The following is a 55471-nucleotide window of genomic DNA, read 5'->3' on the forward strand; positions in this document are numbered from 1 at the left end:
CCAGACCAAAAGAAGCAAGGGCCAAGAGAGGCCGACCGTCATGACGACTAGCGCGAGCAGGACAAGCGCGGCCACCATCGCCCAGGCGGCCGTAATCATAACCGGACGATCCGCGACCTTGTCCAGCAGCCGCGGCAAGGCGAGCGCTGACATCATCGAGCCTGCCCCGAAGGCAAAGAGGGTCCAGGCCAATGCGCTCTCGCCCAGCCCGAGTTCCGAGCGCACCAAAACAACGGAGTTGACCAGGACCATCGCCCCGGCGCTGGCTACTGCCAGGTTCAGGCCCATCAGCCCACGCAGGCGCGGGGTCGCGAGGTAGATACGGATGCCGCGCGTGGTGCGGTCGTAGATGCCGCGCGGCTCCGACGCTTTCGGGCTGGGGAGCATCACCGAGACGACCAGCAGCGCCGAGGCGAGAAAGCCGATGGCGGTGCCGACGAACAGCGTTCCCGACGCCATCACCAACAGAAGCAGGGCCGCAAGCGTCGGCGAAATGATGTTCTCGAGATCATAGGCGAGGCGGGACAGCGACAGGGCTCGCGTATAGCGCGCCTCCTCCGGCAGAACGTCGGGAATCGTGGCCTGAAAGGTCGGGGTGAACGCCGCGGAGGCCGATTGCAGCACGAAAATCAGAAGGTAGACCTGCCAGACCTCTGTCACGAAGGGCAGACAGACCGCACAGGCGGCACGGACGAGGTCCAGCATCACCAGCAGGCGCCGCCGGTTGACCCTGTCTGCAAAGGCTCCGGCAATCGGAGCGATGCCGACATAGGCCACCATCTTGATCGTGAAGACGGTGCCCAGCACCATCGCGGCGCCGTCCCCGGCGAAATCGTAGGCCAGCAGGCCGAGCGCGACGGTCGCCAGTCCCGTCCCCAGAAGCGCAACGACCTGCGCCAGGAAGAGATGCCGGTAGGTGCGGTCGCGCAGGATGTCGAACATGGGGTCCTCAGAGGTAGCGAGAGATCGCCTTCAGGTCTTCGCGGTCATGCTCGCCGTCGAGGCAGTGGTCCATGTGGTCATGGATCAGCGCCTGCTTGGCGTTGCGAATGGCGCTTTCGACCGCTTGCAACTGTTGCGCCACGTCGAGGCAGGGGCGCCCCTCCTCGATCATCGCGACGACCGAGCGAAGGTGCCCTTCGGCGCGTTTCAGCCGGGATACGACCTTGGGGTGACTTGCGTGACGATGCGGTTCTGTCATACCCATTGGCTAACCTCCCCCGGGGGATACTGCAAGCGGCATGAGGGGCGACGCATGGCGGCAACACGGACAGCTTGGACAGGGCGCCTGACTGCGCTTCTGTGCGCACTGGCGCTGAGCCTCGCCACTGCCCTGCCCACGCCGCACGTGCCCCGCCTGATGCAGGTTCTGACCGATCATGCCGAGATGGTCGCCGAGCACGGCCACTCGCACGGGTTGGAGGACGACATCGCTTGGGCGCTGCATGGCCATAGCCACGAGAAGATGGATCACGACCATTCCGTGGCCGTGCTGCCCGAGCATCGCTTCGATGTCACGGCGCTGGAAGTCGACGTGCTCTGGCATACGCCCGACGCCGGGTATCAGCCACCGCCGGTCCATCGCCAGTTGCGTCCGCCAAGAGCCTGATCCTGCAGGATCAGAGTTTCAAGGACACAATCGGAGTATCACATGACATCCCGTCTCACGGGCTGGCGCGTCGCGCTGCCCATCGTCCTGCTGGCCCTTGCCACGCAGGCTGCTGCCCACAACGTCACGGAAGGTGACGCGGGCTACATCCAGGAGATCTGGGGGGTGCACCTCATCCCCTTCCTCTATCTTGGCGCCAAGCACATGGTGACCGGCTACGACCACATCCTGTTCCTGCTGGGCGTGGTCTTCTTCCTCTACAAGATGAAGGACGTGGCGATCTACGTCAGCCTCTTCGCCTTCGGTCACTCGTCGACCATGCTGCTCGGCGTCTGGTTCGGCTGGGGCATCAACAGCTACATCGTCGATGCGATCATCGGCCTGTCTGTGGTCTATAAAGCGCTCGACAACCTCGGCGCCTACCAGCGCTGGTTCGGCGTCCAGCCGAACACCAAGATCGCCACGCTGATCTTTGGCTTCTTCCACGGCACGGGTCTCGCAACGAAGATCTTGCAATACGAGATCGCCTCTGACGGGCTCCTGCCCAACCTTCTGGCGTTCAACGTGGGCGTCGAGATCGGCCAGATCCTGGCGCTCGCGGTGATCCTGATCGTCATGGGCTACTGGCGCCGCTCGGAACGCTTCATGACCCAGGCCTACAGCTTCAACGTGGTGATGATGTCCATGGGCTTCATCCTGATGGGCTACCAGATCACCGGCTATTTCGTCGCCTGACCCTCAGACATAGGAGACACGACATGTTCAATTCCAACCGCCCCTCGCTCGAAGAGCTCCCCTCCAGCGCGCAGCTTCTGAAATCCACGGCCATCGCGGCCGCCTCCGCCGTGGCGATCCTCGTGACCGTGGTGCTGCCGGCCGAATACAACATCGACCCGACCGGCGTGGGTGGACTGCTGGGCCTCGCCGAGATGGGCGAGATCAAGCAGCAGCTCGCCGCAGAAGCCGAGGCAGACCGACAGATGGACGCCGGCGTCGAAGAGCAGTCCTCGCTGCTCAACGACATCTTCGGGCTCTTTGTGGGCTCCGCCGCTGCGCAGGAGGCCGCCGCCGAGGAATGGCGCGACGAGATCAGCTTTACGCTCGAGCCCGGCGAACACGCCGAATGGAAGCTCTCGATGACCGAGGGCCAGACGGTGTTCTACCGCATGACCGTGACCGGCGGCCGGGTGAACTTCGACATGCATGGCCATGGTAACGGCGCGAACGCGACCTACGAGAAGGCGCGCGGCTCTACCGGCTCCGAAGGCCCGCTGGTGGCGCAGTTCGACGGCGATCATGGCTGGTTCTGGCGCAATCGCGACAATGCCGATGTGACGGTGACGCTGCAGCTCCGCGGCGATTACCAGGAACTGAAGGACGAGACCTGAGACCGATGCCGGGGCCCAATGCGGGCCCCGGTTTACTTTGAAGGGAATACCCATGCTCAAACAGATCGGCCTGACGCTCGGCCTGACCCTCCTTGTCAGCCAGGCCTCTGCGCACTCCGAGGGCCACGGCACAATCGAGCCCGACGAAGCGCTCATCGCTGCGGTCAACGCCGCCGGCTTCTTCTCGATCCACGAGGTCGAACGCGACTGGAGCCCGCTTTCGCAGAGCTGGGCCGGGCTGCCGAAATCCGCCGCCACGATCCTCGCGGAAGTCGACGGCTACTTTGTGGTCTCGGTCGCGAACGACCAGGAAGAGCGAACGCTCTACGTTCTCGTTGCCGGAGACGGCGGCATCATTGACGCCAACTTCACCGGCACCTTTCCTTATGTCTGGGACCTGCAGAAGGATGGCGTCGTGACAGGCGAGTAGGCTCCACGCTCGCCGTGAAGGCAATGTCGGTCAGCGGTGGCAGGAAAGACCACCCTTGGTCTGACGCCGCGCATGTGCCGGTCGGTTTGGCGCACAGAGGCGCCGCAGGAGCTGCACACGACGCAAAGTGGGTGCGGGGTCACGCCCATCGGCGATGTCGCGCAGGAAGTGCAGCCAGGCGCGCTCGTTCGGGGTCATCTCTTCGTCCTCGTGCATGGTCTTACTTCCCGAACATCGTCCGGAGGGCAGCACGCGATCTTGTCGTGAGCCGGGGGTCAGTGTGGTCAGAAAGCTCGCGGATCGCCTCGACCCAGCCCAGCTCATTTGCACTGACCGGCGTGCCGAGGATCTCGAAGATCGCCTGGGCGGCGGTGTCTCCTTCTGCCTGCTCAAGGGCCAGTCGCATGAGGTAGGCAGGATCGCAGTCCAAGGCCTTCGCCATGGACGGCACGCGGTCGATGGCAAGCTTGCTGGAGCCCTGCTTTATTATTGTCAGCATATTAGGGTTCTGGAAACCCGCCTCGCTCGCGATCTGCTGCTGGGACTTCACGGGCTTGAGCTCAAGCACCCGGCGTTCGACATACTTTGCCAGCCGAGTGTTTTCGTGGGGTCTCTTGGTCATCGTCATTGTCCTCGATGTGACGCAGCATGCGCTGCACATCTTCGTTATAGCGACGGCTCGAGAAGGGCTTTGTGGAGGGAAAGACACTCTTGTCTTTTCGGATCTTGTGGTGATTTTCGTGCCGGAGATGTTGAGGTTTCACCGTGCCGGGCGTGTAGCATCTGTTCTCGCCGCGGCGTCTCGAATCAGCGCACCGCTAAGCGGGCAGGTGGTAGACAGTTCCCTTCGGTTCAATGAACCTGTCGAGCGCGAAGTTCATTGGTTTGTTGGTGCTGAGGCGAAGGAAGACAGCGCTCGCTTGGCTAGAAATCAATGGGTTGGGGCACAACCCCGATTTTCGGGAGGCAGGGGCCGGAGGTTCGAATCCTCTCACTCCGACCAATGAAACAAGGCGCCCCTCGGGGCGCCTTTTTCGTTTGCCCAATAATGTTGTCGCGGACGGTGCGACGGGCTCAGGCGGGCATCACCGTGGCCAGCGCCGCCATCCCCAGCGCGATCCGAGGGGTGGCGGGGCGGTTGTCCGGCCGGGGTGGGCGAGCGCGGTCGGGGGCTGCGGCGAATGGCCCGCGAATCGTCGATGCCTGCGGATGGCGTGCATTGCCTGCTCGGAGCAACCTTGTCCCAGCATGCGGGCGGGGAGGATTTCCCGCCACCGGGGAACATTGTCGCACGAAAAGAACAGATTTACGTATTGTGGTGCGAGCGTGGGAAGGTATCCTCCAAATGCCGCGCCGCTTGCGCCCTGTCCTGCGGAGCGCCGCGCCGCGGGATCTTTGTTCCCGGCGGTCGTCCTCGCAACAGCCGCTTCGCCCTTGCGACAGGCTCGCGTTGCGCCAAGTAAGGGGCAAGTTTCAGCGAAAGGGGACACTCCGCGATGAACACCCGAATTCTTGGCATTGCTGCCACCGCAACCGCCCTCATGACCTCCTCCGCCCTTGCCGCACCGCTTGGCCCGCTGGTCACCGCGCCCGAGCTCGACGCCGCGCTGCAGTCGGATGACGCGCCGCTGGTGCTCGACATCCGCGGCGAGGCCTATGAGGAGGGCCATATCGAGGGCGCCCTTTCGGCCCCGTATGGTCTGTTCCGCGGCCCGGCCGACAATCCCGGTCAGATCGTGCCGGTCGACCAGCTCGAGACCACCTACGAATCGCTGGGCCTCGAACCGGGCGAGCCGGTGGTGATCGTCACCCAGGGCGCCACCGACACCGAATTCGGCGCCGCCGCCCGCGTCTACTGGACCCTGAAGAGCTCGGGCTTCACCGAGCTGTCGATCCTCAATGGTGGCGCGCAGGCCTGGGCCAATGCCGGTCTGCCGGTCTCGACCGAGGCGGTCGATCCGCAGCCGACCGAGCTGTCGATCAGCTGGGACGACACCTGGACCGCCGACACCGAAGAGGTCACCGCCGTGGTCGAGGGCACCGGAGACGCGGTGCTGGTCGATTCGCGCCCCGAGGATTTCTTCCTCGGCAAGAAGGCGCATGGCGCCGCCGAGAAGCCCGGCACGCTGCCGGGCGCGGTCAACTACCCCTACACCCGCTTCTTCCAGTCCGGCGCCACCGCCATCGGCCAGGTGACCGACGCGACCGAGCTGCGTGATGCGCTCGGCCTGAGCGGCGAAGAAGAGGTCGTGTCGTTCTGCAATACCGGCCACTGGGCGGCGACCAACTGGTTCGCGCTGAGCGAGCTGGCGCAGCTCGAGGACGTCAAGCTCTACCCCGGCTCGATGGTGGAATACTCCAAGACCGGCGGTGAGATGGCCAATGCGCCGGGCCTGATCCGCAATCTGCTGAACCAGTTCATGGGCAGCAACGGATGAGCCAGGCGGTAACTCCTGACACCCCGGCGGCCGCCGCCGGGGGATGGTCGAAACGCGCCGGGCTGCTGCTCGGCGCGCTTGTCGTTGTGGCGATGGTCAGCCTCTTCGCCGGGGCGCGCTACGGCATGCTGCTGGCCATCGGGCTCGGCTTCGGCATCGCGCTCGAGGGCATGCGCTTCGGCTTTGCCGGCCCGTGGCGGGCGATGATCCTGCGCCGCGAGCCCTCGGGGGTGATCGCGCAGCTTCTGTCCATCGCGCTGGTCGCGGTGGTGGCGATCCCGCTGCTGGCGAGCCATCCCGGCGAGCTGGTCGGCGCGCAGGCTCCGGTGGGCTTTGCGATGATCGGTGGCGCTTTCGTCTTTGGCGCCTGCATGCAGATCGTGCTGGGCTGCGGCTCGGGCACGCTGGTCAATGCCGGCAGCGGCAACCCGGTGAGCCTCTTGGCGCTGCCGTTCTTCGCGCTGGGCAGCTTTGCCGGGGCGTGGAACCTGATCTGGTGGACCGATCTCGGCGCGCTGCCGATCATCACCTTCGGCGGCACCTCGGGGCTGATCCTCACGCTGGTGCTGATCGCGCTGGCCGTGGGCCTGTTCCTGTGGCGCGCGGCGCCCGGAGCGGTGAAGCTGAGCCGCCGCCACGCCATCGCGGCGCTGGTGCTCGCGGCGCTGGCGATCGGCAATCTCGTGGTCGCGGGCCAGCCCTGGGGCGTGGTCTACGGGCTCGGCCTCTGGGCCGCCAAGGGCTTCTCGGCGCTGGGCGGAAACCTCTCGGCCTCGGCGTTCTGGAGCGCGGCCGGTTCGATGGAGCGGGTGCAGTCGAGTCTGCTGACCGATTATACCTCGCTGACCAATATCGGCATTATCGCCGGCGCCTTCGGCGTGGCGGCCTGGCGGCGCGGCGCGCTGTCGGCGGCGCTGCCGGGCTATCCGGCCCGGGCCTGGGTGGCGACGGTGGTGGCGGGCTTCCTGCTCGGCTACTCGTCGCGGCTGGCCTTCGGCTGCAACGTTGGGGCGTTCTTCTCGGGCATCTCGACCGGCAGCCTGCACGGCTGGGTGTGGTTCGTGGCAGCGTTCTGCGGCGCGTTCTACGGCATCAAGCTGCGGCCGATCCTGGGGCTGGAGGCGCGGACATGACCCGCGCTTTCACCGCGTCCCTGTCGCTGGTGTTCATCGTGGCGCTGGTCGGGTTCGATCTGGCGACCTCGGACTTGAATCCCTACCAGGCACCCGCCGCCTTCGCCCTCGGCTCAGGAGCCGTGGCCTCCGGCGGTTTCTGCGGGGCGTTGCCGAACTGATCTGTGGAGACCGGCGGCCTCGGCGCGCCGGTCTTTTGCCCGCGATGTCCCGGGCGGAGAGCGTGGCGGCCTCGGGTCCGTGTTCCGGGCCTTCACACCTCAGGGTTGACTCGACTCGGGGGATCGATGCTCCTGACTGAAGATTTCAGCAGGATTTTCGATCAATGAACTTCGCACGTCTTGGCTTCGTCGCGGGGCTCGCTGGAGCCCTCCTCCTCCAGCCCGCCATTGCCCAGCAGGGCCGACCGCCGCCCAAGCCCAACGATCCCGATGACTTCGTGCGCTACATCTTCGAGGTGAATGCCTGCGTGCTGACGGAGGCGCAGATCTTCGAGATCTACCAGCAGGCGGGCCATGGCCTTATGGGGGCCAACAACGCGGTGATCGCGGTCTCGAACCGCGAGGATATCGAGGTGCTGAGCCGCGAGCCCTTCACCTATCACTACTACGGCTCGGAGTATTGCAGCTTCTGAGCCGGTCTCAGATCCGGCGCAACGCCGCCAGCGCCACCACCGGGCCGGTCGCGACGCCGCCGGGGGCGTCGCCGGCGGGTTCGTCGGTGATCGCCAGCGTGGCGTTGAGCATCAGCGGGCGAAGGTCCTCCGGGATCGGCATCGCCGCCTGACCTGCCTCCGGCATCACACCGAGCGAGATCGGCGCCGCCTCTCCGGCGATCAGCCAGAGCTCGAAATCACGGCCCTCGGGCGGGGCCTCGCCACCGACCGAGACGCGCATCTCGCCACGGTCTTCGTCGTAGAGCGCCGCCAGCCGCACCGAGCCGTCCTCGGAGACCATGTCGGAAACCCACATCGGCCCCGGCCCGGGCGCAAGCGGCGCACCGAACCACAGCACCGCCGCCAGCATCGCCGTCGAGAGCGCCCCGGCGGCAGCGATCCAACGCCATGGCGACGGGCGCGGGCTCTCCGCAAACAGCCGCCCTTCCAGTCCGCGCCAGAGCGCCGCGGGCGGTGCGACCGGCGCCAGGGCATCGTTGAGAGGATCGAGCCGGGCCTCCCACAGCGCCACCTCGGCGGCAAAGACCGCATCGCGCCCGATCCGTGCCGCCACCGTGTCACGGGTGGCGTGATCCAGCGTGCCGAGCGCGTATTCCCCGGCAAGGGCGATGTCGTCTGTCGAAAGGTCGGTCACGGCGAGAGGCAATTCCGCAGCTGGATCAGGCTGCGGCGCAGCCAGCTTCGCATGGTGTTGAGCGGGACCGAGTAGCGCTCGGAAAGCTCGAGATAACTTTCGCCCTCGACATAGGCAAGCCGCACCGCCTCGGCCCGTTCGGGCATCAGCCCCTCCATGCAGCCCTCGATGCGGCGGCCCTCGGAGCTGGTGATCGCGGTGGCCTCGGGGTCGGGGCCGGGATCGGCGATCTGCTCGGCAGCATCAAGCGTGTAGGAGCCGCTCCGCAGCGCCCGCAGCCGGTCGATGGCGTGGTTGCGCGTCACGGTGTTGAGCCAGGCGGCGGGGCTCGCGAGGTCCGGCGCGAAGCGGTCGGCGCCGTGCCAGATCTTGACGAAGACCTCTTGCAGCGCGTCCTCGGCCTCGCGGCGGTCCTTCAGCAAGCTGAGGCATATGGCGAAAAGCTTGGGCGAGGCGGCCTCGTAAAGCGCCTTGAACGCGCTGCGGTCGCGCAGGGCGACGCGGGCCAGCAGGTCGGCGAGGTCGGCCGCTTGGGTGCTCATGTCGGGCGTCAGGCTCCTTGCGAGGTTTTTTCGCCGGAAGTGAAACTTTTCTCACGCCCGCTCCGTCTCTTACTGCGTGACCATGACAAAGCGAGGCGAGTGTGACAAGCGCAGGCATGAAAACCGCCGTGATCGGCAGCGGCATCTCGGGATTGGCCACCGCGTGGCTGCTGGGGCCGCACCAGGATGTGACCCTTTTCGAGGCTGACGCGCGGCCCGGCGGCCATGCCCGCACGGCCGAGGTTGACGGGGTCTCGGTCGATACCGGCTTCATCGTCTGCAACCGGCGCACCTATCCGCTGTTCATTCCGCTGCTCGAGCATCTGGGCGTCGAGCTCGCGCCAAGCGACATGAGCTTTGCGGCGAGCTTCGGCGGCGGCAAGCTGGAATACGGGACCACCCGCACGCTCGACCTCTTTGCCCAACCGCGCCGGCTGGCCGACCCGTCGCACTGGCGGATGATCCGCGACACCCTGCGCTTCTTCAAGGGCGCGCCCGATCACGTCGAACCCGGCACCAGCATCGGGGAGCTGATCGCCAAGATGGGGCTGGGGGCTGAGTTCCGCGACCGCTTCCTGATGCCGATCTCGGGCGCGATCTGGTCGACCCCGACGCAGGACATGCTCGATTTCCCGGCCGAGAGCTTCGTGCGTTTCTTCGAGAACCACGGCCTGCTGACCGTCAACGACCAGCCGAAATGGCTGACCGTGAAGGGCGGCTGCGCGCGCTATGTCGAGGCGATCCTCAAGGCCACGAAAGCGGATCTGCGGCTCGGCTGCCCGGTCTGGCAGGTGCGTCGCGATGGCGATGGCGTGACCGTGACCAGCGCGCGCGGCGAAGAGCGTTTCGACCGGGTGGTGATGGCGACCCATGCGCCGCAGAGCTTCGAGATGCTCGACCGGCCCGACCCGCAGGAGCGCGCCATCCTGAGCGCCTTCCGCACCGAGCCCAACCGCATGGTGCTGCATTCCGACACCAGGCTGATGCCGCGCACGCGCAAGATCTGGTCGTCGTGGAACTATGTCACCGAGGCCGAGCAGATGCTCACCGACCGCCCGATCAGCCTGTCCTACTGGATGAACCGGCTGCAGCCTCTGGGCACCGACACGCCGCTGATCGTGACGCTCAATCCCGAGATCGAGCCGGTGAACCTGCATGACGAGGCGGTTATGGACCACCCGCAATTCGATGCGGCCACGCTCTCGGCGCAGGCGCGCCTGTCCGAGATTCAGGGCCGGGGCGGGGTCTACTATGCCGGCGCGTGGACGCGCTACGGCTTCCACGAGGACGGCGTGCTCTCGGCGCTGCGGGTGGCGCAGGCGATGGGCATCGACTGGCCGCTCGGCGCCGATCCTTGGGGCGGCAGCGCGGCGGTCGAGACGGATGGAGCGCTGGAGGCGGCGGAATGACCGATCTCTGGCACGGCGCCTTGGTGGATTGCCGGATCTGGCATGCCCGCAAGGGCGATGTCGACCGGCAGTTCCGCTATCGCGCCAGCTACCTGGCGCTGCCGGTCGACGATTTCGAGGACGGTCGGCTGCCGATCCGTCCCGACCGGCGCGGGCTCTGGTCGGTGCGGCCACGCGACTACGGTCACCGCGATGGCGCCTCCATGGTGACGTTCATCCGCGAGCAGCTCGCGCCGGTGGCGCTGGCGCATTGCGAGGTCACGGTGGTCACCATGCCGCGCTCGCCTCTCTACGGCTTCAACCCGGTGAGCTTCTGGCTGGCGCGTGACCACAAGGGCCTGCGCGCGGTGCTGGCTGAGGTGTCCAACACCTTCGGAGAGCGGCATTTCTATCTCTGCCACCACCCCGACAATCGCCCCATCTCGCGCTCGGACCGGATCACCGGGCGGAAGCTCTTCCACGTGTCGCCCTTCCTGCCGCGCGAGGGGCATTACGTCTTCCGCTTCGATCCCGGCCCGGACCGCTTCGGGGCCTGGGTCGACTGGATCGGCGAGGGCGGAGAGGTTAAGCTTCAGACCTCGATGAGCGGCCCGGCGCGGCCGCTGACCCGGCCCGCGCTGACCCGTGCCAAGTGGCGCCATGCCTTTCAGGCGCAGAAGGTGATCGCGCTGATCCATTGGCAGGCGCTGAAGCTTGTTCTCCGGGGCGTCCGCGTTATCTCGAAACCAGAACAGCTCGCGCAGCGAGGTTCGGAAGCGACAGGGGGTGCGGGGCACGATGTTTGAACGCCAGATTGAAAGCAAGCTGCTGAGTTGTCTCGACAAGGTCGAGTATGGCAGCCTCGCTCTGACCACGCCGGACGGCAAGGTTCGGCGCTTCGAGGGGCGCCAGCCGGGGCCGGCGGCGGACCTGACCATCCGCGACTGGCGCACCGTGCCGGCGGCGGCGGCCAAGGGTGATATCGGCCTGACCGAGGCCTATCGCGACGGCTGGTGCGACAGCGACGATCTCGCTGCCTTCCTGGTCTTCGGGCTGAAGAACGAGGAGGCGCTGGAGCCGTTCCTTTACGGCCACGCCTGGCAGTCGCTGCTGATCCGGGCGCTCTACCTCTTCAACCGCAACACCAAGCGCGGCTCGCGGCGCAACATCCAGGCGCATTACGATCTCGGAAACGATTTCTACAAGCTCTGGCTCGACGAGACGATGACCTATTCCTCGGCGATCTTTTCGCCCGAGGATGTCGGGACAGCCGACCCGCTGGTCGCGGGCCAGCACCGCAAGTACGACCGCATCCTCGAGGGGCTGGGCGCGGAATCGGGCCGGGTGCTCGAGATCGGCTGCGGCTGGGGCGGCTTTGCCGAGCGCGCCATGCAGCGCGGCGATTTTGCCCCGAAAGGCCTGACGCTGTCGCATGAGCAGGCCAGCTTCGCCCGAGAGCGTCTGGGGCGCGAGGCCGAGATCGTGCTGCAGGATTACCGCGACGAGTACGGGACCTTCGATCACGTGGTCTCGATCGAGATGTTCGAGGCGGTGGGGGAGCGCTACTGGCCGACCTATTTCGAGAAGGTCGCCCACGTGCTGAGCCAGAAAGGCCGGGCGATGATCCAGACCATCACCGTGGCGGACCGCTATTTCGACCGCTACCGCGCCGGCGGCGACATGATCCGCAGTTTCATCTTTCCCGGCGGCATGCTGCCCTCGCCGCCGGTTTTCGAATCGGTCGCCGGCAAGGCCGGGCTGCGGGTCGAGGACAACCACGCTTTCGGGCTCGACTACGCGCGCACCCTGCGCGACTGGCTCGACCGCTTCGACGCCAAGGTGACCGAGGTGCGCGGCCTCGGTTTCGACGATGGCTTCATCCGGGTCTGGCGCTTCTATCTCGCCGCCTGCATCGCCTCGTTCGAGACTGGCCGCACCAACGTGCATCAATACCGGCTGGCCCATGCCTGATCGCTCGACGTCCCCCCGCATCTGGATCATGGGCGCCTCGGACGGGATCGGCGCCGAACTGGCCCGCGCCTACGCCCGGCGCGGCGCAAAGCTGGTGCTGTCGGCGCGCTCTGAGGAACCTCTGCACAAGCTCGCCGACGAGATCGGCGGCGCCGAGGTGGTGACGGCCGATGTCTCGGACCTCGAAAGCCTGCAGGCGGCGGCAGACAAGATCGCCGAGGGCGGGCTGCTCGACAGTGCGATCACGCTGGCGGCGCTCTACGATCCCGGCAAGGTGATGGAGATCGATCCCGCGTTCGCCGCCAAGATCGTCACCGTGAACCTCACCGGCACCTTTCATTTCGCCCGTGTCGCCGAGCCGCTGCTGCGCGATGGCGGCGATCTGGTGCTGACGGGCTCGGTGGCGGGCTATATCGGCCTGCCGCAGGGCCAGATCTATTCCGCTTCCAAGGCCGGGGTGATCAACCTCGTGGAAAGCCTGCGCGCAGAGCTGGCCCCGAGGGTCAACGTGCGAATGATTTCGCCGGGCTTCGTCGACACCCGGCTGACCAAGAAGAACGACTTCGATATGCCGGCGGTGATCCAGCCCGACGACGCGGCGGGACGCATCGTCAAGGGGCTCGACGGCAAGCGTTTCGAGGTGCATTTTCCGCGCCGCCTGACCCTGTCGCTGAAGCTGATGCAGACGCTGCCCTACGCGCTCTCGATGCGGCTGACCCGCAAGCTGGTGCAATGAGGCGAGCGCTGGCGCCGCTGGTGCTGCTGCTGGCGATCGCCTTTGCCGTGTCGCCTGCCGTCACCGGGGGCTTCCCGGGGCTCTCGCCCACGCAGTTCCCGGTCGTGCAGTCGCGCTGGCCGGTGCAGCCGGTGGGCTGGGCGTTCTCGATCTGGGGCGTGATCTTTCTGCTGCTGATCGGCGGCGCGGCCTACGGTCTCTGGCGGCACCGCCTCGACCCCGCGTGGCAGGCGATGCGCGGGCCCTTGGCGGTGAGCCTCGGGCTCGGCATGTTCTGGGTCGCGGCCTCGAACTGGCAGCCGGTGCTGGCCACGGTTCTGATCATCTTCATGGCCGCAGCCGCCACCGAGGCGCTTCTGCGCGCCCCGCGCGCGTGGGCCGCGCGGCTTCCCGTCGGGCTTTACGCCGGCTGGCTGACGGCCGCCGCCGGCGTTGCGATGGGGGCGAGCCTCAGCGGCTACGGCGTGCTCTCGGCGCAGGCCGCGGCGCTGGTGCTGTTGTCGCTGCTCTTGGTGATCGCGGGCTTTGTGCTGTGGCTGCGCCCCTCGGCCCTGGCCTATGCCTTCGGCGTGGGCTGGGCCTATATGGGGGTGATCGTTGCCAATCTCGAGATCTCCAACACGCCGGTCATCGCGTTGGCGGCGGTGGGCATCGCGCTGGTGGTGGCGGTCCCGCTGCTGCGGCGCACGGGACCGGCCTGATGTTCCGCTCAGCCGTGGATCCAGCGGGTGATCATCAGCCCCGCCCAGGCCGAGCCACCGGTCAGCGCCGCGCCCCAGAGCGAGTCGACGATCACCTGGTTGTAGGTCCAGCCCCTGAGCGTCGCGAGGTTGGTGAACTCGTAGGTGCCGTAGCACATCAGCCCCAGCAGCGCGCCGCCGAGCAGCGCCTGCACCGGGCGACCGGCGCTCAGCGCCGGGGCCGAAACGAAATAGAGCAGGCCGACGATGTAGAAGGCGTAGAACATCGCCGCCGGGCCGAGCCGCAGCGGATCGGCGAGCATGTCGCCCACGTGACGCTCGAAGACAGGTTTGATGATCGTGGTGATGCCGATGATGTCGATCACCAGAAAGATGATCAGGGTCGAGGCGTAGAGGGTGACAAGATGCATGCGCGTTTCTCCTGCGGTTTCCCAAGGAACGAGTCGCAGGCGCGAAAAGTTGCGCGTTCGGTTGAGTGGCGCGGCAGCGCCGGAGGGCACGATGTCGAACGGGAGGATGGCATGGCGAAAGGTCTGATCCGGGGCGTCAGCGGCGGCGCCCGTGGTTCGGTGTCTGCGGAGGGCTGAGAGCATGGCGAAGATGCGCAAGAAGGCCGACCTGCCACAGAAGATCTGCGCCAGGTGCGGGCGCCCCTTCGCGTGGCGACGCAAATGGGCGCGGGACTGGGAGGCGGTGAAATACTGCTCCGACCGCTGCCGCACCGAGGCGAGGGCCGGCGCATGACCGAGACGCTGCGATTCGTGCTGGGCGATCAGCTGACGCGCTCGCTCTCCGCGCTGTCGGGTCTCGATTCCGAGGCCGACGTGGTGCTGATGGTCGAGGTCGGAGACGAGACCAGCTATGTCCGCCATCACCCGCAGAAGATCGCGCTGATCCTCTCGGCCATGCGCCACTTCGCCGAGGAGCTGCGCGAGAAGGGCGTGACCGTCGAGTACGTCAAGCTCGACGACACGGACAACACGCACACCTTCTCCGACGAGCTGGCCCGCGCAGTGAAGCGCCACAAGCCCAAGCGCATCGTCGCGACCGAGCCCGGGGAGTGGCGCGTCTGGGAGATGATGCGCGACTGGGAGAGCGATCTGGATCTGCCGGTGGAGATCCGCGCGGATGACCGGTTCTATTGCTCACGCGACGATTTCGCCAAGCTCGTCGACGACAACAAGACCGGTCGGATGGAGTATTTCTACCGCGAGATGCGCCGCCGGACGGGCCTCTTGATGGAGGAGGGCGAGCCGGCGGGCGGCGCGTGGAACTTCGACGAGGACAACCGCAAGTCACTGCCAAAGGGGCTCGAGACGCCGCATCGGATGCGGTTTCGCCCCGACGCGATCACTGAAGAGGTGCTCGAACTGGTCGCCGCCCGCTTCGACAATCATTTCGGCGATCTCGAAGGGTTCGGCTGGGCCGTCACCCGCGAGGAGGCGCTGCGGGCGCTGCGGCATTTCCTGAAGGAGTGCCTGCCCACCTTCGGCGACTACCAGGATGCCATGAAGACCGGCGAGGACTATCTGTTTCACGGGCTGATCTCGCCCTATCTCAATATCGGCCTGCTGACCGCTCACGAGGTCTGCGAGAAGGCGGCGCAGGCCTATGCCGATGGCGAGGCACCGCTCAACGCGGTCGAGGGCTTCGTGCGGCAGATCCTCGGCTGGCGCGAGTTCGTGCGCGGCATCTACTGGACCGAGATGCCGGACTACGTGGAGAGCAATTTCCTCAACGCCAAGCGCGACCTGCCGGCGATGTACTGGGGCGCCGAGACCGACATGCGCTGCATGTCGGAATGCATCGGCGCCACCCGGCGCAACGCCTATGCGCACCACATCCAGCGGCTGATGGTGACCGGCAACTTCGCCCTTCTGGCCGGTGTCGAGCCGCGCCAGATCGAGCAATGGTATCTCGAGGTCTATGCCGACGCCTTCGAATGGGTCGAGCTGCCCAACGTGCACGGGATGGTGATGCATGCGGATGGCGGGCGGCTGGGCTCGAAGCCCTATGCCGCCTCGGGCAGCTACATCAACCGCATGTCGGACTACTGCAAGAATTGCGAGTACAGCCTCAAGCAGAAGACCGGCAAGGAGGCCTGCCCCTTCAACTATCTCTACTGGAACTTCCTGATCGAGAACGAGGACAAGCTTGGCGACAATCACCGCATGGGGCTGATCTATGGCAGCCTGCGCAAGAAGAGCGAGGCCGAACGCGAGGAGATCACGCGCTCGGCCAAGGCCTTTCTCGATGGCGGCGACTGGCCCTGAGGGCGGCGCCGTTCAGGATCGTCACTCGGCGGCGATGCCGTCGGTGAACTGGAGCCGCGCCAGCCGGGCGTAGAGCCCGTCCTCCGCCACCAGCGCGTCGTGGCTGCCCTGCGCCACCACGCGGCCCTGATCCATGACAATGATGCGGTCGGCCTTCTTCACCGTGGCAAGGCGGTGCGCCACGATGATCGTGGTGCGGCCCTCGGCCAGCCGGTCGACGGCGGCCTGCACCGCACGTTCGCTTTCCGCGTCGAGCGCCGATGTGGCCTCGTCGAGCAGCAGCACCGGCGCGTCGCGCAGGATGGCGCGGGCGATGGCGATACGCTGCTTCTGGCCGCCCGACAGCATCACGCCGCGCTCGCCCAGGTAGGTGTCGTAGCCCTCGGGCAGGCTTGAGACGAAGCCATGCGCCGCGGCAGCCTTGGCGGCCTCCTCGATCTCGGCGTCAGAGGCGTCGGGGCGGCCAAAGCGGATGTTGTCGCGCGCCGAGGCGGCGAAGATCACCGGATCCTGCGGCACCAGCGCGATATGCTTGCGGAAGGCGTCGCGCGACAGGGTGTCGAGCGCCATGCCGTCCAGTGTCACCCGACCGGCATCGGGGTCGTAGAAACGCTGGATCAGCTGCACGATGGTGGTTTTGCCGGCGCCAGAGGGGCCGACCAGCGCCACGGTTTCGCCGGGCTGGATGGTGAGGTCGAGGTCCGCCAGCGCCGAGACGCCGGGCCGAGACGGGTAGGAGAACTGCACATGCTCGAAGCCGATCTCGCCGCGCACCGGGGTCGGCAGGGCGGCGGGCTGGGCCGGATCGGTGATCGCGTCTTCGGTGTGCAGCAGCTCCACGAGGCGCTCGGTGGCGCCGGCGGCGCGCTGCAGCTCGCCGAAGATCTCCGACAGCGCCGCCACGGCGCCGGCCACCATCACCGAGTAGATCACGAACTGCACCAGCGCGCCGGGGCTCATGTTGCCGGCGCGCACGTCCCACGCGCCCATCCAGAGCACGCCGACGATCCCGGTGAAGACGAGGAAGATCACGATGGCGGTCATCAGCGCCCGCACCCAGACCCGGCGACGGGCGGCGTCGAAGCTCTTTTCGGTGACCTCGGCAAAGGCCCCGCGCGAGATCTCTTCGTGCGTGAAGGACTGCACCGTCTGCACCGCCTGCAGCGCCTCGGCGGCGTTGCCCGAGGAGGCGGCGATCCAGTCCTGATTCTCGCGGCTGAGCTTGCGCAGGCGGCGGCCCAGCGTGAGGATCGGCACGATGACGATGGGCACCAGCAGCAGCACCAGCGCTGTGAGCTTGGCCGAGGTCAGCAGCATCAGCGCGAGGCCGCCGACGAAGATCAGCAGGTTGCGCAGCGCGATCGAGACCGAGGAGCCGATCACCGACAGGATCAGCGTGGTGTCGGTGGTGAGCCGGCTCAGCACCTCACCGGTCATGATGCGCTCGTAGAACACCGGCGAGAGGCCGATGACCCGGTCGAACACCGCCTTGCGAATGTCGGCCACCACGCGCTCGCCCAGCCGTGTCACCAGCGCGTAGCGCGCTGCGGTGCCGATGGCGAGCAGCCCGGCAAAGCCGAGCGCCGCGAGGAAGTAGCGATCGAGCAGCGCGCCGTCCTCTGCGTTGAAATTGTCGATCACCCGGCGGACCGCCATCGGCAGGGTCAGCGACACCGTCGCGGTGGCGATGAGAGCCAACGTGGCGGCGACCATCAGCGCCTTGTAGGGCGCCATGTAGGGCCATAGCGCCGCAAGCGATCCGAGCTTGCGGGATTTGTCTCGCTCCTCCGCCACGGCGGATGCGGGGTTTCCGTGAGCCATTGCTCCTCCTGTCCTGCGCCGAGCCGTTTTGCCATGAAAGGCGCAGGATTCAAGCCGCGCGTTGCCGCAGAGGGGGCAGAACCGTGGGATTCCACGGATTCGGAGGGGCTGGCTCAGCCGGAACGGGAAATCTGGGGGAGATCTGGAGCGGGCGACGGGAATCGAACCCGTATCTCTTGCTTGGAAGGCAAGGGTCTTACCATTACACAACGCCCGCTCGGCTGAGTGGCTGGATATTTCATGGGCGCCAGAGCGTCAAGCCGGGTCTCGCGGGCGGTTTCAGAAACCGGCAGCAAGGTCTAGGCTCAGGGCATGGAATTGCTGATCGTCTATCACAGCCGCACCGGCGGCAGCCGCCAGATGGCCGAGGCCGCATTCGAGGCCGCCCGCGAGGAATGCGACGTGCGTCTGCTGCGTGCCGAGGAGGCCGGTCCGGAGGATCTCTTGCGGGCACAGGGCTACCTGTTCTGCGCGCCCGAGAATCTCGCCGCGCTGTCCGGCGCGATGAAGGAGTTCTTCGACCTCTGCTATTACCCGGTGCTCGGGCAGATCGAGGGGCGCCCCTATGCGCAGATGGTCTGCGCCGGGTCGGATGGCGCGAACGCGGCGCGCCAGACCGCGCGCATCGCCACCGGCTGGCGACTGCGCGAGGTGCAGGAGCCGCTGATCGTCTGCACCCATGCGCAGTCGCCCGAAGCGATCCTCGCCGACAAGACCATTCCCGAGGCGGATCTGGAAAGCTGCCGCGAACTGGGCGCGGCGCTCGCGGCAGGGCTTGCCATGGGGGTGTTCTGAGAGGCGCGTTCCGCTCGGGGGAGGGGCCTCACTCCCCGAGCGCGATGCCCTCGCGCCGCGGATCGGCGCCGCCCTGCAAGGTCTCGCCGACGGCGATGGCGTGCAGCCCCGAATTCAGCCCCCGCACATTGACCTCGTAACCCAGTTCGCTCAGCGGAGCCTCGAGCTCGGCGGCGCTCGAGCCTTCCTCGAGATCGTAGGCGCCGAAGCGGTTGACCAGATGCGGCATGGCGACAGCCTGCTGCACGTCCATGCCCCAGTCGAGATGCGCGATGATCGCCTGCGCCACGTAGCCGATGATCCGGCTGCCGCCGGGGCTGCCGATCACCAGCGAGGGGGTGCCGTCGGACATCACGATGGTCGGTGCCATCGACGAGCGCGGGCGCTTGCCGGGTTCGATCCGGTTGGCGATGGGCACGCCGTCGCTGTGGCTGCGGAAGGAGAAGTCGGTCAGCTCGTTGTTGAGCAGGAAGCCCGCCGCCATCAGCCGCGAGCCAAAGCCGTTCTCGATGGTGGTGGTCATCGACAGGGCGTTGCCGTCGGCGTCGACGATGGAGATATGCGAGGTCGAGGGGAACTCGATGCTCTCGTCATCGGCGAGGCGCATGGCGTGGTCCCATTCGGGCGCACCGGGCGCGACCTCGGGCAGGGCATCGTCGCCCGCGAGCAGCTCGGCGCGGGAGGCAAGGTAGTCCGGCGCCACCAGCCCCGCGACCGGGACCGGCACGAAATCGGTGTCGGCCATGTAGCGGCCCCGGTCGGCAAAGGCGAGCCGCGAGGCATCGCCGATCAGCCGCCATGCCTCGGCGCTGTCGGGGCCGAGCGTGGCAAGGTCGTAGCTGTCGAGCATCCCGAGGATCTGCCCCACGGTGAGCGCACCCGAGGAGGGCGGGCCCATGCCGCAGACCTCATGCGCGCGGTAGGCGGCGCAGACGGCGGGGCGCTCCTTCACCCGGTAAAGCGCCAGATCGGCGGTCGAAAGCCGGCCCGGGTTGCCCTCCGCACCCCGCACGGTGGCAACGATCTCCTCGGCGATGACGCCTGTGTAGAAGGCCCGCGAGCCGCCCTCGGCGATCAGGCGAAGGGTTTCGGCGTAGTCGATGTTGGTGAGCGTGTCGCCTGCGGCGATGGCCGTGCCCTCGGGGAAGAAATAGCCGGCGGTGTCGGGGAAGCGTTGCAGCCGCTCGGAATCGCCCGCCACCAGCTCGGCGAGCCGGGGCGAGACGGTGAACCCGTCCTCGGCCAGCTTGATGGCCTCTTCAAAGAGACCCGGCCAATTGGCGCGGCCCCAGCGGCGATGCGCCTCCTCCATCAGTTTCGGGGTGCCCGGGGTGCCCACCGAGAGCCCGCCAACCACCGCGTCGAAGAAGCCCAGAGGCTCCCCGGCGTCGTCCTGAAACTGGCGCGGGTCGGCGGCGAGCGGCGCGGTCTCGCGCCCGTCGAGCGTGGTCAGTTCGCCGCTTTCGGCATCGTACCAGACGAGGAAGGCACCACCGCCGAGGCCAGAGGATTGCGGTTCGACCAGCCCCAGCACCGCCTGCACCGCGACCATGGCATCGGCGGCGCTGCCGCCCTCGCGCAGAACCCGCGCGCCGGCCTCGACCGCCAGCGGGTTGGCCGCGGCGATCATCCAGTCCCCGGCCTCGGTGGGCGTGCCTGCCCCCTTGGCCTCGAGCGCCGCGCGGGCGGCCTCGGAGACCCCGGCAAAGGCGTCGACGCTCTCGGTGGCGGCTTCGGGGGCGACCGCATCCGCCGCCTCCTGCGCGAGGGCCTCCTGTACCACGAGCAGCGTGGCGCTCAGGGCGGCGGCCAGAAACAGGCTGTATCGCAACATGGTTGGTCTCCCTCGGCATGGCGGTGTTCGGAGGAAGCCTAGCAGCGGCTGCGGTGGCGGTCACCCGTTGTGGTTGCGAGGAGCCTCAAGCGATGGGTGTCGGGCGGAATTATTGAAGTTCCCTTTATGTTCCTGCCGCGGTATGCTCGATCAAACAGTGAACGCCCCGGGACTCAACAAGGGGAGAGGCGCATGGCAGAGGCAGGATATCTCGACAAACTGAACGACAACCAGCGCGCCGCGGTCGAGTTCGGCGTCGCCCGCGATGCCGTTGCGCCGCCGCTTCTGGTGATCGCCGGGGCGGGCTCGGGCAAGACCAACACGCTGGCACACCGGGTGGCGCATCTGCTGGTCAACGGGGCCGATCCGCAGCGCATCCTGCTGATGACCTTCTCGCGCCGCGCCGCCACCGAGCTCACCCGCCGGGTGGCGCGGATCACCGAACAGGCGATGGGCAGCGGCGTGGCCGCCGAGGCGCTGACATGGGCCGGCACCTTCCACGGCATCGGCGCCCGCATCCTGCGCGAGCACGCGCTGGCCATCGGCCTGCATCCCGAGTTCTCGATTCACGACCGCGAGGACAGCGCCGACCTGATGAACCTCTGCCGCAACGCGCTGGGCTTCTCGCAGGCCAAGGCGCGGTTTCCGGCCAAGGGCACCTGCCTCGCGATCTATTCCCGCGCGGTGAATTCCGGCGATCCGCTCGACGAGGTGCTGCGCGATCATTTCCCGTGGTGCAGCCCGTGGCAGGCCGAGCTCAAGCAGCTCTTCGGCGCCTATGTCAGCGCCAAGCAGGAGCAGAATGTGCTGGACTATGACGACCTGCTGCTGGCCTGGGCGCAGGTGATGTCGGACGAGGGCTTTGCCGCCCATATCGGCGGCGCGTGGGATCACGTGCTGATCGACGAGTACCAGGACACCAACCGACTTCAGGCGCGCATCCTCATGGCGCTGAAGCCCGACGGGCGCGGGCTCACGGTGGTCGGCGACGACGCGCAGTCGATCTATGCCTTCCGCGCCGCCACGGTGCGCAACATCCTCGACTTTCCGACCGGCTTCCAGCCGCACGCGGATGTCATCACGCTGGACCGCAACTACCGCTCCACCCAGCCGATTCTCGAGGCCGCAAACGCGGTGATCGGGCAGGCTAGGGAGCGCTATACCAAGGATCTGTGGACCGAGCGCGCCTCGGCCGAGAAGCCGCGCCTCGTGACGGTGGCGACCGAGGGCGATCAGGCGCGCTATTTCGTCGACCGCATCCTCGAGGACCGCGAGACCGGGACCAGGCTCAAGGAGCAGGCGGTGCTGTTCCGCACCTCCTCCCACTCGGTGCAGCTCGAGGCCGAGCTGACCCGGCGCAACGTGCCTTACGTCAAGTTCGGCGGGCTCAAGTTCCTCGATAGCGCGCATGTGAAGGACTTGCTGGCCTTCTTGCGGCTGGTGCGCAACCCGCGCGACCGGGTGGCGGGATTCCGGGTGCTGCAGCTCATTCCCGGCATCGGGCCGAAGGCGGCGGGGCAGGTGCTCGACGCGCTCGACCTCGCCCCCGATCCGCTGGCCGCGCTCGAGGATGTGGCCGCGCCGCCGCGCGCCGGGGCCGACTGGCCGGGTTTTGTCGAGGCGATGCGCAGCAAGGCGGACTGGCCGGCGGCGCTGGGCCATGCGCGGGCGTGGTACGAGCCGCATCTCGAGCGGATGCACGAGGATGCCGAGGCGCGCCGCGCCGATCTCATGCAGCTCGAGCAGATCGCCACCGGCTACCCCAATGCCGAGGCCTTCCTGACCGAGCTGACCCTCGATCCGCCCGATGCCACCAGCGACAAGTCGGGCGTGCCGCTGAAGGACGAGGATTACCTGATCCTGTCGACCATCCATTCGGCCAAGGGGCAGGAATGGAAATCGGTCTACCTGCTCAACGCGGTGGATGGCTGCATCCCTTCGGATCTCGGCACCGGCTCGGCCCACGAGCTCGAAGAGGAGCGGCGGCTGCTCTACGTCGCCATGACGCGGGCCAAGGATCACCTCACGCTTGGCGTGCCGCTGCGCTTCTACGTCACCAGCCAGACCCGCAACGGCGACCGGCATGTCTACGCCATGCGCACCCGCTTCATCGAGAAGGCGATGCTCGACCGCTTCGAGACCCTGCACTGGGCGCCGCCGGTGGGGCAGGGCGCGCCGCGTCCGGCGCCGGGCCAGATCGACGTGGCGGCGAAGATGCGCCAGATGTGGGGCTAGCCCGCCGCTTTCGCTTTAGGTCGGCGTGAACCGGTGTAGGCTGCGGGGCAACGCCCGTTTTTCACGCCCCTGACCGGAGTATCGCCACAGTGTTCCACTGCCTTCGCCTGCTTGCCCTGACCCTGATGCTTGCTCTTGGCACGCCCGCCGTGGCGCAGGACCGCGCTGCGGTCGAGCGCCAGTTCCGCGACTGGCTCGAGCAGACGGTCTGGCCGCGCGCCCGCTCGGAGGGCGTTTCACGTGGCACGTTCGAGGCGGCGTTCTCGGGCGTGGCACTGGACTGGGATCTGCCGGACCTTGTGCCGCCGGGGAGTGCGGCGCAGACACCCAAGCAGCAGCGGCAGGCCGAGTTCGGCGCGCCGGCCAAGTATTTCTCGCGCGGCTCGCTCGATGGCGCCACCTCGGTGGGGCGGCGCATGGCGCGGCGGCACGCGCAGTCCTTGGCGGCGGTGGAGCGGGCGACCGGCGTGCCGGGGCGCATCGTCCTTGGCGTCTGGGGGCGCGAGAGCGGTTACGGGCAGGTGGCGATCCGCCACAATGCCTTCCGGGTGCTCGGCACCAAGGGCTTCATGAGCACGCGCGCCGACTACTTCACCGACGAGCTGGTGGCGGCGCTGCGCATCGCCGAGGCAGGTCATGTCGACCCGCGCAGCATGAAGAGCAGCTGGGCCGGGGCGTTGGGCCAGCCGCAATTCATGCCGTCGAACTTCCTGCGCTACGCCGCCGACGGCAATGGCGACGGGCAGGCCGATATCTGGACCTCCGAGGCCGACACCATCGCCTCGATCGGCACCTACCTTGCCCGCCACGGCTGGCAGGCGGGGCGCGACTGGGGCTTCGAGGTGCGGGTGCCGGCCTCGGTCTCCTGCACGCTGGAAGGGCCCGATCAGGGCCGGCGCATCGCGGACTGGGCGGCGATGGGCATCACACGGGTCTCGGGCAAGGCCTTCCCCGAGCATGAGGCCCGCGGCGAGGGCTTTCTGCTGATGCCAGCGGGCCGGCACGGGCCGGCCTTCATCGTGACGCCGAATTTCTACGTGCTGAAAGATTACAACATGAGCGATCTCTACGCGCTCTTTGTCGGCCATGTGGGCGACCGCATCCAGTATGGCATGGGCGATTTCGACGCCCGGTGGGGCGATGTCGGGCGGCTTTACCGCTCGGATATCGCGGTGATGCAGCGGGCACTCGAGGCGCGGGGCCATGACGTGGGCGGCGCGGACGGGTTGCCGGGCTTCAAGACACGGCGCTCCATCGGGCGGTGGCAGGAGGCCAATGGCCGCCCCGCCACCTGTTTCCCGGAGCTTGCGATGAAATCGGCGCTGGGCGGCTGACCCGCCCCTGCGCCACGGCAGTCAGAGCCGCTCGATGGCCAGCGCGATGCCCTGACCGCCGCCGATGCACATGGTGACGAGGGCACGCTTGCCGCCGATGCGCTCGAGCTCGTAGAGCGCCTTGACGGTGATGATCGCGCCGGTGGCCCCGACCGGGTGGCCAAGCGCGATGGCGCCGCCATTGGGGTTCACCTTGGCCGGGTCGAGGCCAAGCTCGTTGTTCACCGCCAGCGCCTGCGCCGCAAACGCCTCGTTCGATTCGATCACGTCGAAATCCCCGGCGCCGAGCCCGGTGCGCTCGAACAGGGCGCGCACGGCGGGGATCGGGCCGACGCCCATCACCTCGGGGCGCACGCCGGAATGCGCGTAGCCGAGGATGCGGGCGCGGGGTTTGAGCCCGGCCGCTTGGGCGGCGGAGGCGCGGGCCAGCACCAGCGCCGCGGCGCCGTCATTGATTCCGCTGGCATTGCCGGCGGTCACGGTGCCGTCCTTCTCGAAGGCGGGGCGGAGGCCGGCGAGGGTCTCGGCGGTGGTCTCCTTCGGGTGCTCGTCGGTGTCGAACACCACGGTGCCCCTGCGCGAGGCGATCTCCACCGGGACGATCTGCTCCTTGAAGCGCCCCTCCGAGATCGCGCGGGCGGTGCGCGACTGGCTCTCGGCGGCGAAGGCGTCCTGCGCCTCGCGGCTGATGCCGTGCTCGCGCGCGATGTTCTCGGCGGTGACGCCCATGTGGCCGGTGCCGAACGGGCAGTTCAGCGCGCCGATCATCATGTCGACGGTGCGGATGTCGCCCATCTTCTTGCCCCAGCGCTGGTCGGGGTTGATGAAGGGCGCGCGCGACATGCACTCGGCCCCGCCCGCGAGCGCGAAATCGGCATCGCCCAGCATCAGCGACTGGGTGGCCGAGATGATCGCCTGCACGCCGGAGCCGCAGAGCCGGTTGACGTTCATCGCCGGCACCGTCTCGGGGGTGCCCGCCTGCATCGCGGCGACGCGGCTGAGATACATGTCGCGCGGCTCGGTGTTGATGATGTGGCCGAACACCACATGACCGATCTGGCCGCCCTCGACGCCGGCGCGCTCCAGCGCCGCCTTCGCCGCCGTGGTGCCAAGCTCGATCGGCGGCACCGCCGCGAGGGCACCGCCGAAGGTGCCGATTGCGGTGCGCGCGCCGCTCAGGATGACGATATCGTCTGACATGGGGACCTCCTCAGATCTCGGGTTGCGCGGAAGATGACGCGACGGGCGGCGCTTGTCAGCCGCTACGTCCCGTCACCGGGCGGCGACGGGCGGTCCGCCATCGGCGGCAGGGTCTCGTTGACCACGCGCACCTCACGCTGCGGGAACGGGATCGAGATGCCGTTTTCCTTGAACGCGTCCCAGAGCGCCAGGTAGACGTTGCCGCGGATATTGGTGAGGCCGCCTGTCGGGTCGGAAATCCAGAACCGCAGGATGTAATCGACCGAGCTGTCTCCGAAGCCGACGATGTGGCACACCGGCGGGCGATCGCTCAGCACCCGGGTGACCGAGAGCGCCGCCTCGACGGCAATGCGGCGCACGAGGTGGGGATCGTCGCCGTAGGAGGTGCCGAAGAAGATGTCGAGCCGGACGAACTCGTTGGAATGTGACCAGTTCACCACTTGCCCGGTGATCAGGTCCTCGTTGGGGATCAGGTATTCCTTGCCGTCCCGCGTGGTGATCGAGACGTAGCGCGCGCCAAGCGCGTTGATCCAGCCGAAAGTGTCGTTCAGCGAGATTACGTCGCCGGGCTTTACCGACTTGTCGAGCAGGATGATGATGCCGCTGACAAGGTTCGAGACCACCTTCTGCAGGCCGAAGCCGAGGCCCACGCCGATGGCCCCCGACAGGAACGCAAGGCCGGTGAAATCCACGCCCACCAGCTTCAGCGCGACGAAGAAGGCCGCACCGTAAAGCGAGACCTGCAGGAACTTGACCGCGAGCACCTGCATCGAGGGGCTGAGATTGCCGTTGCGCCGGATGCTGGCGGCGCTGGTGCCCGAAACGAAGCGCGCCAGGGCAACCAGCACCGCAAGCACCAGCAGCCCCTGCAGGATGAGCCAGACCGAAAGCCGGCTCTCCCCGAGTTCGATGGCGACGTTGTCGAGCACCGCCACGGTTTCCTCGCTTAGGCCGAGGATCCAGATCGTCACCCAGATCCACGCGCCATAGCGCAAGAGGCTGCGCAGCGCCGGGTTGCGGATCAGCCGCGTTCCCAGTGCAATGCCGAGCCATGCGCTGGCGAGTTTCGCTATGACGATCAGGAGGTAAGAGCGCGACGGCCAGGTGACCTGTTGCATGATGCCGATCACGTGCCAGATCAGGATCACGAAGAAGATCATCCGCAATCGGCGTTGCAGCACCAGCAATATCCGCAGCCGCCACGTCGGCCAGCCCTCGCGCGAGCGCATCCATTCGCGCATCCTCGGGCTCACGACCTGCGCGATGAGGTGGGCGATGAGGAACAGCGTCAGCGCAATGCCGATCTGGTAGAAGTTCCACGGCCGCACGAACGTGGTGAAAAAGCTCTCGGCCTGCGCCAGCGCCTCGAGCGCGGTGCTCTGCAGGGTATCGAGCGGGGCCTGCCCGACCTGCGCCGGGATCATCTGTGCAACCTCGTCATCACGGGTGACAGAGTTGCACCGGCAGAGCGGCGGGGCAAGCGTCTCGCGGTCACCGCTGGGCGAGAAGCGTCAGGGCGGTGGTCGAATCGCCATGCGGCACAGCCATCAGCGCAAGGATGCCGAGCGCCGCGATCAGCGTCAGGGTGAGGGCGTTGAGAGGATCCTTCATGGCGTGTCTCCGTGGCTGCGCAGACATACGCGCAAGCCGCTGTCGGGGTTCCATGCGCCGGAGCGGCGTCACTCTGTCGGGAGAGCATCCGACATCGCGAGCGCACGCCCCCGAAGGGAACGATCAGTCTCACGATGTTGGTGCAGTGGTGAGCCGTGCAGGATTCGAACCTGCGACCCACTGATTAAAAGTCAGTTGCTCTACCAACTGAGCTAACGGCCCACTGTGGGGCGGCTTCTAGAAATTACCGGGGGTGGGGTCAAGCACATTTTTACAGTTTTCTGACAGGAAATTTTCGCGGCTCTGGAAAGGGTCCTGCAACGCGCGTATATGCGCGCCATGGAACACACGCGCGAACCCCTGTCCTTCATGAAGATGCACGGCCTCGGCAACGATTTTGTCGTGCTCGACGGGCGTGCGCGCCGCATCACCGTGACCCCTGGTCTGGCCCGCGCCATCGCCGACCGCCATCGCGGCGTGGGCTTCGACCAGCTGGCGCTGATCGAGACGGGCGAGGGGGATGCGCGGCTGACCTTCTACAACGCCGACGGCTCGACCGCCGGCGCCTGCGGCAACGCCACCCGCTGCATCGCGCGGTTCCTCATGGACGAGAGCGGCAAGGACCGGCTCACCCTCGTGACCGAGCGCGGCAAGCTTTTTGCGCAGGATGCGGGTGACGGGCTGACCTCGGTCAACATGGGCCACCCGCAGCTTGACTGGCAGGACATCCCGCTGGCCTCCGAGATGGACACGCTTGCGCTGCCGATCGAGGGCAAGCCGGTGGCCACAGGCATGGGCAACCCGCACTGCACCTTCTTTGTCGAGAATGCCGAGGCCATCGATCTCGAGGCCTTCGGGCCGCGATTCGAGCATCACCCGCTCTATCCGCAGCGCACCAATGTGCAGGTGGCGAGCCTGATCGGCCCCGATCACCTGCGCATGCGGGTCTGGGAGCGCGGCGTCGGCGTGACGCTGTCCTCGGGCTCGTCCTCCTGCGCCACCGCGGTGGCGGCGGCGCGGCGCGGTCTCACGGGCCGCAAGGTGACGCTCGAGCTCGATGGCGGCACGCTGCAGATCGACTGGCGCGACGATGGCGTCTGGATGACCGGCGCCACGGCGCATGTGTTCGACGGCAGCTTCGGCCCTGCCTGGCTGGAGGCGGCCCGATGAGCGCACCAAAGTTCACCACGCTGGGCTGCCGGCTCAATGCCTACGAGACCGAGGCGATGAAGGCGCTGGCCGAAGAGGCCGGCGTCGGCGACGCGGTGGTGGTCAACACCTGCGCCGTCACCGCCGAGGCGGTGCGCAAGGCGCGGCAGGAGATTCGCCGCCTGCGCCGCGAGAATCCCGAGGCCCGCGTCATCGTCACCGGCTGTGCCGCGCAGATCGACCCGGACAGTTTCGCCGCGATGGACGAGGTCGACGCGGTGATCGGCAATTCCGAGAAGATGTCGCCCGACACCTGGGCGGGGCTGTCCAATGGCTTCATCGGCGAGACCGAGAAGGTGCAGGTCAACGACATCATGTCGGTGACCGAGACCGCCGGCCACCTGATCGACGGCTTCGGCACCCGCTCGCGCGCCTATGTGCAGGTGCAGAACGGCTGCGACCACCGCTGCACCTTCTGCATCATTCCCTATGGTCGGGGCAATTCGCGCTCTGTCCCTGCCGGCGTCGTGGTCGACCAGATCAAGCGTCTGGTGCAGAAGGGCTTCAACGAGGTGGTTCTGACCGGAGTCGACCTGACCTCCTGGGGCGCCGACCTGCCGGGTACGCCGCGCTTGGGCGATCTGGTGATGCGCATCCTGCGGCTGACCGATGTGCCGCGCCTGCGCATCAGCTCGATCGACAGCATCGAGGCGGACGACAACCTGATGCTCGCCATCGCCTCCGAGCCGCGCCTCATGCCGCATCTGCATCTCAGCCTGCAGCACGGCGACGACCTGATTCTCAAGCGCATGAAGCGCCGGCACCTGCGCGACGATGCCATCCGCTTCACCGAAGAGGCGCGTCGCCTGCGGCCTGACATCACCTTCGGCGCCGACATCATCGCCGGTTTCCCGACCGAGACCGAGGCGCATTTCGAGAACTCGCTGAAGCTGGTCGAGGAGTGCAGCCTGACCTGGCTGCACGTCTTCCCATATTCCTCGCGTCCGGGCACGCCCGCGGCGAAGATTCCCAGCAAGGTCGACGGCAATACCATCAAGGCCCGCGCCGCCCGCCTGCGTGCCGCGGGCGAGGCCGCCGTGTCGCGTCATCTCGCGGCGCAGCAGGGCGTGACCCATCGCATCCTGATGGAAAATCCGACAATGGGGCGCACCGAGCAGTTCACGGAAGTGGACCTCTCGACCCCACAGGCCGAGGGCGCCATCGTCACCGCGACGATCACCGGCCAGCATGGCCAGCGGCTCGTGGCCTGAGATGCACCCGAATCCGACCTTTCGCGGCACGACCCGCGACGAGAGCCTTGCCTTCGCGCGCCAGCGCGGCTTCGGCACGCTGGCGGTCTCGAGCGAGGGCGCGCCGCTGCTGTCGCACGTGCCCTTCCTGCTCTCCGAGGATGGCGGATACGCGGACTTGCACCTCGTGCGCTCGAACCCGATCTCGCGAGCGGCCAGGGGTGGCCTGCCGGCCCGGATCGCGGTGAGCGGCGCGGATGGCTATGTGTCGCCCGACTGGTACGGTCTCGGCCCCGACCAGGTGCCGACCTGGAACTACGTGGCGGTGCACCTGACGGGCCGGCTCCTGCCGCTGCCTCAGGACGCGCTTGAGCCACTGCTGGAGGCGCAGTCGGCCTTCTTCGAGGCGCGGTTGCCCAAGGTGCCGTGGACGATGGACAAGATGACCGAGGAGACGCGGGCCAAGCTCCTGCGTATGATCCTGCCCTTCCGGTTTGAGGTCGAGCGCGTCGACAGCACCTGGAAGCTCGGCCAGAACAAGCCCGAGACCGCGCGGCGCGCCGCGGCCGAGGCGGTGGGCGGTGGCATCGGCCAAGAGCTCGATGCGCTGGCGCAGCTGATGCGTGTGCCGCCCGCAAGCGACTGAGCGTTTGCGATTGCCGGTCACATGCGGCATGACAGGCGCATGAAAATCGCCTCCAAAGCCCTGCTCACCCATATGCTCACCGCGACCGGGGCCGTCTTTGCCATGCTGGCCTTGCTGGCCGCGGCGCAGGAGGACTGGTCGGTCATGTTCCTGTGGCTGGTGGTGGCGTTCTTCGTCGACGGCATCGACGGCCCGCTGGCACGCAAATACGACGTCAAGACAAACGCGCCGCGCTTCGACGGCGTGCTGCTCGACCTGATCATCGACTACCTGACCTATGTCTTCATCCCGGCCTTCGCACTGTTCCAGTCCGGGCTGATGCCGGGCTGGACCGGCTGGTTCGCGATCATCATGATCACCTATTCCAGCGCGCTCTACTTCGCCGACAGCCGCATGAAGACCGGGGACAACTCGTTCCACGGCTTCCCGGGCTGCTGGAACATGCTGGTGCTGGTGCTTTTCGCGATCGAGCCGGCGCTCTGGGTGATGCTGGTGCTCGTGGTGCTGCTGGCGGTGGCCATGTTCCTGCCGCTGAAATTCATCCACCCGGTGCGCACCAAGCGCTGGCGCAGCGTCTCCCTGCCGATTGCACTGGCCTGGACCGGCTTTGCCGGCTGGGCCGCCTGGGTCGATTTCCACCCCGAGAGCTGGGCCCACTGGGGCCTTGTCGCCACCTCGATCTACCTGATCTTCGTGGGCATCGTTCAGCAGGTGATCCCGCAGCGCGGCAGCTGACGCGGACCGGGCCGCTGCGCCCATGCCCGTCCGAGGTCCCGGCCGCGATGGCCGGCCTGCCTCCGGCGGGAGTATTTTTGACGAAGAGAAGCCAAGGGCGCGGCGCTTCTGTCTTCTGTGGTTCAAAAATACCTCGAGGGTGAATTGGCGCACAGCGCCAAGAGGGGGCAGCGCCCCCGCCCAGCGGTCTCAGGCCGTGCCGGTGTCGGTGATGCCCGCGTCACGATCCCCAACCGCCTCGCGCCAGTGCTTGCGGCACAGCGAGATATAGGTCTCGTTGCCGCCGATCTGCACCTGATCGCCGGCTGTGACCACCCGACCGTCACCATCCTGCCGGATCACCATGGTCGCCTTGCGGCCGCAATGGCAGATCGTGCGCACCTCGCGCATGGTGTCGGCCAGTGCCAGAAGCACCGCCGATCCCGGGAACAGCTGGCCGCGGAAATCGACGCGCAGGCCGTAGGCCATCACCGGGATCTTGAGATCGTCCGCCACGCGGGCGAGTTGCCAGACCTGCGCCTCGGTGAGGAACTGCGCCTCGTCGACGAAGATGCAGGCGAGGTCGCGCGCTTCGTGCTGGGCGGCGATGCGGGCGAAGAGATCGTCCTCGGGGGTGAAGGTGTCCGCCTCGCGCCCGAGCCCGATGCGCGAGCCGATGCGGCCCGCGCCGGCGCGGGTGTCGAGCCGCGCGGTCAGCAGGTAGACCTCCATGCCGCGCTCGCCGTAGTTATGCGCGGCCTGCAGCAGCAGCGTCGATTTGCCGGCATTCATGGTGGAATAGTTGAAATAGAGTTTCGCCATGGCGCAGAGCCATGCCGCAGCGGCGCGGGCGGCGCAAGCGGGCAGGGCGCGGAAAGCGCCACGGTCCGCGCGCAAAAGAATGCCCCCGCGGGGCGAGGGCATTCTCTGGACTGAAATGTCTCAGTGAAAACAAAATCTTCGATGCCCGTCAGTCGGGTTGCTCATGGATCGGACGGGTCCGGATCCTGATCATCCCGGGGCAGCTTACGGACGATCGATCTACTGCTTTAACGATGGTGTAATCTTAACACCAAGGTCGGGTTTGACCTAGCGAAAACCCGCTTTCTCTTGTCAGGTGCATTGACAGCCGCGAAAACTCTGAAGAGTCCACACATTACCGTGATCTCCGATGCAGCGGGTAGCGCTAAAATTCCCGTTATACGTGTGTCTTCACGTGCGAATCACAAGTGACACTGCCGTCAGGCGAGGCGACCCCAGAGGTCGTACTCGCCCGCCTCATCGACCTCGACCGTCACGATGTCACCAGGGGACAGCGCCTCGTGGCCCTCGTCGATGAACAGGTTGCCATCGATCTCGGGGGCGTCGGCCTTGGTGCGGCAGGTGGCGGCGTCATCCTCGACGAGATCGACGATCACCTCCGTACGGGTGCCGACCTTGGCCGCAAGCTTCGCCTCGGAGATCGCCTGGGCCTTCTCCATGAAGCGGTCCCAGCGCTCCTGCTTGACCTCGGCGGGCACGTGGTCGGGCAGCGCGTTCGAGCGTGCCCCGGCGACGTTCTCGTACTGGAAGCAGCCGACCCGGTCGAGCTGTGCCTCGTCCATCCAGTCGAGCAGGGTCTGGAACTCGGCCTCAGTCTCGCCGGGGTAACCGACGATGAAGGTCGAGCGCAGCACGATTTCGGGACAGGCGGCGCGCCATGCGGCAATCTCGTCGAGCGTACGGGCCGCAGCGGCGGGCCGCGCCATGCGCTTCAGCGTGTCGGGGTGGGCGTGTTGGAAGGGGATGTCGAGATAGGGCAGGATGCCGCCCTCGGCCATCAGCGGGATCATCTCACGCACGTGGGGGTAGGGGTAGACATAGTGCATCCGAACCCACGCCCCGAGCGATCCCAGGTCGCGCGCGAGGCTCTGGATCGGCGCCTTCTCGGGGCGGTCCTTCCAGTCGGTGCCGTAGGCCGAGGTGTCCTGGCTGATCACCAGCAGCTCCCTGACGCCGGCCTCGACCAGCTTTTCGGCCTCGCGCATCACCGCGCGGTGCGGGCGCGAGGCGAGCTTGCCGCGCATGTCGGGGATGATGCAGAACTTGCAGGCGTGATTGCAGCCCTCGGAGATCTTCAGGTAGCTGTAATGCCGCGGCGTGAGCTTGACCCCCGATGACGGCAGCAGGTCGACGAAGGGATCGGGCGCCGGCGGCACCGCGCCATGCACCGCGTCGAGCACCTGCTCGTACTGGTGCGGGCCGGTGACGGCCAGCACCTTGGGGTGGGCGCCGGTGATGTAGTCGGGCTCGGCGCCGAGACAGCCGGTGACGATGACCTTGCCGTTCTCGTTCAGCGCCTCGCCGATGGCCTCGAGGCTCTCGGCCTTGGCGCTGTCGAGGAAGCCGCAGGTGTTGACGATGACCGCGTCGGCACCGGCATAGTCGGGCGAGATGCCGTAGCCCTCGGCGCGCAGCCGGGTGAGGATGCGTTCGCTGTCGACCAGTGCTTTCGGGCAGCCCAAAGAGACCATGCCGATGGTCGGTTGGCCGTCGCGTTTGGTCTCGGAGATGCGGGCGCGCGCCAGATCGGGGCGCAGGTCGGGAGGATTCTGCATGGCGCGCATATAAGCGAGGGATCGCTTCGTGGGAAGCCTGTTGCGGTGTTTGCTTGACCTCACCGGCAGACGGACGAGGTTAGAGGGATAAAACAGAAAACACCCATGCCGTGTTGGCCGGGCGGGGGCATCGCCACACGTGCCGGCGGATCTGGGCTACGGCCGGGACCGGCCACGGCAGCGGGTCGAGAGGACAAGAGACCTTCCATGATCGCACTAACCAGTCTGAGACTGAAATGCCTTGCCATGCTGGCGCTGCCTGCCGTGCTGGGAGCCTGCGCGATGGCGCCGCCGCCGAACCAGCTTGGCGAGATCAGCGACGAGACCCGGGCGATGTACGCGGCGACTGTCGACAACGGCTTCGAAGTCCCGGCCATCGACGACAAGTATCTCACCGAGTTTCGAAAGCGGCAGCTGGTGCCGTATCATGCGCCCTATGAGGCCGGCACCATCGTGGTCGATCCCGGCGGGCGGTTCCTCTACCATCTGAAGGGCGGCGAAACCGCCATGCGCTACCTGATCGCGGTGGGCGCGCAGGGCTACGGCTTCTCTGGAGAAGCGACGATCCCGTTTCAGCGCGACTGGCCCTACTGGACACCGACCGCGAACATGCTGCGCCGCGATCCCGAGGAGTACGGTCCGGTCAGGAATGGCCTGCCGGGCGGCCTTGAGAACCCGCTCGGCGCGCGGGCGCTCTATCTCTACAAGAATGGCCGCGACACGCTCTACCGCATTCACGGCACGCCAAGCCCCTGGACGGTGGGGCACGGAACCTCCTCGGGCTGCATCCGCATGTTCAACCAGGATGTGATCCATCTTGCCGAGCAGGTCGAGAATGGCACCAAGGTGGTGGTGCTGACGAAGGAAGAGGCTGGCAAGTGGACAGACGGCTCCGAAGTGCCCGCGCTGGTGGCGATGGCGGGCGAAGACGCGACCGGTCCGGACGGGTCCGAGGGCTGAGCGCGCAGCTTAAGCTTGGCTTAAGGCAGGGCTGCTGAATCAGCGCCGTGGCCCGCAGAGGCCACGGAAGAAACAGGAGCAGTCCCAATGTCCACCCGCTTCACCCGGCGCGCTGCGCTGACGCTTGGCGCCGCCGCGACCGGATCGCTGATGGTTCCGGCCATGGCGCGCGCGCAGGACGGCGCGCGCCGCAACATCTCGAGCTTTGCCATGCAGGACTGGCGTGATCACTTCGACGCGCTGGGAAAGGCCTGCATCGTCTGCGACACCACCTCGCGGGCGCTGCATTTCTGGAACGGCGACGGCAGCGATTACCGGATCTATCCAACATCGGTGCCGCTGACCGAGGAGCTGACCAAGCGCGGCTACACCGAGATCGTGCGCAAAAAGGTCGGTCCGTCCTGGACGCCCACCCCCTCGCAGCTCGAGCGCTACCCCGACTGGAAGCCCATCGGGCCGGGCCCGGACAACCCGCTTGGTACGCACGCGATGTATCTTGGCTGGCCGGCCTACATCATTCACGGCACCCATGATACGCGCAAGATCGGGCGCAAGTCGTCGGACGGCTGCATCGGCCTTTACAACGAGAAGATCGAAGAGCTCTTCGCGGTGGCCCCGATCGGCACCCAGGTGCGGGTGATCTGAGGCCGGCGCACGGTCTCAGTTGCCGGGATCGACCTTGCCACGCAGCGCCTTGACCTCGCCGCGCTGCTTCTTGCCCTCAAGGCGGCGGCGTTTCGAGCCCAGCGTCGGCCGCGTGGGAATGCGCCGTTTGGGCTTCTCCAGCGCCTTGCGGATCAGCTCTGCGAGGCGCTCGCGGGCGATCTCGCGGTTGCGCGCCTGGCTGCGGGTCTCGTCGACCTGCAGCACCACCGCGCCCTCCTTGGTCCAGCGCCGCCCGGCGAGCTTGCGCAGGCGGGTCTTCACCGCCGGCGGCAGGTTGGGCGAGCGCTCGGCCTCGAACCGCAGTTCCACGGCGCTCGAGACCTTGTTGACGTTCTGCCCGCCCGGCCCCGAGGCGCGGATGAACTGTTCCGTCATTTCCCAGTCTTCGATGCTGATGCGGTCGTTTATCTCAAGCATGGGCAGGACCTAGCACAAAAAGCGGGGGCCGCCACGGTCTCCCGGGCGGCCCCTGCATCGCGCTGCGCCCGAAGGTGCCGGGCGAGGCGGTCTGAAATGGGAAATGGGTCACCCTGCCTGTGGAGTGACCCATTCGAGACGTCAAGGAGGCGGGCCGGTTAGGCAATGCCAACCTCGATCGGAAGTCTTGCCAGGGGTTGCCCTAGCAGGTCATCCTCCGGGCTGTTCCGACACCTCTCTCCAATGTTTCTCTAGACACTGGATCACCTCCTTTCAGCTGTTGAAAAACGCATCTTCAGGGTGGCACGACACCGCCCATTCTCAAAACGTTTTCTGCAGCTCAGGCCATCGCGCGCGACGAAAGTGCCTTCGAAACGATCACCCGGAATGGCACCAGCGCGATGATGGCGAGGCCGAGCTTCACCAGCCAGTCGGCGGTGCCCAGCGAGACCCAGAGCGGCACCATCGGGCCAACGCCCAGCAGCGGCAGGATTTCACCGGCCCAGCTCACGTCGTTGCCGGGCTCGAGGAAGCTCAGCGCGCCCGAGAAGGCGATGGTGAAGAAGATCGCGGTGTCGAGGGCCGAGCCCACCAGCGTCGAGGCCAGCGGCGCACGCCACCATGCGCCTTCGCGCAGGCGGTCGAAGATCGCCACGTCCATCATCTGCGCGGTGAGGAAGGCAAGGCCCGAGCCGATGGCGACGCGGAGCGTCACGGCGGGGTAGGTGTAGCCATCGCCCTGCAGCATGATCTGGGTGCCGATCAGCGAGCAGATCACGCCGACCACGAAGCCGGCGAAGACCACCTTGCGGGCGGCCTTGGCGCCGTAGAGGCGGTTCATCACGTCGGTGACGAGGAAGGCGAGCGGATAGGTGAAGGCACCCCAGGTCAGCCACTGGCCGAACAGGAATTGCACGAGGATGTTGGAGGCCAGCACGATGGCGGCCATGGCAAGAATGCCGGGAAGATGTTTGCGCGTCATGTTTCTTGACCCGTTTTGACAAGGTTGCGGGGACTTGGCCGCGCCGGACGCGGCGGATTGGTCCCCTTAAGGCCTGTCAGGGCTTGAGGCAAGAGATTCCGGGACGGTGTATTCGACCAGCTGGGTGCGCTGGAAGAAGTTGAAATTGTCGTCCGAGATCATCGTCAGGCGGATCGCGCCCGCCTCGTCACGCCAGACCGCGATGCCCTCGAGGTTGTCGTGGCGCAACAGGTGGCTCTCGAACAGCGTGGTTTCCCCGCTCAACGCATCTTCGGTCATGTCGAAACGGCGCACCCGGCTGCGAAAGCCCACGCCGGTGAACTCGCGTTCCAGCAGGTAGAAGCGTCCGTCGGGGCCGATGTCGGCGCCAACCGCGAGAAAACCGCCGCGGCGCGGGATCTCAAAGGGCTGCGTCCAGCGGCCGGTGTCGTAGCGCCAGACAGGGAAGGGCCGGGTCAGCTCGCCCGAGCGTTCCGGGAGCGTGTAGAGCCGGCCCTGGGCGTCGATCGCCAGAGCCTCGAGGCTGGAATTGGTCTGCAGCCGCTTGAAGGCCTCGGCGCGGGGCAGGGGCATGGCGCGGTCGGGCGTGTCATAGGCCCAGACGCGGCTCGTGCCCTCGTAGGACACGAAGACGCGGCCGCTGCCGTCGACCGCGAGCCCTTCGGAATCGCCGTCGGCCTGGCTCTGCGGTTGCCCCTTGTCGTCCCTGAGATCCTCAACCGGGCCGGCCTGCACCGCCACGATGCGCCCCTCCTGTCGTTCGAGGGTGCCCGAGACGATGCCGGCGCGGTCGCTGATCGCGGTGAAGCGGCTGCCGTCTTCGGAGAGCTCGAGGCCGGAGAACCCGCCGAAGGCCGGATCGTTCATTCTCCAGGTGAAGCTGGCGACAAAACGCGCTTCGCCGCCGCTGGCTGCGGCGGCGATGGCGATCGCGCCCGCCAGTGCAGCGCCTATTGCGCCGCGAGTACGGTTGCGCATTGGGCCGGAAGGTCCCCCATGGTGAGATCGCGCTTGGGCTTGGGCGGCGGCGCGTTCGGGTCGGGCGGCGGCGGGTTGAGGATGTTGTTCACCCAGGCCTGCGCATCGGCGCAGCCGTCACCCGGCGGCGGTGGCGTCTGGTTGACGCAGCCGGTGGCGCCCGGCGGGCAGCTCAGCCGCACGTGGAAATGATAATGGTGGCCATACCAAGGCCGGATCTTGCGCAGCCATGCGCGGTCGCCGGTTTCGTCGTTGCACATCTTCACCTTGGCGCCGGGGAAGACGAAGATCCGCGCCACGCGCGGGTCGCTGGCCGCGGCCTTCAGCAGCTCGTGATGCGACCGGGTCCAGTTGTCGTTGGTATAGGCGCCCGAGGCGCGTCGCAGCGAGATCGACGAGATGTTTTCCCGCGCCGAGCGGCTGAGACTGAGATCGTTTGCCGGGCGCATCCAGATGTCGGCGTCGAGCCCGATCTGGTGGCTGGCATGGCCCGAGGTCATCGGGCCGCCGCGAGGCTGGCTCATGTCGCCGATGTAAAGACCGCTCCAGCCGGGAAGCTGCGCCGCCTTGCGGCTCAGGTCCTGCACGTAGTCGATGGTCTCGGGATGGGCCCAGTTGCGGTTTCGGCTGAGCCGCATCGCCTGCCAGGTCGGACCGGTCTCGGCCAGTTGCTGGGCACCGGCCACGCAGCCCCGCGAATAGGAGCCGTAAGCGGCGGCGCTCTGCTGCGAGCCGACCTGCTCGGCTCCGAACATGCTCTTGGCGCTCTTGGTCGAGAGCACCCCGGTCACCCGGGGGAGGTCCTCTTCGGCCACGGTGGCGGCGGGGCGGTCGCCGCCGCAGGCTGCAAGAGTCAGCGCGGCCACGGCGATGGCGGTCAGGGTGCGGATCATTCTGCTCGGTCTCCGTCTGGTTGCACCCAGCGTAGCAGAACCAACCCGATTACGAAAAGCCCGATGATCGGCGTCACGCCGATGCGCTGACTGTCGCTCACCGTCGTTGCCACTCCGATAAGCAGCGGTGCGAGGAACGAGGTGGCCTTCCCGGCGAGCGCGTAGAGCCCAAAGGCCTCGGTCATGCGCGCGGGGTTGGCCTGCCGGCACATCATGGTACGCGAGGCGGCCTGGATCACCCCGCCCGCGGCACCGATGGTGGCACCGAAGAGCCAGAAGGCATAGTCGGCGGCGCGCGAGCCCTCTGGCAGGGCGATGCCGAACAGCGCATCGCGCTCGACCGAGACGATGCCGATGGCGACCGCGGTCAGCACGAGAATGCAGACGGCGATCACCGGCTTGGGCCCGAAGCGGGTGTCGGCCTTGCCGCCGAGCCAGGCGAAAAGCGCGCCGGAAATGATCGCGATGATCCCGAAAACGCCGGTATCGACCACCGACCAGCCGAGCACCCCGGCGGCATAGATGCCGCCGAAGGCATACATCCCGTTCAACGCGTCGCGGTAGAACATCGAGGAGGCGAGGAAGGCGAAGAGCGAGGGGGTTTCGGGCAGGCGCTTCAGCGTGCCCCTGAGATCCGTCAGCGCCCGCTTGACCGCGCCCTTGGGGGCCGATTGGCTGCGCGGGTCACGCACCCAAAGGAAGAACGGCACCATGAAGACCACGTACCAGACCGCGGTCAACGGCCCCACGAAGCGCGTGCCCTCGCGCATTTCGGGGTCAAGCCCGAGCGCCGGGGCGAGGCCGAGGAAGGTGGCCCCGGTCGTGGCGCTCTCTGCGAAGAAGCCCAGCATCAGAACCAGCGCGATCAGCCCGCCCACGTAGCCGAAGGCCCAGCCATTGCCCGAGATGCGCCCGATCTCGTCCCGGCGCCCGAGGTCGGGCAGCATGGCGTTGGTGAAGATCGTCGCGAACTCCATGCCGACGAGGCCGAGGGCAAAGAAGAACAGCGTCGAGATCAGGTTGAAGTCGCCCGGCGCGGCGAACCACAGCATCGCCGAGCCCAGCACGTAGAGCCCCGAGAAGCCCCAGATCCAGCGCAGCCGGTTGCCGCCGGTATCGGCCAGCGCGCCGAGGATCGGGGCGAGGATGGCGATGACAAAGCCCGCCGCAGCGATGCCGAAGCCCCACGCCGCCTGTGCGCGGCTGCCGTCTCCCATCAATTCGTTGACATAGGGCGCGAAGATGAAGGTCAGCAGCAAGGTGTTGTAAGGCTGGCTGGCCCAGTCGAAGAAGAACCAGCCCCAGATGCGTTTGCGTGTCACGTTGCCGGCCATGCTGTCCTCCTGTCCGCGGCGCGATAGAACAGCCGGGCGGGGCAGGGGGCAAGGCGAAAACGGGCGCCCGTCCTACATCTGCGGCGGCCAGGGCCGCTGGTCCTCGGCGGCAAGCCAGCTCTGCACCCAATCGGGCAGCTCCGGCGACTCGATCTCGTGACCGAGCGCCTGCATGATCCGGGCGGTCGGCACGATGCCGTTCCGGTCGGTCACCGCGCCGCGATACACCGCGTGGTTTGCGCATTCACCATCGGCCTTCCACATGGTCTGCTCGAGATACATGAAGCGCGCATCCCAGCCGATGAGCCGCGAGCGCATCTCGACCTTCTCCATCAGCTTGATGCGCCGACGGTAGCGCACCACCGCGCCCGCCATGGTCAGACCCCAGCGCTCGCGCCGCAGCACGCCGATCAGCCCGGAGCGCTTGGCCAGCGGGATGCGCCCCAGATCGTAGAGAGTCAGGGTGCGGCCATTGTTGAGCTCTTTCCACAGGTCGAGATCCCACGGCCAGCAGATGTGGTGAGAGATGTGGCTCTCGCCCAGCTCGAGCGGCGGCTGGTTGCGCGAGATCCAAAGCTCCTTGGCCATGCGGATGAAGGGATACATGCGGGCGACTCCTTGAATTTGCGCCCAAAGGGCCGCGACGCGCCCGGAACGTCAACCACAACCCTGCGGCACTATTGCCCTCGCCTGCTGGGATGCTTACCTGTGTGCGCGGACAGGCAAAGGAAACACACCACATGATGGCAATCTACGGCCCGCTGAAGCTGATCCTCGACGTGATCTTCTTCATCATGATCGTCCACATCATCATGAGCTGGTTGATCAATTTCAACGTGCTCAATCTGCGGCAGCCGCTGGTCGCCAATATCTGGACCGGGCTCAACCGTCTGCTCGAGCCGATCTACACGCCGATCCGCCGCATCCTGCCCAACACCCACCCGCTGGATCTGGCGCCGCTCGTGGTGTTCATCATCGTGATCTCGCTGCGCGACTATATTCTGCCGACCATCCTGTTCGGGTGATTTCCGCCACGGGCGGGCTTGTTCACCTAATCTTAGTATGAGACTGTGCGGAATAGAGCAGATATAGCGTAAAATCCGCAGGTCCCGCCCATGCCACGCGACATCGCGCCCGGAGAGGCGCTGCTGAAAGAGATTTTCGGCTTTGATGCCTTCCGCCCCGGACAGGGCGAGATCGTCGATGCCGTGGCGCAGGGCGAGAACGTGCTCGCCATCATGCCCACCGGCGGCGGAAAATCCCTGTGCTACCAGCTTCCCGCCCTGATGCGTGGCGGCGTGACGGTGGTGATCTCGCCGCTCATCGCCCTGATGCGTGATCAGGTGCGCGGGTTGCGCGAAGCGGGCGTTGCCGCCGGCGCTCTGACCTCCGGCAACACCCAGGAAGAGACCGACGCGGTCTGGGACATGCTCTCGCAGGGCACGCTCAAGCTGCTGTACCTCGCGCCCGAGCGTCTCGCCTCGGGCGGGGCGCAACGGATGCTGTCGGAGGCCGGCGTCAGCCTGATCGCCGTCGACGAGGCCCATTGCGTCAGCCAGTGGGGCCACGATTTCCGCCCCGACTACCTGCGCATCGGCGAGTTGCGCCGCAGCCTCGCCGTGCCGCTGGCGGCCTTTACCGCCACCGCCGACCAGGAGACGCAGGAAGAGATCGTCCGCCGGCTCTTCGATGGCGAGACGCCGCAGACCTTCCTGCGCGGCTTCGACCGGCCCAACATCCACCTTGCCTTCCGCCCCAAGGACAGCCCGCGCGCGCAGATCCTGCGCTTTGCCGCCGCCCGCAAGGGCCGCTCGGGCATCGTCTATTGCGGCACCCGCGCCAAGACCGAGAGCCTCGCGCAGGCGCTGGGGCAGGAGGGGCACAGCGCCTGCTTCTACCACGGCGGCATGGAGGCGGATGACCGCCGCGCCGTCGAGGAGCGTTTCGCCAAGGAAGACGGGCTGATCGTGGTCGCCACCGTGGCCTTCGGCATGGGGGTCGACAAGCCCGACATCCGCTGGGTCGCCCATGCCGACCTGCCGAAATCGATCGAGGCCTATTACCAGGAGATCGGCCGTGCCGGGCGCGACGGGGCGCCGGCGGAAACGCTGACGCTCTACGGGGCCGACGACATCCGCCTGCGGCGCGCCCAGATCGACGAGGGGATGGCCCCGCCCGAGCGCCGGACCGCCGATCACGGCCGTCTGAACGCGCTCTTGGGGCTGGCCGAGGCGCTGGGCTGCCGCCGTCAGCAGCTTCTGCGCTACTTCGGCGAAAGCTCCGAGCCCTGCGGCAATTGCGATCTCTGCGACAAGCCGCCCGAGCTCTTCGACGGCACTGAGGCGGTGCGCAAGGCGCTGTCGGCGGCGCTGCGGACCGACGAGAGCTTCGGCGCCGGGCACCTGATCGATATCCTGATCGGAAACGAGACCGACAAGGTGCGCCAGCGCCGCCACGACCAGCTGCCGACCTTCGGGGTCGGGCGCGACCTGAAGAAGGGTCAGTGGCAGGCGGTGTTCCGGCAGATGATGGGCTTTGATCTCGTGCGCCCGGATCCCGAGCGCCACGGCGCGCTGGTGATGACCGACGCGGCGCTGCCGATCCTGAAGGGCGAGCAGAGCATCACCCTGCGCCGCGACGTGATCGACCGCGCCGCCGAGCGCCGCCCGCAGGTCAAGACGCTGGTGGCCGAGGAAGACGCGCCGCTGCTCTCGGCGCTCAAGGCCAAGCGCCGGGCGCTGGCCGAGACCGCCTCGCTGCCGGCCTACATGATCTTTCCCGACAAGACCCTGATCGAGATGGCCGAAACCCGTCCGCAAAGCCTCGACGACATGGCGCGGATCGGCGGCGTCGGCGCCAAGAAGCTCGAACGCTACGGTGCCGAGTTCCTGTCGGTGATCACCGGCGCCAGCGAGGAGATGCACCCGACCCGCCGCAAGCTCGCCGGGCGTGAGGCCGGTTCGCTCTACGACACGCTGATGGCGGTGCAGGCGGATCTGGTGCGCGGCATCGACGGCACGGAAAAGCCGCTCTCCTGCTCGGCCTCGCTGCTCGCCAAGGTGGCGCAGGCCCGGCCCGACAGCGGAGAGGCGATGGAGCGGCTGCTGGGAGACCGGCGCTATGAGCGTTTCGGCTCTGCCTTTCTGGACGTTCTGGCCCGGGCGGACTAGATCGGTCCGGGTATTCGTTTCCCCGAATATCACGACGATGACGGATGAGACCGGGCGCCGCCCGGCAAAGGAGGTTTCGCGATGCTGGTAGTGGTGTCCCCCGCCAAAAAGCTGGACTGGTCGGAGCGCGATGTGACGATGACCGAGCCGCGCCTGCAGGACGAGGCCAAGCGTCTCGCGGCAGTGGCGCGCGAGCTGAGCGTCGATGACCTCAAGTCGCTGATGAAGATCTCCGACGACCTCGCCAAGCTCAATCGCGACCGCTTTCGCGACTTTCAGGACGCCCCCGATGCCGAGGATCTGCGCCCGGCGGCGCTTGGCTTTGCCGGCGACACCTATCAGGGGCTCGAGGCGGCGTCTCTGGACAGGGACGAGATGGACTGGGCGCAGGATCACCTGCGCATCCTGTCGGGTCTTTACGGTGTGCTGCGTCCGCGCGACGGCTTCCAGCAATACCGGCTCGAGATGGGCTCGCGGCTGAAGACCGAGCGCGGCAAGAATCTCTACGAGTACTGGGGCGATCGGATCTCGAAACTGCTGAACGCCGATGCCGAGGCGACCGGCTCGCAGGTGCTGGTGAACTGCGCCAGCCAGGAATATTTCGGTGCCGTCGACCGGGATGCGCTCAAGCTGCGTGTGATCACGCCGCAATTCATGGAAGACAAGGGCGGCCAGCCGAAGATCGTCAGCTTCTACGCCAAGAAGGCGCGTGGCGCGATGGCGCGCTACATCGTGCAGCACCGGCTCACCGATCCCGACAGCCTGCGCGATTTCGACAGCGGCGGCTACGCTTTCTCCGAAGAGCTGTCGCAGCCCGATCAGCCAGTCTTCGTGCGCCCCTACGGCGGCTGAGCCGCGCGCCCGGCCCAGGTTTCTATCAGCCGCGCCAGTTCCTGCTTGCGCAGCGGCTTGGTGAGGTAATCGTCGAGCCCGGCCTCGAGGATGCCGTCGCGATCGCCGGTCATGGCATGGGCGGTGACCGCGATGATCGGCAGATGCGCGCCCGGCGGCTCGAGCGCGCGGATCTCCTGCGTGGCCTGCTTGCCGTCCATGCGCGGCATCGAGATGTCCATGAAGATCAGGTCCGGGCGGCGTTTGCGGTAAGCTTCGACGGCCTCGATGCCGTTGCCGGCAAGGCGTAGCTCGAGCGGTAGCCCGAGCCCTTCGGCCATCTTGCGAAACACCATCTGGTTGGTGCGGTTGTCTTCGGCGAGGATCACGTCGAGGGGCCGGGCCGGGGCGGCTGCGGACGCCGCCGTGGCCCCCCCGCGCCGGCTGCGGAAGGTCGGCAGCGCGTCGGTCTGGGCGGGTGGCTCCGGCGCGGCGGCAGGCGGGTCGGCACACATCGCCTCGAGCGCCGCGAACAGCGCCCGGCGCGGGGCGGGCTTGGGCAGCACTGCGCGCACGCCGCAACGCTGCGCCTGCTCGGTCAGGGCCTGTGGCTCGCGCGAAAGCAGCATCACCGGAAGCCCGGGCTGCACCCGCGCGAGTTGCTGCGCCAGTTCGAGCCCGCTCATGTCCGGCAGATCCTGCTCGGCGATGATCAGGTCGGGCGGTTCGTCCATCCGGTCGAGCGCGTCTTCGGCGGTCTTGCAGAAGGCGACCGAGAGGCCCACCGTCTCCATCTGCTGGGTCAGGATGGCGCGGTTCAGCACGTGATCATCGACCACGAGCACCTCGCGCAGGCTGTCGGGGAGGGCGGCTGTCTCGATCTGGGCCGGCTCGTCGACCGGCAGCACCATCCGCAGCCCGAAGCACGAGCCTCGCCCGGCCTCGGACTCGACCCAGATCTCGCCGCCCATCAGGTCTGTCAGCCGCTTGGTGATTGCAAGGCCCAGCCCGGTGCCCTCGAACTGGCGGTTTCGATCATCCTCGACCTGATTGAACTCGCCGAAGATGTGCTCGATCTTGTCGGGCGGTATGCCGATGCCGGTATCCTCGACCGTGGCATGCACCGCGGCTTCTCCTTCCTCGATGCAGCGCCCGGTGATGCGGATCAGCACGTGGCCCTCGTTGGTGAACTTGACCGCGTTGCCCACGAGGTTGGTGAAGATCTGCCTCACCCGGCCCGGATCGCCCACGAAGCGGGTGGGCAGGAACATGTCGTAATCGACCAGCAGCTCGAGGCCTTTCTCCCGCGCCGTGGGCTGCAGCATCAAGAGCACCTCGTGCACCGTGCGTTCCAGATCGAAGGGCTCTGGCTTGAGCTGCAGGCGCTCGGCCTCGATCTTTGAATAGTCGAGGATGTCGTTGATGATCACCAGAAGCGCCTCGCCCGAGTTGCGGATGGTGTCGACATAAAGCGTCTGCTCGTCGCTGAGGGCGGATTCGCGCAGCAGCTCGGCCATGCCGACAACGCCGTTCATCGGGGTGCGGATCTCGTGGCTCATATTGGCGAGGAAGGCGGACTTTGCGTGGCTCGCCTCTTCGGCGCGGCGCTTGGCCTCGACCAGCTCCTGCTGGATGCGCTTGGCCTCAGTGATGTCGATGCGTAGCCCCACCCGGCCGCCATCGGAGAGCGCGCGTTCGTAGATCCGCAGCCAGCGGCCATCGCCGAGCTGCTGCTCCATCTCCTGCTCGGCCCTGCGATGTGCCGACAGGCGCTCTTCGAGCCAGTCTTCCTCGCGCCCAAGCGCCTCGGCATACTGGCCCTGCGACAGACCATAGCGCAGAATGTCCTCGAAGCTGGCGCCGGGGATGATGGCGGGGGCGCTGTCGCTGTAGAGATTGCGGTAAGGGGCATTGCACATCAGCAGGCGGTCTTCGGCATCGTAGATCACGAAGCCGTCCGGCAGCTCTTCGATGGCCGACCACATGCGCATCAGCTCGGTGATGTCGACGCAAAGCGAGACCACGCCGCCATCCGGCATGCGCCGATCCTGGATCTTGATGAACTGCCCGGTCCAGAGGCGGATGGTCTCAGGCGGGATCGGGCTCATCTCCCAGCGCTCCTGCATCCGGCTGAGCCAGTGCCGGCGACGCTCGCCCTGCAGATCGACGATGCCCTCCTCGACCAGCATCTCGAGCACGTGTCGGTAGCTCGCGCCGGGGCCGACCGAGTCGATATCCTCGAACGGGGCAAGGAAGGCGGGGTTGGCCAGCTCGAGCAGCGCGTCGGAATTGTACATGGCGAAGCCGTCGCGCATGGTCTGAAGCGCCTTCCAGAGCTGTCCCTCGACCAGTTCGATCTTCTCATGCGCGAGGCCGAGCTGCGATTTCACCAGCCGGTTCTCGGAGCGCACCTCGGTGATCTCGGCGCGGGTTTCATGGATCTCGTCGCTGAGGGCACGGGCGTGCTTGCCGAGCTTGCGGTTGGCGGCAAAAAGCTCGGCCTGCTTGAGTTCGAGCAGGCGCTCTGCCGCGAGCCTCGCGCGGCGTTCCTCCGCCAGTCTTGCCGAGAGACTCATGCTTGGGCCGCCTCCTGAAATGGGGGGAGAGTGGCGCGGTTTTGGTGAAGATCGCCTTAAGGAAGACGGCGGAAATCATTGCCATTCTGGCCGCCCGGGTTCACCATGCCTCAGCTTTCAGGAGGAGATTGCAGCATGCGCCGGCTGATGCTCGCTCTCGTCGCGGCGGCCTGCGCCGCCACGTCGTCCCCCGCGCAGGAGGCCGGGACGATGATGCCCGAACGCCGCCTGATCGTGAGTCGTGACATGGACTTCTTCGGCGGCGACCTTCAGGCGCTGTTCGACACCTCGCTCGAGGCCTGCCAGAGGCTCTGCCTCGGCGATCCAGCCTGTGTGGCCTTCACCTTCAACACCCGCTCCAACGCCTGTTTCCCCAAGACCGGCGTGACCGAGCGCAAACCCTATGACGGCGCGGTCTCGGCAGAGGTGATTGCCGCCGGCGCCGAGGCGCAGGCGCGGGCGCAGGCGCGAGGGCGCGATCTCGGTTTCCTTGACGGCGGCGACCTTGCCGCCGCGCGCGAGGAGGCAGACGCCATCGGCGCGCGTCATTCCGGCGGGCAGTGGAGCGTCGAGGCGCTGGGCGATGCCGCCCGCCGCGCCGAGGCGCAGGGCAACCTGCGTGATGCGCTGAGCTGGACCGGCGCGGCGCTGGCGCAGACCGACGCGGCGGCGCTGTGGCTCGATTACGCGCGGCTGTCGCGGGCCTATGCCACGGCCAGCAGCAACGGCGGCGAGACAAGGAGCCACGAGCGCCGGGCGCTGTTGGCATCGATCAACGCCTACCTGCGCGCCGGGCCCGAGGCGCAGCGCGCCACCGCGCTGATGCAGATGGCCGAGGGGCTCGAGGCGACAGGGCGGGGCCAGCTGATGGTGCCGGCGCTGCGGCTGGCCGAGCGGCTGGCGCCGCGCGACGAGATCGCGCAGGCGCTGGACCGGGCGATCGCGCAATACGGCTTCCGTATTACCGAGCACGTGGTCGAGGCCGATAGCGCCGCGCCGCGGATCTGCGCCGAGTTCTCCGAAGAGCTGATCCGTGCCGGGCAGGATTACGCGCCCTTCGTGCGATTGCCGGATCCGAAGCTCGCCGTGGTCTCGGACGAGCGGCGCATCTGCGTCACGGGCATTCAGCATGGCGAGCGCTATGACCTGACCTTCCGAGCGGGCCTGCCCTCGGCGCAGGGCGACGCGCTGATCCGCGACGTGCCGATCGCGGCCTATGTGCGCGACCGCGCGCCCTCGCTTGCCTTCCCGGGCCGGGCCTACGTGCTGCCCAAGAGCTCCGATGCCGGGCTCCCGATCGAGACGGTGAATCTCGGAGACGTCGATCTGACCCTGCGCCGGGTCTCGGACCGCAACCTGATCCGCGCCATGCAGGACGACTATTTCGGCCGCCCGCTGTCGACATGGGCCGAGGAGCGCTTTGCCGGAGAACTGGCCGAAGAGGTCTGGACCGGCAAAGGCGAGGTCGAGAACCGGCTCAACGCGGAAGTGACCACGCGGCTGCCGATGGGCGAGGTGGTGGGCGATCTGCCAGCGGGCATCTACGCGCTGACCGCGCGGGTGCCCGGGGCCGATCCCTATGACGAGGCAGGCGCGACGCAGTGGTTCGTGCTCTCCGATATCGGCCTGACGACGCTGGCCGGGACCGACGGGCTCACGGTGGTCTCGCGGGGGCTCTCGGATGCCGCGCCACTCGAAGGGCTCGAGGTGACACTGCTGTCGCGGGCCAACCGTGCGCTTGGGGTGGCCACGACCGACGCTGACGGCGTGGTGCGCTTTGCCGCCGGGCTGGCGCGAGGCACCGGCGGGGCCGCCCCGGCGCTGCTGACCGCAACGCGGGGCGAGGAGGACATCGCCTTCCTGTCGCTCACCGACCCGGCCTTCGATCTCTCGGATCGCGGCGTCGAGGGGCGCGCGCCCGCCGGGCCGCTCGACGCCTTCCTTGCCACCGACCGTGGCGCCTACCGCGCGGGCGAGACCATCCACGCCACGGCGCTCTTGCGCGACGCGAAGGTGCGCGCGGTCGAGGGCGTGCCGTTGACCGCGGTGCTGACGCGGCCCGATGGGGTCGAACACGCCCGCCTCGTGTCAAACGAGGGCGTGGCGGGGGGCCATGTCTTCAACCTGCCGCTCGCCCCCTCGGTGCCGCGCGGCACGTGGCGGCTGGCGCTTTTCGCCGACCCGGAGGCGCCGGCGCTGGTCTCGGAGACGGTGCTGGTCGAGGACTTCGTGCCAGAGCGCATCGATGTCGAGCTGTCGCTGCCGGAAGCGCCGATCATGCGGGACGCGCCGCCGCGGCTTATGCTCGAGGCACGCTATCTTTTTGGCGCGCCGGGGGCGGATCTGCCGATTGAAGGTGAGCTGACCCTGATCCCGCAGACCACGCTGGAGGCGCTGCCGGGCTACCGCTTCGGGCGCCATGACGCTGAAGCCAACCCGCAGACGCAGTCCTTTCCACCGGATCTGCGCAGCGACAGCGATGGACGCGCGCAGCTGGCGCTGCCCTTGCCCGAGGGGGCGAAGGGCCAGCCGCAGGAGGCGCGGGTGACGCTGCGGGTTTCGGAAGGGTCGGGCCGCCCGGTGGAGCGCTCGCTGAGCCGCCCGGTGGCGCCCTCGGGGCCGATGATTGGCATTCGTCCGGAGTTCGACGGCACCCTGCCGGAGGGCACGGAGGCCAGCTTCCTGCTGCAGGCGGTCGGGCCGGATCTTGCGCCGGTACCGATGGAGGTGGAATGGCGGGTGAACCGGGTCGAGACGCGCTACCAGTGGTACGAGCTCTACGGCAACTGGAACTGGGAGCCGGTGACCACGCGCAGCACCGTTGCCAGCGGGTCGGCGACGCTGGGTGCCGAGCCTGTCCGGGTGAGCGCGGGTCTTGACTGGGGCGCCTACGAACTGGTTGTCGAGCGGACGGGCGGCGACTATGTCGCCTCGTCGGTCGGCTTCGAGGCGGGCTGGTACGCCCCGGTGGGCGCAATCGCCACGCCGGACATGCTCGAGCTGTCGCTCGACCGCGAGAGCTACGCCCCGGGCGACACCGCGCAGCTCCGCATCGTGCCGCGCCACGCGGGCGAGGCGCTGGTGACGGTGCTCTCGGACCGGGTGATCTCGATGCAGGCGATGGACTTGCCCGAAGGCGAAAGCGTGATCGACCTGCCGGTGACCGAAGACTGGGGCGCGGGCGCCTATGTCACGGCACAACTCTTGCGCCCGATGGATGTCGCGGCGGGGCAGGCCCCGGCGCGCAGCCTCGGCCTTGCCCACGCTGCCGTCGCGCCGGGCGAGCGGCAGCTGTCGGTCAGCTTCGACGCCCCCGAGCAGAGCGCCCCGCGCGCGCCGCTGCGTGCGGCTGTTCAGCTTGACGGCGTGGCCGAGGGCGAGGCCGCCCATGTCACCGTCGCGGCGGTGGATCTGGGCATTCTCAACCTCACCGGCTTCGACAGCCCCGACCCTTCGGCGCATTACTTCGGGCAGCGTCGGCTGGGCGTGGAGATCCGCGATCTTTATGGCCGCCTGATCGACGGCATGAGCGGCGCCATGGGCGCGATCCGCTCGGGCGGCGACGCGGGGGCGTCCCTGCGCCTGCAATCGCCGCCGCCGACCGAAGCGCTTGTGGCGTTCTTCTCCGGCCCGGTGACCGTGGGGGCGGATGGCCGCGCCGAGGTCAGCTTCGACATGCCGGATTTCAACGGCACGGTGCGGCTGATGGCGGTGGCCTGGACCGAGAGTGCAGTGGGGCAGGCCGAGATGGATGTGCTGGTGCGCGACCCGGTGGTGATCAACGCCTCGCTGCCGCGCTTCCTCGCCCCCGGAGACGAGACCCGGCTGCTGCTCGAGCTGACCCACGCCACCGGCCCGACCGGGCAGATGCCGCTCGAGATCAGCGCGCGCGGTGTCTCGCTGGGCGAGGTGCCTGCCGAAGTGACGCTGGCCGAGGGGGAAACGCAGCGCCTCAACTTGCCGCTGCGGGCCGATCTGGCGGGTGATCATGAGATCACGCTGGCACTCTCCACGCCGGACGGCAAGCAGCTCACCAAGACGCTGACTATCGGGGTGCGCTCGAACGACCCGCAGGTGGGCACAACCCGCCGCTTCACCCTCGATCCCGGCCAGACCTTCACGCTGGATCGCGCGGCTCTGGAGGGGCTGCGCGCTGAGAGCGCCGAGGTCATGGTCTCGGCCGGGCCGCTGGCGAGGTTCGACGTGCCGGGGCTGCTCGCCTCGCTCGAGCGCTATCCCTACGGCTGCACCGAGCAGGTGACCTCGCAGACCCTGCCGCTGCTCGCGCTCTCGTCCCTGACCGAGCCGCTGGGGCCGGGCGACACGGCGCAGATCGACGCGCGCATCGCAAAAGGCATCACGCAGGTGCTGACCCGGCAGGACGCCAATGGCGCCTTCGGGCTCTGGCGCGCGGGCTCTGGCGATTTCTGGCTCGACACCTATGTCAGCGATTTCCTGACCCGCGCCCGCGCCGCCGGGCAGGAGGTGCCCGAGACCGCCCTGACCGCCGCGCTCGACAACCTCGCCAACCGCGTCGCCTATGCGCCGGATTTCGAGGAGGGCGGTGAGGACATCGCCTATGCGCTGATGGTGCTGGCCCGCGAGGGGCGTGCGGCGATCGGTGAGCTGCGCTACTACGCCGACCAGCGCGCCGATGCTTTCGCCACGCCGCTGGCGCAGGCCCAGCTCGGGGCCGCGCTCGCCAGCTATGGCGAGCAGGCCCGCGCCGACCGGATGTTCGCCAAGGCGGCGGCGCGGCTGGCGGGGCAAGCCGAGGAAGGTCAGGTCTGGCGCGCCGATTACGGCTCGCCGCTGCGCGATGCGGCGGCGGTGCTGACGCTGGCCGCCGATGCAGGCTCGGGGGCCGTGGATCGCGAGGCGCTGATAGCGCGTGTCACCGGGGCCGACCGCCCGCTTTCGACGCAGGAGCAGGCGTGGTCGCTGATGGCGGCCCATGCGCTGGTGACCGATCCCGATGCCTCGGGAATCGCGGTGGACGGTCTGCCGGCCTCAGGCCCGTTCCTGCGGCGCATTCCCGGCGACGCGCTCGATCCGACCGAGATTACCAACACCGGCAGCGGTCCGATCCCGATCACCGTCACCGCGCTTGGCGTGCCCGAGGGCGACACCGAGGCGCAGGGCTACGGCTACACGATCAGCCGCGAGTACTTCACCCTCGAGGGAGCGCCGGTCAGCGGTCCGGTGGAACAGGGCGACCGCATGGTCGCCGTGCTCACCGTACGCCCTGCGGAGGACGGCGGCGCGCGGCTGATGGTCAACGACGCGCTGCCGGCGGGGCTCGAGATCGACAACCCCAACCTGTTGCGCGCCGGAGATATCCGCGGGCTCGACTGGCTGGACCCCAGCGACACCGAACATGCCGAGTTCCGCGCCGACCGTTTCCTCGCGGCGGTCAACCAGTCGGGCAGCGCGCCGATCCGGCTGGCCTATGTCGTGCGGGCGGTGTCGCCCGGCACGTTCCACCACCCGGCGGCCCTCGTCGAGGACATGTACCGCCCTGAATACCGGGCGACCACCGCGTCCGGCAGACTGGAGATCCGATGACCGAGACCATTGCAACCACCCGCTGGCGCGCGCTCGACCGCGATGGCGAAGACAAGTGCCGACTGGCGCATCACGATGGCGGCTACATGCTGGTGGGCCACGCGCGCTTCCGCGATGGCGCGGGCTGGGCGGCGCTCGATTACGTGGTGCGGATCAACGGTGACTGGCAGACCTGCTCGGCGGATGTCACCGGCACCCATGGCGGCGAGGAGGTGGCGCTCAAGCTGACCCGCGAGGACGACGCATGGACACTCAACGGCGAGGCACAGCCGCAGCTCGAGGGCTGCGAGGACGTGGATTTCGCCTTCACGCCGGCAACCAACCTGATGCCGCTGCGCCGCCTGCCGGATGTCGGCCGGCTGACCACCCGCGCCGCGTGGCTGCGGCTGCCGGGGCCGCAGGTCTCGCCGCTGGATCAGAGCTACACCCGCGAGCGCGGCACGCTGGTCTCCTACCACGCCGAACAGAGCGACTTCAGCACCCAGCTGGTCATCGACCCATCCGGCTTCGTGGCGACCTATCCGGGGCTCTGGGAGGCCGATGCCTAGGCTTCTCGTCCTTGTCGTCCTGCTTTGGGCGGTGGCGCTGGGGCGCGATGCCGCCGAGGACTGGATCGCGCGCACCGAGATGCCGGTGCTGGTCCACGCCACCGCGCCCGAGGTCCGCGACCGCGAGGGCCGGCTCTTGCGGGCCTACGCGGTGGAGGACGGGCTCTGGCGCATGGAGGTGACGCCCGACCGGGGCGATCCACTGTTCTTCGAGATGCTGATCGCCTACGAGGACCGGCGGTTCTACAGCCACCCCGGCGTCGATCCGGTGGCCGTCCTGCGGGCCGCGGGGCAGGGGCTGCGGGCCGGGCACATCGTCTCGGGCGCCTCGACGCTGACCATGCAGGTGGCGCGACTGCTCGAGGATGGCGGCACCGGCGCGTGGGCGGGCAAGCTGAGGCAGTTGCGGCTGGCGCTGGCGCTCGAGCGGCGGCTGGACAAGGCCGAGATCTTGCAGCTCTACCTGCGGCTCGCGCCCTATGGCGGCAACCTCGAAGGGCTGCGCGCCGCGACGCTGGCGTGGTTCGGCAAGGAGCCGGCGCGGCTCACCCCTGCCGAGGCGGCGCTGCTGGTGGCGCTGCCGCAATTCCCCGAGGCGCGCCGCCCGGATCGCCACCCCGAGGCTGCGCGCGCTGCCCGCGACCGGGTTCTGACGCGCATGGAACGCGCCGGGGTGATCGATGCCGAGACCGCCCTTGCGGCGCGGCGCGAGCCCGCACCGGACCGCCGGCACCCGTTCCCGCAGATCGCGCCGCATCTCGCCGACCGGGCGCTGGCCAAGGGGACGGGGCGGCACCGTCTGACCCTTGACCGCGACCTGCAGCAGAGCCTCGAGCGGCTCGCCACCACCTACATGCAGGGGCGCGACAGCCGGTTGTCGCTGGCGATGATCGTGGCCGACCACCAGAGTGGCGAGGTGCTGGCCAGCGTCGGCTCGCCGTCCTATGCCGCCACGCGTGGGCAGGGCTTTGTCGACATGACACGGGCGCTGCGCTCGCCGGGCTCGACGCTGAAGCCGCTGGTCTACGGGCTGGCCTTCGACCGTGGGCTGGCGCATCCCGAGACGCTGATCTCGGACACGCCGGTGCAGTTCGGCACCTACGCGCCGCAGAATTTCGACGGCCAGTTCCGCGGCGAGCTGCGGGTGGCGCGGGCGCTGCAGCTGTCGCTCAACATCCCCGTGGTGCGGCTGACCGACGCCATGGGCCCGGCGCATGTCATGGCGGCGCTCGAGACCGCCGGCCTCTCGCCTCAGCTGCCCGGCGGCCAGCCGGGGCTGGCGCTGAGCCTCGGCGGAGTTGGATTGTCGCTCTGGGACATGGTGACGCTCTACGCGGCGCTTGCCGAGGGGGGCGAGGCCCGCGGGCTGCGCTGGAAGTGGGGCGAGGAGGCGCGGGCCGCGCGGCGGCTGATGAGCCCGCGCGCGGCGTGGCAGGTGGGGCATGTGCTGGCGGGGCTGGCACCGCCGCCGCAGGCTGGCCCGCCGGGGCGCGTGGCCTACAAGACCGGCACCTCCTATGGCCACCGCGATGCCTGGGCGCTGGGCTATGACGGGCGCTACGTGGCGGGGGTCTGGATCGGACGGCCCGACGGCACGCCGGTGCCCGGCGCCTTCGGCGGCGAGCTGGCAGCGCCGCTGCTGTTCGAGGCCCTGGGGCGCGCCCGGGCCGAGCCGGTGCCGCTGCCCGCGCCACCGCCCGACACGCTGCTTGTCAGCAACGCCAAGCTGCCCGCTCCGCTGCGCCGCTTCGGCGGCAGTGGCACGGAGGCGCCCTCCCTGCGGGTGACCTTCCCGCCCGAGGGCGCGCGGCTGTCGGCGGATGCGCGCGGCGTGCCGGTGAAGCTGCGCGGTGGCGTACCGCCCTTCACGCTGCTGGCCGATGGTGCGGTGCTGGCCACGCAGCAACGCGGGCCGGAGTTCCTCGTGCCGCTTCGGGGGGTGGGCTTCACCACGCTGTCGGTGATCGACGCCACCGGGCAGGCGGGGCGGGTCTCGATCGAGCTTCGCTGATCCGCGCGCCATGCCGGGGCCTCAGGTCGGGCTCATGTGTACAAAAACGAAAAATCGGTCGACATCGTGGCGCTTGCGCGGTTGTCTGGCCGCGCACACCGACAGCCGGAGACGCCGATGAACCTGCTTTTCGACCATGACGAATACCGCGCCCGCGTGGCCCGGACCCAGGCCGCCATGCGGATCCGGGGGATCGACGTGCTGCTGGTCTCGAACCCGGCGAACCAGTTCTACCTCACGGGCTATGACGGCTGGTCGTTCTACACGCCGCAGATGGTGGTGGTCTCGGTCGATGCCGAGGAGCCGTTCTGGTTCGGCCGCAAGATGGACGCGGTGGGGGCCAAGTTCACTGCCTACCTCCGCGAAGAGAACGTCATTCCCTACCCGGACAAATACGTTGGCAGCGATGAGCTGCACCCGATGGACTACCTCGTCGAGCTGCTGAAGGAAAAGGGCTGGGACAAGGGCCGCATCGCCGCTGAGCAGGACGACTACTACTACACTGCCAAGTGGAACCGGATCCTGGTGCAGGGCCTCGGGCAGGGCGAGTTCGACGATGGCTTCCTGGTGGTCAACCGCGTGCGCATGGTGAAATCCCCGCGCGAGCTCGAGTACATGTCGCAGGCCGGGCAGATCGCCACGCTGGCGATGGACAGCGCCCGCCAGCTCTGCAAGCCCGGCGTGCGGCAATGCGACGTGATGGCCGAGCTTTACCGCGTCACCACCTCGGGCACGCCCGAGTTCGGCGGCACCTTTCCCTGCAAGCCGCCCAACGCCATGGTGGGCGAGATCGCCTCGGCCCCGCATCTGAGCTGGACCGATGCGCCGCTCGAGGAAGGCGAGGTCTTCTATATCGAGATGGGCGGCATCCGGCATCGCTACCACGCGCCGCTGTCGCGCTGTGTCTACGTGGGCGACCCGCCCGCCGAGCTGGTGGAGACCACCAAGGTGATCCGCGAGGGGCTCGAGGCGGCGCTCGACGTGGTGAAACCGGGCGTCGAGTGCCAGGAGATGGCGCATGCGTGGGAGGCGGTGATCCGCCGCCACGGCATCGAGAAGGACAGCCGCATCGGCTATCCGGTGGGCATCGGCTTCCCGCCCACATGGGGCGAGCTGACCTGCTCGCTGCGCGCCGGCGACACCACGGTGATGGAGGAGAACATGACCTTCCACTGCATTCCGGCGCTGTGGCTCGAGAAATACGGCCTCGTGGTGAGCGAGACCTTCGCGGTGACCGAGGGCGGGGCGCAGTGCTTCGCCAGCTGCCCGCGCGAACTTCTGACGGCCTGAGGAGGGCAGACATGGCAGGCTTCACGACACGGCCCGAGATCCGCGGCACCTTCGGCATGGTGACCTCGACCCACTGGATCGCCTCGGCGGTCGGCATGGCGATCCTCGAGAAAGGCGGCAACGCCTTTGACGCCGCAGTGGCCAC

The 55471-nt window shown here is 67.8% G+C and carries 52 protein-coding genes and 2 tRNA genes (2 of these 54 running past the window's edge); 32 read left to right on the forward strand and 22 right to left on the reverse strand.

Annotated features, from left to right (window positions below):
• Together JF542_RS11270 and JF542_RS11275 are read right to left on the reverse strand one after the other, a co-directional pair.
• Positions 1-942 carry the 5' portion of an MFS transporter gene (locus JF542_RS11270; RefSeq protein ID WP_207075911.1) on the reverse strand. Its footprint begins 375 nt before the window's first position, so 942 of the gene's 1317 nt are visible here — the first part of the coding sequence; its start codon is at positions 940-942; the stop codon falls past the left edge of the window.
• 7 nt (positions 943-949) lie between these two features.
• The gene (locus tag JF542_RS11275) at positions 950-1201 is read right to left on the reverse strand and encodes a metal-sensing transcriptional repressor (protein WP_207076013.1); all 252 of its coding nucleotides are present in this window, start codon (positions 1199-1201) and stop codon (positions 950-952) included.
• A gap of 54 nt (positions 1202-1255) precedes the next feature.
• On the opposite strand from JF542_RS11275, the gene JF542_RS11280 reads away from it, so the two are divergent.
• The 4 genes from JF542_RS11280 to JF542_RS11295 are packed head-to-tail and all read left to right on the forward strand — an operon-like array spanning position 1256 to position 3427.
• Positions 1256-1609 carry a hypothetical protein gene (locus tag JF542_RS11280; RefSeq protein WP_207075912.1) on the forward strand — a complete coding sequence of 118 codons (354 nt, stop codon included), beginning with the start codon at positions 1256-1258 and terminating at the stop codon, positions 1607-1609.
• A 42-nt stretch (positions 1610-1651) separates the two neighbouring features.
• Entirely contained in the window at positions 1652-2344 is a 693-nt protein-coding gene (locus tag JF542_RS11285) for a HupE/UreJ family protein (protein WP_207075913.1), read from the forward strand.
• A gap of 23 nt (positions 2345-2367) precedes the next feature.
• Positions 2368-2997 (forward strand): transmembrane anchor protein, encoded by a 630-nt coding sequence (locus JF542_RS11290; protein ID WP_207075914.1) that lies wholly within the window; start codon positions 2368-2370, stop codon positions 2995-2997.
• Between the two features lie 52 nt (positions 2998-3049).
• On the forward strand, positions 3050-3427 hold the full coding sequence (locus tag JF542_RS11295) for a DUF6488 family protein (protein ID WP_207075915.1): 378 nt from the start codon (positions 3050-3052) through the stop codon (positions 3425-3427).
• 30 nt (positions 3428-3457) lie between these two features.
• Here the strand turns inward: JF542_RS11295 and JF542_RS11300 are convergent, their stop codons facing one another.
• On the reverse strand, positions 3458-3643 hold the full coding sequence (locus tag JF542_RS11300) for a hypothetical protein (RefSeq protein WP_207076021.1): 186 nt from the start codon (positions 3641-3643) through the stop codon (positions 3458-3460).
• A 4-nt stretch (positions 3644-3647) separates the two neighbouring features.
• Positions 3648-4049 carry an XRE family transcriptional regulator gene (locus tag JF542_RS11305; protein WP_207075916.1) on the reverse strand — a complete coding sequence of 134 codons (402 nt, stop codon included), beginning with the start codon at positions 4047-4049 and terminating at the stop codon, positions 3648-3650.
• A gap of 874 nt (positions 4050-4923) precedes the next feature.
• On the opposite strand from JF542_RS11305, the gene JF542_RS11310 reads away from it, so the two are divergent.
• The 4 genes from JF542_RS11310 to JF542_RS11325 all read left to right on the forward strand — a co-directional run bounded on the left by JF542_RS11310 (position 4924) and on the right by JF542_RS11325 (position 7632).
• Positions 4924-5865, forward strand: coding sequence for a sulfurtransferase (locus JF542_RS11310; protein ID WP_207075917.1), 942 nt, complete (start codon positions 4924-4926; stop codon positions 5863-5865).
• The gene (locus tag JF542_RS11315; RefSeq protein WP_207075918.1) at positions 5862-6998 is read left to right on the forward strand and encodes a YeeE/YedE family protein; all 1137 of its coding nucleotides are present in this window, start codon (positions 5862-5864) and stop codon (positions 6996-6998) included. The genes JF542_RS11310 and JF542_RS11315 overlap by 4 nt, the downstream gene beginning before the upstream one ends.
• Entirely contained in the window at positions 6995-7159 is a 165-nt protein-coding gene (locus tag JF542_RS11320; protein ID WP_007794249.1) for a hypothetical protein, read from the forward strand. The genes JF542_RS11315 and JF542_RS11320 overlap by 4 nt, the downstream gene beginning before the upstream one ends.
• Positions 7160-7323: 164 nt before the next feature.
• A complete protein-coding gene (locus tag JF542_RS11325; RefSeq protein WP_207075919.1) occupies positions 7324-7632 on the forward strand; it encodes a hypothetical protein in 309 nt (102 codons plus the stop codon).
• Between the two features lie 7 nt (positions 7633-7639).
• Here the strand turns inward: JF542_RS11325 and JF542_RS11330 are convergent, their stop codons facing one another.
• Positions 7640-8308: an anti-sigma factor domain-containing protein gene (locus JF542_RS11330; RefSeq protein ID WP_207075920.1), complete on the reverse strand. Its 669-nt coding sequence runs from the start codon at positions 8306-8308 to the stop codon at positions 7640-7642.
• Positions 8305-8850 carry a sigma-70 family RNA polymerase sigma factor gene (locus JF542_RS11335; protein ID WP_207075921.1) on the reverse strand — a complete coding sequence of 182 codons (546 nt, stop codon included), beginning with the start codon at positions 8848-8850 and terminating at the stop codon, positions 8305-8307. Before JF542_RS11335 ends, JF542_RS11330 begins: the two co-directional genes overlap by 4 nt.
• Positions 8851-8966: 116 nt before the next feature.
• Here JF542_RS11335 and JF542_RS11340 point away from each other — a divergent pair, with 116 nt between their 5' ends.
• Genes JF542_RS11340 through JF542_RS11360 form a run of 5 tightly spaced genes read left to right on the forward strand, consistent with a single transcriptional unit; the run spans position 8967 to position 13646 of the window.
• A complete protein-coding gene (locus JF542_RS11340) occupies positions 8967-10259 on the forward strand; it encodes an NAD(P)/FAD-dependent oxidoreductase (RefSeq protein WP_207075922.1) in 1293 nt (430 codons plus the stop codon).
• A complete protein-coding gene (locus JF542_RS11345) occupies positions 10256-11044 on the forward strand; it encodes a DUF1365 domain-containing protein (RefSeq protein WP_207075923.1) in 789 nt (262 codons plus the stop codon). The genes JF542_RS11340 and JF542_RS11345 overlap by 4 nt, the downstream gene beginning before the upstream one ends.
• Positions 11037-12209, forward strand: a complete 1173-nt coding sequence (locus JF542_RS11350) for an SAM-dependent methyltransferase (protein ID WP_207075924.1) — start codon at positions 11037-11039, stop codon at positions 12207-12209. Before JF542_RS11345 ends, JF542_RS11350 begins: the two co-directional genes overlap by 8 nt.
• A complete protein-coding gene (locus JF542_RS11355) occupies positions 12202-12945 on the forward strand; it encodes an SDR family NAD(P)-dependent oxidoreductase (RefSeq protein WP_242533714.1) in 744 nt (247 codons plus the stop codon). The genes JF542_RS11350 and JF542_RS11355 overlap by 8 nt, the downstream gene beginning before the upstream one ends.
• Positions 12942-13646 (forward strand): hypothetical protein, encoded by a 705-nt coding sequence (locus JF542_RS11360; RefSeq protein ID WP_207075925.1) that lies wholly within the window; start codon positions 12942-12944, stop codon positions 13644-13646. The genes JF542_RS11355 and JF542_RS11360 overlap by 4 nt, the downstream gene beginning before the upstream one ends.
• A gap of 8 nt (positions 13647-13654) precedes the next feature.
• Here the strand turns inward: JF542_RS11360 and JF542_RS11365 are convergent, their stop codons facing one another.
• Positions 13655-14056, reverse strand: a complete 402-nt coding sequence (locus JF542_RS11365; RefSeq protein ID WP_207075926.1) for a DUF2177 family protein — start codon at positions 14054-14056, stop codon at positions 13655-13657.
• Between the two features lie 181 nt (positions 14057-14237).
• On the opposite strand from JF542_RS11365, the gene JF542_RS11370 reads away from it, so the two are divergent.
• Entirely contained in the window at positions 14238-14390 is a 153-nt protein-coding gene (locus tag JF542_RS11370; RefSeq protein ID WP_207075927.1) for a DUF2256 domain-containing protein, read from the forward strand.
• Positions 14387-15919 (forward strand): cryptochrome/photolyase family protein, encoded by a 1533-nt coding sequence (locus tag JF542_RS11375; protein ID WP_207075928.1) that lies wholly within the window; start codon positions 14387-14389, stop codon positions 15917-15919. Before JF542_RS11370 ends, JF542_RS11375 begins: the two co-directional genes overlap by 4 nt.
• A gap of 21 nt (positions 15920-15940) precedes the next feature.
• Here JF542_RS11375 and JF542_RS11380 read toward each other — a convergent pair whose 3' ends face one another.
• Together JF542_RS11380 and JF542_RS11385 are read right to left on the reverse strand one after the other, a co-directional pair.
• On the reverse strand, positions 15941-17740 hold the full coding sequence (locus JF542_RS11380; protein WP_207075929.1) for an ABC transporter transmembrane domain-containing protein: 1800 nt from the start codon (positions 17738-17740) through the stop codon (positions 15941-15943).
• 143 nt (positions 17741-17883) lie between these two features.
• Positions 17884-17957, reverse strand: a tRNA-Gly gene (locus JF542_RS11385).
• Positions 17958-18052: 95 nt separating this feature from the next.
• Between JF542_RS11385 and JF542_RS11390 the strand changes: the two genes are divergently transcribed.
• Positions 18053-18535 (forward strand): NAD(P)H-dependent oxidoreductase, encoded by a 483-nt coding sequence (locus tag JF542_RS11390; RefSeq protein WP_007794212.1) that lies wholly within the window; start codon positions 18053-18055, stop codon positions 18533-18535.
• A gap of 28 nt (positions 18536-18563) precedes the next feature.
• On the opposite strand, the gene ggt is transcribed toward JF542_RS11390, so the two are convergent.
• Entirely contained in the window at positions 18564-20369 is a 1806-nt protein-coding gene (gene ggt / locus JF542_RS11395) for a gamma-glutamyltransferase (RefSeq protein ID WP_242533715.1), read from the reverse strand.
• 192 nt (positions 20370-20561) lie between these two features.
• Between ggt and JF542_RS11400 the strand changes: the two genes are divergently transcribed.
• On the forward strand, positions 20562-22604 hold the full coding sequence (locus tag JF542_RS11400; RefSeq protein ID WP_207075930.1) for an ATP-dependent helicase: 2043 nt from the start codon (positions 20562-20564) through the stop codon (positions 22602-22604).
• A 125-nt stretch (positions 22605-22729) separates the two neighbouring features.
• The gene (locus tag JF542_RS11405; RefSeq protein WP_207076016.1) at positions 22730-23938 is read left to right on the forward strand and encodes a lytic murein transglycosylase; all 1209 of its coding nucleotides are present in this window, start codon (positions 22730-22732) and stop codon (positions 23936-23938) included.
• A 21-nt stretch (positions 23939-23959) separates the two neighbouring features.
• On the opposite strand, the gene JF542_RS11410 is transcribed toward JF542_RS11405, so the two are convergent.
• The 3 genes from JF542_RS11410 to JF542_RS11420 all read right to left on the reverse strand — a co-directional run bounded on the left by JF542_RS11410 (position 23960) and on the right by JF542_RS11420 (position 26971).
• On the reverse strand, positions 23960-25138 hold the full coding sequence (locus tag JF542_RS11410) for an acetyl-CoA C-acyltransferase family protein (protein WP_207075931.1): 1179 nt from the start codon (positions 25136-25138) through the stop codon (positions 23960-23962).
• A gap of 62 nt (positions 25139-25200) precedes the next feature.
• Positions 25201-26562, reverse strand: coding sequence for a mechanosensitive ion channel family protein (locus tag JF542_RS11415; protein WP_207075932.1), 1362 nt, complete (start codon positions 26560-26562; stop codon positions 25201-25203).
• Positions 26563-26895: 333 nt separating this feature from the next.
• Positions 26896-26971 (reverse strand) — tRNA-Lys (locus JF542_RS11420).
• 108 nt (positions 26972-27079) lie between these two features.
• Between JF542_RS11420 and dapF the strand changes: the two genes are divergently transcribed.
• Genes dapF through JF542_RS11440 form a run of 4 tightly spaced genes read left to right on the forward strand, consistent with a single transcriptional unit; the run spans position 27080 to position 30529 of the window.
• Complete coding sequence (gene dapF, locus JF542_RS11425) at positions 27080-27919, forward strand: diaminopimelate epimerase (protein ID WP_207075933.1); 840 nt, start codon at positions 27080-27082, stop codon at positions 27917-27919.
• Positions 27916-29169, forward strand: a complete 1254-nt coding sequence (mtaB, locus tag JF542_RS11430) for a tRNA (N(6)-L-threonylcarbamoyladenosine(37)-C(2))-methylthiotransferase MtaB (protein WP_207075934.1) — start codon at positions 27916-27918, stop codon at positions 29167-29169. Before dapF ends, mtaB begins: the two co-directional genes overlap by 4 nt.
• Before the next feature lies 1 nt (position 29170).
• Positions 29171-29794: an FMN-binding negative transcriptional regulator gene (locus JF542_RS11435; RefSeq protein WP_207075935.1), complete on the forward strand. Its 624-nt coding sequence runs from the start codon at positions 29171-29173 to the stop codon at positions 29792-29794.
• A 39-nt stretch (positions 29795-29833) separates the two neighbouring features.
• A complete protein-coding gene (locus tag JF542_RS11440; RefSeq protein WP_207075936.1) occupies positions 29834-30529 on the forward strand; it encodes a CDP-alcohol phosphatidyltransferase family protein in 696 nt (231 codons plus the stop codon).
• A gap of 189 nt (positions 30530-30718) precedes the next feature.
• Here JF542_RS11440 and JF542_RS11445 read toward each other — a convergent pair whose 3' ends face one another.
• Both JF542_RS11445 and rimO read right to left on the reverse strand, forming a co-directional pair.
• On the reverse strand, positions 30719-31330 hold the full coding sequence (locus tag JF542_RS11445; protein ID WP_207075937.1) for a thymidine kinase: 612 nt from the start codon (positions 31328-31330) through the stop codon (positions 30719-30721).
• 419 nt (positions 31331-31749) lie between these two features.
• Positions 31750-33114, reverse strand: a complete 1365-nt coding sequence (gene rimO / locus JF542_RS11450) for a 30S ribosomal protein S12 methylthiotransferase RimO (RefSeq protein ID WP_207075938.1) — start codon at positions 33112-33114, stop codon at positions 31750-31752.
• 198 nt (positions 33115-33312) lie between these two features.
• Here rimO and JF542_RS11455 point away from each other — a divergent pair, with 198 nt between their 5' ends.
• Both JF542_RS11455 and JF542_RS11460 read left to right on the forward strand, forming a co-directional pair.
• Positions 33313-34065 (forward strand): L,D-transpeptidase, encoded by a 753-nt coding sequence (locus tag JF542_RS11455; RefSeq protein WP_207075939.1) that lies wholly within the window; start codon positions 33313-33315, stop codon positions 34063-34065.
• Positions 34066-34152: 87 nt separating this feature from the next.
• The gene (locus JF542_RS11460) at positions 34153-34710 is read left to right on the forward strand and encodes a L,D-transpeptidase (RefSeq protein WP_207075940.1); all 558 of its coding nucleotides are present in this window, start codon (positions 34153-34155) and stop codon (positions 34708-34710) included.
• Positions 34711-34725: 15 nt separating this feature from the next.
• Here JF542_RS11460 and arfB read toward each other — a convergent pair whose 3' ends face one another.
• From arfB to JF542_RS11490, 6 genes are all read right to left on the reverse strand, one after another.
• Positions 34726-35148, reverse strand: a complete 423-nt coding sequence (arfB, locus tag JF542_RS11465) for an alternative ribosome rescue aminoacyl-tRNA hydrolase ArfB (protein ID WP_007794172.1) — start codon at positions 35146-35148, stop codon at positions 34726-34728.
• Positions 35149-35488: 340 nt separating this feature from the next.
• Complete coding sequence (locus JF542_RS11470) at positions 35489-36130, reverse strand: queuosine precursor transporter (RefSeq protein ID WP_207075941.1); 642 nt, start codon at positions 36128-36130, stop codon at positions 35489-35491.
• Positions 36131-36196: 66 nt separating this feature from the next.
• Positions 36197-37108, reverse strand: coding sequence for an esterase-like activity of phytase family protein (locus JF542_RS11475; RefSeq protein WP_207075942.1), 912 nt, complete (start codon positions 37106-37108; stop codon positions 36197-36199).
• Positions 37081-38001: a penicillin-insensitive murein endopeptidase gene (gene mepA, locus JF542_RS11480; protein ID WP_207075943.1), complete on the reverse strand. Its 921-nt coding sequence runs from the start codon at positions 37999-38001 to the stop codon at positions 37081-37083. The genes JF542_RS11475 and mepA overlap by 28 nt, the downstream gene beginning before the upstream one ends.
• The gene (locus JF542_RS11485; RefSeq protein WP_207075944.1) at positions 37998-39335 is read right to left on the reverse strand and encodes an MFS transporter; all 1338 of its coding nucleotides are present in this window, start codon (positions 39333-39335) and stop codon (positions 37998-38000) included. Before JF542_RS11485 ends, mepA begins: the two co-directional genes overlap by 4 nt.
• A gap of 72 nt (positions 39336-39407) precedes the next feature.
• The gene (locus tag JF542_RS11490; RefSeq protein WP_207075945.1) at positions 39408-39941 is read right to left on the reverse strand and encodes an acyl-CoA thioesterase; all 534 of its coding nucleotides are present in this window, start codon (positions 39939-39941) and stop codon (positions 39408-39410) included.
• Between the two features lie 134 nt (positions 39942-40075).
• Between JF542_RS11490 and JF542_RS11495 the strand changes: the two genes are divergently transcribed.
• The 3 genes from JF542_RS11495 to yaaA all read left to right on the forward strand — a co-directional run bounded on the left by JF542_RS11495 (position 40076) and on the right by yaaA (position 43357).
• Complete coding sequence (locus JF542_RS11495; protein ID WP_207075946.1) at positions 40076-40360, forward strand: YggT family protein; 285 nt, start codon at positions 40076-40078, stop codon at positions 40358-40360.
• Positions 40361-40450: 90 nt separating this feature from the next.
• A complete protein-coding gene (gene recQ, locus JF542_RS11500) occupies positions 40451-42505 on the forward strand; it encodes a DNA helicase RecQ (RefSeq protein WP_207075947.1) in 2055 nt (684 codons plus the stop codon).
• An 81-nt stretch (positions 42506-42586) separates the two neighbouring features.
• Positions 42587-43357 carry a peroxide stress protein YaaA gene (gene yaaA / locus JF542_RS11505; RefSeq protein ID WP_207075948.1) on the forward strand — a complete coding sequence of 257 codons (771 nt, stop codon included), beginning with the start codon at positions 42587-42589 and terminating at the stop codon, positions 43355-43357.
• Here the strand turns inward: yaaA and JF542_RS11510 are convergent.
• Entirely contained in the window at positions 43345-45912 is a 2568-nt protein-coding gene (locus tag JF542_RS11510; RefSeq protein ID WP_207075949.1) for a hybrid sensor histidine kinase/response regulator, read from the reverse strand. The genes yaaA and JF542_RS11510 overlap by 13 nt on opposite strands.
• Positions 45913-46047: 135 nt before the next feature.
• On the opposite strand from JF542_RS11510, the gene JF542_RS11515 reads away from it, so the two are divergent.
• The 5 genes from JF542_RS11515 to JF542_RS11535 form a co-directional block, all read left to right on the forward strand.
• Positions 46048-51477 carry an alpha-2-macroglobulin family protein gene (locus tag JF542_RS11515; protein ID WP_207075950.1) on the forward strand — a complete coding sequence of 1810 codons (5430 nt, stop codon included), beginning with the start codon at positions 46048-46050 and terminating at the stop codon, positions 51475-51477.
• Entirely contained in the window at positions 51474-52025 is a 552-nt protein-coding gene (locus JF542_RS11520; protein ID WP_207075951.1) for a putative glycolipid-binding domain-containing protein, read from the forward strand. Before JF542_RS11515 ends, JF542_RS11520 begins: the two co-directional genes overlap by 4 nt.
• Positions 52018-54036, forward strand: coding sequence for a penicillin-binding protein 1C (gene pbpC / locus JF542_RS11525; RefSeq protein ID WP_207075952.1), 2019 nt, complete (start codon positions 52018-52020; stop codon positions 54034-54036). The genes JF542_RS11520 and pbpC overlap by 8 nt, the downstream gene beginning before the upstream one ends.
• 117 nt (positions 54037-54153) lie before the next feature.
• Positions 54154-55326: a M24 family metallopeptidase gene (locus tag JF542_RS11530; protein WP_242533716.1), complete on the forward strand. Its 1173-nt coding sequence runs from the start codon at positions 54154-54156 to the stop codon at positions 55324-55326.
• An 11-nt stretch (positions 55327-55337) separates the two neighbouring features.
• Positions 55338-55471 carry the start of a gamma-glutamyltransferase family protein gene (locus JF542_RS11535; RefSeq protein ID WP_207075954.1) on the forward strand. It continues 1660 nt past the right edge of the window, so 134 of the gene's 1794 nt are visible here — the first part of the coding sequence; it begins with the start codon at positions 55338-55340; its stop codon lies off the right edge, out of view.

This window comes from Salipiger bermudensis (assembly GCF_017309175.1).
In the GTDB taxonomy this organism is placed as follows: domain Bacteria; phylum Pseudomonadota; class Alphaproteobacteria; order Rhodobacterales; family Rhodobacteraceae; genus Salipiger; species Salipiger bermudensis.

Excerpts from the sequence above, each read along its gene's own strand:
- JF542_RS11380 (WP_207075929.1), bottom strand. The coding sequence starts at position 17,740 with ATGGCTCACGGAAACCCCGCATCCGCCGTGGCGGAGGAGCGAGACAAA.
- JF542_RS11415 (WP_207075932.1), bottom strand. The coding sequence starts at position 26,562 with ATGATCCCGGCGCAGGTCGGGCAGGCCCCGCTCGATACCCTGCAGAGC.
- JF542_RS11400 (WP_207075930.1), top strand. The coding sequence starts at position 20,562 with ATGGCAGAGGCAGGATATCTCGACAAACTGAACGACAACCAGCGCGCC.
- JF542_RS11470 (WP_207075941.1), bottom strand. The coding sequence starts at position 36,130 with ATGACGCGCAAACATCTTCCCGGCATTCTTGCCATGGCCGCCATCGTG.
- JF542_RS11315 (WP_207075918.1), top strand. The coding sequence starts at position 5,862 with ATGAGCCAGGCGGTAACTCCTGACACCCCGGCGGCCGCCGCCGGGGGA.
- JF542_RS11355 (WP_242533714.1), top strand. The coding sequence starts at position 12,202 with ATGCCTGATCGCTCGACGTCCCCCCGCATCTGGATCATGGGCGCCTCG.
- JF542_RS11445 (WP_207075937.1), bottom strand. The coding sequence starts at position 31,330 with ATGGCGAAACTCTATTTCAACTATTCCACCATGAATGCCGGCAAATCG.
- JF542_RS11530 (WP_242533716.1), top strand. The coding sequence starts at position 54,154 with ATGAACCTGCTTTTCGACCATGACGAATACCGCGCCCGCGTGGCCCGG.
- yaaA (WP_207075948.1), top strand. The coding sequence starts at position 42,587 with ATGCTGGTAGTGGTGTCCCCCGCCAAAAAGCTGGACTGGTCGGAGCGC.
- pbpC (WP_207075952.1), top strand. The coding sequence starts at position 52,018 with ATGCCTAGGCTTCTCGTCCTTGTCGTCCTGCTTTGGGCGGTGGCGCTG.
- JF542_RS11485 (WP_207075944.1), bottom strand. The coding sequence starts at position 39,335 with ATGGCCGGCAACGTGACACGCAAACGCATCTGGGGCTGGTTCTTCTTC.
- JF542_RS11310 (WP_207075917.1), top strand. The coding sequence starts at position 4,924 with ATGAACACCCGAATTCTTGGCATTGCTGCCACCGCAACCGCCCTCATG.
- JF542_RS11305 (WP_207075916.1), bottom strand. The coding sequence starts at position 4,049 with ATGACCAAGAGACCCCACGAAAACACTCGGCTGGCAAAGTATGTCGAA.
- JF542_RS11345 (WP_207075923.1), top strand. The coding sequence starts at position 10,256 with ATGACCGATCTCTGGCACGGCGCCTTGGTGGATTGCCGGATCTGGCAT.
- JF542_RS11490 (WP_207075945.1), bottom strand. The coding sequence starts at position 39,941 with ATGTATCCCTTCATCCGCATGGCCAAGGAGCTTTGGATCTCGCGCAAC.
- JF542_RS11455 (WP_207075939.1), top strand. The coding sequence starts at position 33,313 with ATGATCGCACTAACCAGTCTGAGACTGAAATGCCTTGCCATGCTGGCG.
- arfB (WP_007794172.1), bottom strand. The coding sequence starts at position 35,148 with ATGCTTGAGATAAACGACCGCATCAGCATCGAAGACTGGGAAATGACG.
- JF542_RS11475 (WP_207075942.1), bottom strand. The coding sequence starts at position 37,108 with ATGCGCAACCGTACTCGCGGCGCAATAGGCGCTGCACTGGCGGGCGCG.
- JF542_RS11340 (WP_207075922.1), top strand. The coding sequence starts at position 8,967 with ATGAAAACCGCCGTGATCGGCAGCGGCATCTCGGGATTGGCCACCGCG.
- JF542_RS11365 (WP_207075926.1), bottom strand. The coding sequence starts at position 14,056 with ATGCATCTTGTCACCCTCTACGCCTCGACCCTGATCATCTTTCTGGTG.
- mtaB (WP_207075934.1), top strand. The coding sequence starts at position 27,916 with ATGAGCGCACCAAAGTTCACCACGCTGGGCTGCCGGCTCAATGCCTAC.
- JF542_RS11275 (WP_207076013.1), bottom strand. The coding sequence starts at position 1,201 with ATGACAGAACCGCATCGTCACGCAAGTCACCCCAAGGTCGTATCCCGG.
- JF542_RS11390 (WP_007794212.1), top strand. The coding sequence starts at position 18,053 with ATGGAATTGCTGATCGTCTATCACAGCCGCACCGGCGGCAGCCGCCAG.
- dapF (WP_207075933.1), top strand. The coding sequence starts at position 27,080 with ATGCGCGCCATGGAACACACGCGCGAACCCCTGTCCTTCATGAAGATG.
- JF542_RS11285 (WP_207075913.1), top strand. The coding sequence starts at position 1,652 with ATGACATCCCGTCTCACGGGCTGGCGCGTCGCGCTGCCCATCGTCCTG.
- JF542_RS11290 (WP_207075914.1), top strand. The coding sequence starts at position 2,368 with ATGTTCAATTCCAACCGCCCCTCGCTCGAAGAGCTCCCCTCCAGCGCG.
- JF542_RS11360 (WP_207075925.1), top strand. The coding sequence starts at position 12,942 with ATGAGGCGAGCGCTGGCGCCGCTGGTGCTGCTGCTGGCGATCGCCTTT.
- JF542_RS11440 (WP_207075936.1), top strand. The coding sequence starts at position 29,834 with ATGAAAATCGCCTCCAAAGCCCTGCTCACCCATATGCTCACCGCGACC.
- JF542_RS11350 (WP_207075924.1), top strand. The coding sequence starts at position 11,037 with ATGTTTGAACGCCAGATTGAAAGCAAGCTGCTGAGTTGTCTCGACAAG.
- recQ (WP_207075947.1), top strand. The coding sequence starts at position 40,451 with ATGCCACGCGACATCGCGCCCGGAGAGGCGCTGCTGAAAGAGATTTTC.
- JF542_RS11435 (WP_207075935.1), top strand. The coding sequence starts at position 29,171 with ATGCACCCGAATCCGACCTTTCGCGGCACGACCCGCGACGAGAGCCTT.
- mepA (WP_207075943.1), bottom strand. The coding sequence starts at position 38,001 with ATGATCCGCACCCTGACCGCCATCGCCGTGGCCGCGCTGACTCTTGCA.
- JF542_RS11460 (WP_207075940.1), top strand. The coding sequence starts at position 34,153 with ATGTCCACCCGCTTCACCCGGCGCGCTGCGCTGACGCTTGGCGCCGCC.
- rimO (WP_207075938.1), bottom strand. The coding sequence starts at position 33,114 with ATGCGCGCCATGCAGAATCCTCCCGACCTGCGCCCCGATCTGGCGCGC.
- JF542_RS11495 (WP_207075946.1), top strand. The coding sequence starts at position 40,076 with ATGATGGCAATCTACGGCCCGCTGAAGCTGATCCTCGACGTGATCTTC.
- JF542_RS11300 (WP_207076021.1), bottom strand. The coding sequence starts at position 3,643 with ATGCACGAGGACGAAGAGATGACCCCGAACGAGCGCGCCTGGCTGCAC.
- JF542_RS11510 (WP_207075949.1), bottom strand. The coding sequence starts at position 45,912 with ATGAGTCTCTCGGCAAGACTGGCGGAGGAACGCCGCGCGAGGCTCGCG.
- JF542_RS11370 (WP_207075927.1), top strand. The coding sequence starts at position 14,238 with ATGGCGAAGATGCGCAAGAAGGCCGACCTGCCACAGAAGATCTGCGCC.
- JF542_RS11335 (WP_207075921.1), bottom strand. The coding sequence starts at position 8,850 with ATGAGCACCCAAGCGGCCGACCTCGCCGACCTGCTGGCCCGCGTCGCC.
- JF542_RS11375 (WP_207075928.1), top strand. The coding sequence starts at position 14,387 with ATGACCGAGACGCTGCGATTCGTGCTGGGCGATCAGCTGACGCGCTCG.
- JF542_RS11405 (WP_207076016.1), top strand. The coding sequence starts at position 22,730 with ATGCTTGCTCTTGGCACGCCCGCCGTGGCGCAGGACCGCGCTGCGGTC.
- ggt (WP_242533715.1), bottom strand. The coding sequence starts at position 20,369 with ATGTTGCGATACAGCCTGTTTCTGGCCGCCGCCCTGAGCGCCACGCTG.
- JF542_RS11520 (WP_207075951.1), top strand. The coding sequence starts at position 51,474 with ATGACCGAGACCATTGCAACCACCCGCTGGCGCGCGCTCGACCGCGAT.
- JF542_RS11320 (WP_007794249.1), top strand. The coding sequence starts at position 6,995 with ATGACCCGCGCTTTCACCGCGTCCCTGTCGCTGGTGTTCATCGTGGCG.
- JF542_RS11295 (WP_207075915.1), top strand. The coding sequence starts at position 3,050 with ATGCTCAAACAGATCGGCCTGACGCTCGGCCTGACCCTCCTTGTCAGC.
- JF542_RS11325 (WP_207075919.1), top strand. The coding sequence starts at position 7,324 with ATGAACTTCGCACGTCTTGGCTTCGTCGCGGGGCTCGCTGGAGCCCTC.
- JF542_RS11410 (WP_207075931.1), bottom strand. The coding sequence starts at position 25,138 with ATGTCAGACGATATCGTCATCCTGAGCGGCGCGCGCACCGCAATCGGC.
- JF542_RS11280 (WP_207075912.1), top strand. The coding sequence starts at position 1,256 with ATGGCGGCAACACGGACAGCTTGGACAGGGCGCCTGACTGCGCTTCTG.
- JF542_RS11515 (WP_207075950.1), top strand. The coding sequence starts at position 46,048 with ATGCGCCGGCTGATGCTCGCTCTCGTCGCGGCGGCCTGCGCCGCCACG.